General features: G+C 47.9%; 57 protein-coding genes (1 of these 57 running past the window's edge). 23 read left to right on the forward strand and 34 right to left on the reverse strand.

Going from position 1 to position 57,671, the window contains the following annotated elements; translation table 11 throughout:
• The 6 genes from ACODJP_RS10955 to ACODJP_RS10980 form a co-directional block, all read left to right on the forward strand.
• The coding region (locus tag ACODJP_RS10955) for a hypothetical protein (RefSeq protein ID WP_422481435.1) at positions 1-1,167 on the forward strand (1,167 nt) is incomplete at its 5' end.
• Positions 1,168-1,178: 11 nt separating this feature from the next.
• Positions 1,179-1,493: a hypothetical protein gene (locus ACODJP_RS10960; protein WP_014271408.1), complete on the forward strand. Its 315-nt coding sequence runs from the start codon at positions 1,179-1,181 to the stop codon at positions 1,491-1,493.
• A gap of 282 nt (positions 1,494-1,775) precedes the next feature.
• Positions 1,776-2,072, forward strand: coding sequence for a hypothetical protein (locus ACODJP_RS10965; protein ID WP_422481438.1), 297 nt, complete (start codon positions 1,776-1,778; stop codon positions 2,070-2,072).
• Positions 2,073-2,141: 69 nt separating this feature from the next.
• Complete coding sequence (locus tag ACODJP_RS10970) at positions 2,142-3,410, forward strand: radical SAM protein (protein ID WP_014271406.1); 1,269 nt, start codon at positions 2,142-2,144, stop codon at positions 3,408-3,410.
• Positions 3,411-3,509: 99 nt separating this feature from the next.
• Positions 3,510-3,992 carry a hypothetical protein gene (locus ACODJP_RS10975; RefSeq protein WP_041384707.1) on the forward strand — a complete coding sequence of 161 codons (483 nt, stop codon included), beginning with the start codon at positions 3,510-3,512 and terminating at the stop codon, positions 3,990-3,992.
• Entirely contained in the window at positions 3,989-4,153 is a 165-nt protein-coding gene (locus ACODJP_RS10980; protein WP_321308237.1) for a hypothetical protein, read from the forward strand. Before ACODJP_RS10975 ends, ACODJP_RS10980 begins: the two co-directional genes overlap by 4 nt.
• Positions 4,154-4,338: 185 nt before the next feature.
• On the opposite strand, the gene ACODJP_RS10985 is transcribed toward ACODJP_RS10980, so the two are convergent.
• The 8 genes from ACODJP_RS10985 to ACODJP_RS11020 all read right to left on the reverse strand — a co-directional run bounded on the left by ACODJP_RS10985 (position 4,339) and on the right by ACODJP_RS11020 (position 16,154).
• Positions 4,339-5,718: an ATP-binding protein gene (locus ACODJP_RS10985; RefSeq protein WP_014271405.1), complete on the reverse strand. Its 1,380-nt coding sequence runs from the start codon at positions 5,716-5,718 to the stop codon at positions 4,339-4,341.
• Positions 5,715-6,422, reverse strand: a complete 708-nt coding sequence (locus ACODJP_RS10990) for a response regulator transcription factor (RefSeq protein WP_050805780.1) — start codon at positions 6,420-6,422, stop codon at positions 5,715-5,717. Before ACODJP_RS10990 ends, ACODJP_RS10985 begins: the two co-directional genes overlap by 4 nt.
• Positions 6,423-6,802: 380 nt before the next feature.
• The gene (locus tag ACODJP_RS10995) at positions 6,803-8,929 is read right to left on the reverse strand and encodes a peptidylprolyl isomerase (protein ID WP_014271403.1); all 2,127 of its coding nucleotides are present in this window, start codon (positions 8,927-8,929) and stop codon (positions 6,803-6,805) included.
• A 15-nt stretch (positions 8,930-8,944) separates the two neighbouring features.
• Positions 8,945-10,114, reverse strand: coding sequence for an FtsH protease activity modulator HflK (gene hflK / locus ACODJP_RS11000; protein ID WP_014271402.1), 1,170 nt, complete (start codon positions 10,112-10,114; stop codon positions 8,945-8,947).
• A 23-nt stretch (positions 10,115-10,137) separates the two neighbouring features.
• Positions 10,138-11,034, reverse strand: coding sequence for a protease modulator HflC (gene hflC, locus ACODJP_RS11005; protein WP_014271401.1), 897 nt, complete (start codon positions 11,032-11,034; stop codon positions 10,138-10,140).
• Between the two features lie 118 nt (positions 11,035-11,152).
• On the reverse strand, positions 11,153-12,667 hold the full coding sequence (hflK, locus tag ACODJP_RS11010; protein ID WP_014271400.1) for an FtsH protease activity modulator HflK: 1,515 nt from the start codon (positions 12,665-12,667) through the stop codon (positions 11,153-11,155).
• Between the two features lie 940 nt (positions 12,668-13,607).
• Positions 13,608-15,779, reverse strand: coding sequence for a heavy metal translocating P-type ATPase (locus tag ACODJP_RS11015; RefSeq protein ID WP_014271398.1), 2,172 nt, complete (start codon positions 15,777-15,779; stop codon positions 13,608-13,610).
• Between the two features lie 3 nt (positions 15,780-15,782).
• Positions 15,783-16,154 carry an ArsR/SmtB family transcription factor gene (locus ACODJP_RS11020; RefSeq protein WP_014271397.1) on the reverse strand — a complete coding sequence of 124 codons (372 nt, stop codon included), beginning with the start codon at positions 16,152-16,154 and terminating at the stop codon, positions 15,783-15,785.
• Between the two features lie 302 nt (positions 16,155-16,456).
• Between ACODJP_RS11020 and ACODJP_RS11025 the strand changes: the two genes are divergently transcribed.
• A complete protein-coding gene (locus ACODJP_RS11025; protein WP_014271396.1) occupies positions 16,457-17,833 on the forward strand; it encodes a DUF4105 domain-containing protein in 1,377 nt (458 codons plus the stop codon).
• Positions 17,834-17,857: 24 nt separating this feature from the next.
• On the opposite strand, the gene ACODJP_RS11030 is transcribed toward ACODJP_RS11025, so the two are convergent.
• Both ACODJP_RS11030 and ACODJP_RS11035 read right to left on the reverse strand, forming a co-directional pair.
• Positions 17,858-18,328, reverse strand: coding sequence for a hypothetical protein (locus tag ACODJP_RS11030; RefSeq protein WP_014271395.1), 471 nt, complete (start codon positions 18,326-18,328; stop codon positions 17,858-17,860).
• Between the two features lie 32 nt (positions 18,329-18,360).
• A complete protein-coding gene (locus ACODJP_RS11035; RefSeq protein ID WP_014271394.1) occupies positions 18,361-18,756 on the reverse strand; it encodes a hypothetical protein in 396 nt (131 codons plus the stop codon).
• A gap of 587 nt (positions 18,757-19,343) precedes the next feature.
• Between ACODJP_RS11035 and ACODJP_RS11040 the strand changes: the two genes are divergently transcribed.
• From ACODJP_RS11040 to ACODJP_RS11060, 5 genes are all read left to right on the forward strand, one after another.
• Positions 19,344-19,610 carry a hypothetical protein gene (locus ACODJP_RS11040; RefSeq protein WP_422481444.1) on the forward strand — a complete coding sequence of 89 codons (267 nt, stop codon included), beginning with the start codon at positions 19,344-19,346 and terminating at the stop codon, positions 19,608-19,610.
• 389 nt (positions 19,611-19,999) lie between these two features.
• Entirely contained in the window at positions 20,000-20,419 is a 420-nt protein-coding gene (locus ACODJP_RS11045) for a hypothetical protein (protein ID WP_014271392.1), read from the forward strand.
• Positions 20,416-20,577 (forward strand): SHOCT domain-containing protein, encoded by a 162-nt coding sequence (locus ACODJP_RS11050; protein WP_422481446.1) that lies wholly within the window; start codon positions 20,416-20,418, stop codon positions 20,575-20,577. The genes ACODJP_RS11045 and ACODJP_RS11050 overlap by 4 nt, the downstream gene beginning before the upstream one ends.
• 53 nt (positions 20,578-20,630) lie before the next feature.
• Entirely contained in the window at positions 20,631-21,935 is a 1,305-nt protein-coding gene (locus ACODJP_RS11055; RefSeq protein ID WP_014271390.1) for a recombinase family protein, read from the forward strand.
• Entirely contained in the window at positions 21,923-23,947 is a 2,025-nt protein-coding gene (locus tag ACODJP_RS11060) for a recombinase family protein (protein WP_422481449.1), read from the forward strand. Before ACODJP_RS11055 ends, ACODJP_RS11060 begins: the two co-directional genes overlap by 13 nt.
• 75 nt (positions 23,948-24,022) lie before the next feature.
• Here ACODJP_RS11060 and ACODJP_RS11065 read toward each other — a convergent pair whose 3' ends face one another.
• The 16 genes from ACODJP_RS11065 to ACODJP_RS11140 form a co-directional block, all read right to left on the reverse strand.
• Positions 24,023-24,358, reverse strand: coding sequence for a SymE family type I addiction module toxin (locus tag ACODJP_RS11065; RefSeq protein ID WP_422481451.1), 336 nt, complete (start codon positions 24,356-24,358; stop codon positions 24,023-24,025).
• A gap of 173 nt (positions 24,359-24,531) precedes the next feature.
• Positions 24,532-24,870 (reverse strand): ArsR/SmtB family transcription factor, encoded by a 339-nt coding sequence (locus tag ACODJP_RS11070; RefSeq protein ID WP_422481453.1) that lies wholly within the window; start codon positions 24,868-24,870, stop codon positions 24,532-24,534.
• A gap of 146 nt (positions 24,871-25,016) precedes the next feature.
• Positions 25,017-26,792, reverse strand: a complete 1,776-nt coding sequence (locus ACODJP_RS11075; RefSeq protein WP_422481455.1) for an FAD-dependent oxidoreductase — start codon at positions 26,790-26,792, stop codon at positions 25,017-25,019.
• Positions 26,793-26,796: 4 nt separating this feature from the next.
• Positions 26,797-27,984: an NADH-quinone oxidoreductase subunit D gene (locus ACODJP_RS11080; RefSeq protein WP_422481457.1), complete on the reverse strand. Its 1,188-nt coding sequence runs from the start codon at positions 27,982-27,984 to the stop codon at positions 26,797-26,799.
• A complete protein-coding gene (locus ACODJP_RS11085; RefSeq protein WP_422481459.1) occupies positions 27,978-28,514 on the reverse strand; it encodes an NADH-quinone oxidoreductase subunit C in 537 nt (178 codons plus the stop codon). The genes ACODJP_RS11080 and ACODJP_RS11085 overlap by 7 nt, the downstream gene beginning before the upstream one ends.
• Before the next feature lie 15 nt (positions 28,515-28,529).
• On the reverse strand, positions 28,530-29,180 hold the full coding sequence (gene nuoB, locus ACODJP_RS11090) for an NADH-quinone oxidoreductase subunit NuoB (protein ID WP_422481461.1): 651 nt from the start codon (positions 29,178-29,180) through the stop codon (positions 28,530-28,532).
• Between the two features lie 44 nt (positions 29,181-29,224).
• Complete coding sequence (locus ACODJP_RS11095) at positions 29,225-30,136, reverse strand: respiratory chain complex I subunit 1 family protein (RefSeq protein ID WP_422481463.1); 912 nt, start codon at positions 30,134-30,136, stop codon at positions 29,225-29,227.
• 4 nt (positions 30,137-30,140) lie between these two features.
• A complete protein-coding gene (locus tag ACODJP_RS11100) occupies positions 30,141-33,383 on the reverse strand; it encodes a proton-conducting transporter membrane subunit (RefSeq protein ID WP_422481465.1) in 3,243 nt (1,080 codons plus the stop codon).
• Positions 33,377-33,733 (reverse strand): sodium:proton antiporter, encoded by a 357-nt coding sequence (locus ACODJP_RS11105; RefSeq protein WP_422481467.1) that lies wholly within the window; start codon positions 33,731-33,733, stop codon positions 33,377-33,379. Before ACODJP_RS11105 ends, ACODJP_RS11100 begins: the two co-directional genes overlap by 7 nt.
• Entirely contained in the window at positions 33,730-34,443 is a 714-nt protein-coding gene (mbhE, locus tag ACODJP_RS11110; protein WP_422481469.1) for a hydrogen gas-evolving membrane-bound hydrogenase subunit E, read from the reverse strand. The genes ACODJP_RS11105 and mbhE overlap by 4 nt, the downstream gene beginning before the upstream one ends.
• Positions 34,440-34,727: a Na(+)/H(+) antiporter subunit B gene (locus ACODJP_RS11115; RefSeq protein ID WP_422481471.1), complete on the reverse strand. Its 288-nt coding sequence runs from the start codon at positions 34,725-34,727 to the stop codon at positions 34,440-34,442. Before ACODJP_RS11115 ends, mbhE begins: the two co-directional genes overlap by 4 nt.
• Entirely contained in the window at positions 34,724-35,107 is a 384-nt protein-coding gene (mnhG, locus tag ACODJP_RS11120; protein ID WP_422481473.1) for a monovalent cation/H(+) antiporter subunit G, read from the reverse strand. The genes ACODJP_RS11115 and mnhG overlap by 4 nt, the downstream gene beginning before the upstream one ends.
• A 1-nt stretch (position 35,108) precedes the next feature.
• Positions 35,109-35,369 carry a monovalent cation/H+ antiporter complex subunit F gene (locus ACODJP_RS11125; protein WP_422481475.1) on the reverse strand — a complete coding sequence of 87 codons (261 nt, stop codon included), beginning with the start codon at positions 35,367-35,369 and terminating at the stop codon, positions 35,109-35,111.
• Positions 35,362-35,859 (reverse strand): Na+/H+ antiporter subunit E, encoded by a 498-nt coding sequence (locus ACODJP_RS11130; protein WP_422481477.1) that lies wholly within the window; start codon positions 35,857-35,859, stop codon positions 35,362-35,364. Before ACODJP_RS11130 ends, ACODJP_RS11125 begins: the two co-directional genes overlap by 8 nt.
• 153 nt (positions 35,860-36,012) lie before the next feature.
• Entirely contained in the window at positions 36,013-37,869 is a 1,857-nt protein-coding gene (locus ACODJP_RS11135; protein ID WP_422481479.1) for a heavy metal translocating P-type ATPase, read from the reverse strand.
• Between the two features lie 12 nt (positions 37,870-37,881).
• Positions 37,882-38,184, reverse strand: coding sequence for a hypothetical protein (locus tag ACODJP_RS11140; protein WP_422481481.1), 303 nt, complete (start codon positions 38,182-38,184; stop codon positions 37,882-37,884).
• A gap of 185 nt (positions 38,185-38,369) precedes the next feature.
• Between ACODJP_RS11140 and pyrH the strand changes: the two genes are divergently transcribed.
• Entirely contained in the window at positions 38,370-39,059 is a 690-nt protein-coding gene (gene pyrH, locus ACODJP_RS11145) for a UMP kinase (protein WP_422481483.1), read from the forward strand.
• Here the strand turns inward: pyrH and ACODJP_RS11150 are convergent, their stop codons facing one another.
• Positions 39,060-40,010 (reverse strand): radical SAM protein, encoded by a 951-nt coding sequence (locus ACODJP_RS11150; RefSeq protein ID WP_422481485.1) that lies wholly within the window; start codon positions 40,008-40,010, stop codon positions 39,060-39,062.
• Between the two features lie 60 nt (positions 40,011-40,070).
• On the opposite strand from ACODJP_RS11150, the gene ACODJP_RS11155 reads away from it, so the two are divergent.
• Together ACODJP_RS11155 and ACODJP_RS11160 are read left to right on the forward strand one after the other, a co-directional pair.
• Positions 40,071-41,234 (forward strand): patatin-like phospholipase family protein, encoded by a 1,164-nt coding sequence (locus ACODJP_RS11155; RefSeq protein WP_422481487.1) that lies wholly within the window; start codon positions 40,071-40,073, stop codon positions 41,232-41,234.
• Positions 41,231-41,629, forward strand: coding sequence for a hypothetical protein (locus ACODJP_RS11160; protein ID WP_422481489.1), 399 nt, complete (start codon positions 41,231-41,233; stop codon positions 41,627-41,629). Before ACODJP_RS11155 ends, ACODJP_RS11160 begins: the two co-directional genes overlap by 4 nt.
• On the opposite strand, the gene ACODJP_RS11165 is transcribed toward ACODJP_RS11160, so the two are convergent.
• A complete protein-coding gene (locus ACODJP_RS11165; RefSeq protein ID WP_422481491.1) occupies positions 41,626-42,300 on the reverse strand; it encodes a 5'-methylthioadenosine/S-adenosylhomocysteine nucleosidase in 675 nt (224 codons plus the stop codon). The genes ACODJP_RS11160 and ACODJP_RS11165 overlap by 4 nt on opposite strands.
• Positions 42,297-43,133, reverse strand: coding sequence for a pyridoxamine kinase (locus ACODJP_RS11170; RefSeq protein ID WP_422481493.1), 837 nt, complete (start codon positions 43,131-43,133; stop codon positions 42,297-42,299). The genes ACODJP_RS11165 and ACODJP_RS11170 overlap by 4 nt, the downstream gene beginning before the upstream one ends.
• Positions 43,134-43,204: 71 nt before the next feature.
• Here ACODJP_RS11170 and ACODJP_RS11175 point away from each other — a divergent pair, with 71 nt between their 5' ends.
• Complete coding sequence (locus ACODJP_RS11175) at positions 43,205-45,052, forward strand: phosphoglucomutase (protein WP_422481495.1); 1,848 nt, start codon at positions 43,205-43,207, stop codon at positions 45,050-45,052.
• Here the strand turns inward: ACODJP_RS11175 and ACODJP_RS11180 are convergent.
• Entirely contained in the window at positions 45,041-46,351 is a 1,311-nt protein-coding gene (locus ACODJP_RS11180) for a hexokinase family protein (RefSeq protein ID WP_422481497.1), read from the reverse strand. The two genes, ACODJP_RS11175 and ACODJP_RS11180, sit on opposite strands and share 12 nt — an antisense overlap.
• Before the next feature lie 72 nt (positions 46,352-46,423).
• Positions 46,424-47,095: a hypothetical protein gene (locus tag ACODJP_RS11185; RefSeq protein WP_422481499.1), complete on the reverse strand. Its 672-nt coding sequence runs from the start codon at positions 47,093-47,095 to the stop codon at positions 46,424-46,426.
• Positions 47,096-47,174: 79 nt separating this feature from the next.
• Between ACODJP_RS11185 and sbcB the strand changes: the two genes are divergently transcribed.
• Positions 47,175-48,782 carry an exodeoxyribonuclease I gene (gene sbcB / locus ACODJP_RS11190; RefSeq protein ID WP_422481501.1) on the forward strand — a complete coding sequence of 536 codons (1,608 nt, stop codon included), beginning with the start codon at positions 47,175-47,177 and terminating at the stop codon, positions 48,780-48,782.
• A gap of 7 nt (positions 48,783-48,789) precedes the next feature.
• Here sbcB and ACODJP_RS11195 read toward each other — a convergent pair whose 3' ends face one another.
• Both ACODJP_RS11195 and ACODJP_RS11200 read right to left on the reverse strand, forming a co-directional pair.
• The gene (locus ACODJP_RS11195; protein WP_422481591.1) at positions 48,790-49,974 is read right to left on the reverse strand and encodes a glycine C-acetyltransferase; all 1,185 of its coding nucleotides are present in this window, start codon (positions 49,972-49,974) and stop codon (positions 48,790-48,792) included.
• Positions 49,974-50,942, reverse strand: coding sequence for an NAD-dependent epimerase/dehydratase family protein (locus ACODJP_RS11200; RefSeq protein WP_422481503.1), 969 nt, complete (start codon positions 50,940-50,942; stop codon positions 49,974-49,976). Before ACODJP_RS11200 ends, ACODJP_RS11195 begins: the two co-directional genes overlap by 1 nt.
• A gap of 110 nt (positions 50,943-51,052) precedes the next feature.
• Between ACODJP_RS11200 and ACODJP_RS11205 the strand changes: the two genes are divergently transcribed.
• From ACODJP_RS11205 to ACODJP_RS11230, 6 genes are all read left to right on the forward strand, one after another.
• Positions 51,053-51,622, forward strand: coding sequence for a helix-turn-helix domain-containing protein (locus ACODJP_RS11205; protein WP_422481505.1), 570 nt, complete (start codon positions 51,053-51,055; stop codon positions 51,620-51,622).
• A 62-nt stretch (positions 51,623-51,684) separates the two neighbouring features.
• Positions 51,685-52,893 carry an MFS transporter gene (locus ACODJP_RS11210; RefSeq protein WP_422481507.1) on the forward strand — a complete coding sequence of 403 codons (1,209 nt, stop codon included), beginning with the start codon at positions 51,685-51,687 and terminating at the stop codon, positions 52,891-52,893.
• On the forward strand, positions 52,851-53,081 hold the full coding sequence (locus ACODJP_RS11215) for a hypothetical protein (protein WP_422481509.1): 231 nt from the start codon (positions 52,851-52,853) through the stop codon (positions 53,079-53,081). Before ACODJP_RS11210 ends, ACODJP_RS11215 begins: the two co-directional genes overlap by 43 nt.
• Positions 53,082-53,166: 85 nt before the next feature.
• Positions 53,167-54,234 carry a peptide chain release factor 1 gene (prfA, locus tag ACODJP_RS11220; RefSeq protein WP_422481593.1) on the forward strand — a complete coding sequence of 356 codons (1,068 nt, stop codon included), beginning with the start codon at positions 53,167-53,169 and terminating at the stop codon, positions 54,232-54,234.
• Positions 54,231-55,082 (forward strand): peptide chain release factor N(5)-glutamine methyltransferase, encoded by an 852-nt coding sequence (gene prmC, locus ACODJP_RS11225; protein WP_422481511.1) that lies wholly within the window; start codon positions 54,231-54,233, stop codon positions 55,080-55,082. Before prfA ends, prmC begins: the two co-directional genes overlap by 4 nt.
• The gene (locus ACODJP_RS11230; RefSeq protein ID WP_422481513.1) at positions 55,075-57,093 is read left to right on the forward strand and encodes a RelA/SpoT family protein; all 2,019 of its coding nucleotides are present in this window, start codon (positions 55,075-55,077) and stop codon (positions 57,091-57,093) included. The genes prmC and ACODJP_RS11230 overlap by 8 nt, the downstream gene beginning before the upstream one ends.
• Before the next feature lie 4 nt (positions 57,094-57,097).
• Here the strand turns inward: ACODJP_RS11230 and ACODJP_RS11235 are convergent, their stop codons facing one another.
• On the reverse strand, positions 57,098-57,671 hold the 3' end of the coding sequence (locus ACODJP_RS11235) for a putative manganese-dependent inorganic diphosphatase (RefSeq protein WP_422481515.1). The gene runs 1,064 nt beyond the window's last position; only the last 574 of its 1,638 coding nucleotides appear in the window; its start codon lies beyond the right edge, outside the window — the gene reads right to left on this strand; the stop codon is at positions 57,098-57,100.

Raw genomic sequence — 57,671 nt, forward strand, 5'->3', positions numbered from 1 at the left:
TTCGCCAATGGATACTTTTACGCCCATGTGCTTGGCGGAGGGGCCTCCGATTGGAAACGCTCGACCAACGGAAGCGGATGGGTAGCCGCAGGTTTCACCTGTGCCCATCCATTCCCATCCTACAATAACGATTTCATGAACTCGCGAATCGCATACGGAAACGGCGTCTACATCCAGGTAAGCTATGTCACCCTCTCATCAGCATCGGTGTATCGAAGCACAGACGGGATGAACTGGAGTGCAATCAATATCGCCAGCACGTGCCCCAGCAGCATAGCTTGGGGCAACGGGTTCTTCATCGCCTATGAATACGGCAGTGCGTATTACTATGTCTCGGGCAACGGAGGAACCATCTGGTCCAAACGCTCCCTGGGCTACACGCCCACCAAAATGGGAGCTGCCGTCTATGCCGCCAGTGGAGCCAATCCCGTTTCGACGGGTACCACGCTACAGCGGGTGTTCTACGCCATCGACAGCGCGGGGTATCTCAGTGCCCTAACGCTGGGTGAGGCAACACCCACCTCCTATACGGCCGGGACACTCAGTGCAGCCTACAACTACAGCGCCTATGATGTGGGAGTGAACCTCCTGGATGGGCAGGGGGCAAAGATCAGCAGCCATACCACAGCAAAGGATTATTATGCCGGCACGTTCATCTTCGACGGGACCAACCTTTCTGCAGCTCTAGGCTCGTTCTACTACAAGTTCGCAGGCATCTTCAAAGCTGGCACCCAGGTGGCTGCCGGGGCCTTCGACATGTTCCAAAGCATCGCCATTGCCTGGAGCCGCATCTACAACAGCATCGAAGGACCTGTGGCGAGTCCTGCGATCGTAAGCTGGTCGGGAACCAGTTTGACGATCACCGGTGCCGGGGGAGTTACCTCTCGCATCCGCAGCAACGACCTGTTCTCTGCCCTTTCGATCTCCTTCACCGTGATCGCCGAGGCGAAGGGAGCATATACCAAGGCCCTGTATCCCCAACAAGCCAGCCAATTTGATATCGGCGTGTCCTCGAATCCATATGCGAATGTCCATGCGAACACGTTCCATGGGAATCTGCAAGGGAGCGTGAGTGGGAATGTGAGTGGCAACGTCACCGGTAATGTGACGGGAAATGTGAATACACAAGGCACCGCCAACAAGGTGTGGGGGGCTGTATGGAACTAGGAGGAACAACCATGCAATGCAATGAATGTGGACGGCAGCTGACCAAGCTGCCCTTTATCTTGGACGACAGTGAGATCGCCGACATGCAACTGGCGATCGATAAGATCAATACCGCACAGACCGCCCTGAAGGCTGAGGTGTACGCATCCTACCGATTTGAGCAGGACAGGGACATCTACGCCTACTTCAAGGCTGTCTTCGACGAGATGGCGGAGGGCAGGTTCCTGTATGCCACCTGGGAGCGTCGCGTCCGTAGCCATTACAATTACCCGGAGGGCGAGCTCCTGGTGATCAACGGTGAGTGCTTCGCCCATGAGGAGCCGTGATGGGAACCTATAATGATATCAAAAGCCGCTTCGAGGCGATCCAGGAGGCCTTCCTTGTCAACGGCTACCAGCGCTACGACAACTATTATGTGTTCTCCCCGCCTGCTGGCTTTGCCATCGGCCTTCCCATGAGAGCCTCGGATATGAACTCGATGAAGGATGCTCTGCAGGGTAATACCCGCGCGCTTCTGTACACCACCTACCCCATCTCATCGGTTGCAACGGGGAGCCTGATCAGCGCCAATCTGCTGAGCCAGATCGACCAGTACAAACAGGACATCAATGATCTGCGCGGCTGTGCCAATTGCAGCAATACGTGTACCTCGACGTGCTACAACGGCTGCCACAATTGCACCGGAGGATGTACCAGTTCGTGCACCGGGTGCAGCGGTTGTTCGGGCTGCAGCGGATGTTCGGGCAACTGCTACAGCTGTAAAGGGGGACTGTGGTGTGTTTCGTGCCATGGGTGCAGCGGATGCGGAGGATGTCGCGGCTGTGGTGGATGCACCGGCAATTGCCAAAGTGCCTGCTCGGGCTGTACCTCCTGCAGTACCAACTGCAACGCCAGTTGCAATGTGAACTGCTCGGGTGCATGCAAGAATTCCTGCTCGAGCGGTTGCTCGAACTCATCCCGCATTGGAGGCTGATATGCTCATTCCCTTTAGAGAACCCGGCTTGTTCAACGTGACGCTGAACACCACCGAAGACTGCAACCTCAGGTGCACCTACTGCTATGAGGTGCACAAGAGAAGAAGAACGCTTTCGATGGAGGATGCGAAGGCATTCATCGGCCACATCCTCACCGATCCCGATCCTGCAGGGCTGCTCGATGATCCGGATCCAGTGTTCCGCAAGGCCTACCAGAAAGGGTTGGTTGTGGACTTCATCGGTGGCGACAGCTTCATGGATGTGCCGTTTTTGGATGAGATCTGCTCCTACACGCTGGCCAAGGTGATGACCACCGATACCCCCAATGCCAAAAACTGGCGGGGCAAGCTTCATTTCTCCATTTCCACCAACGGCACGCTCTTTTCCGAGCAGGCCAGGCGGTTCTGCGAGAAATACAAGGACCTCTTGCTGGTGGGCATATCGCTGGATGGCTGTCCTGAGATCCATGACGCAAACCGGGTGTTCTCCGATGGGTCCGGTTCGATGCAGAGCATCATCCGCCATTGGCCGTGGTATAAGAAGACCTTCCCGATCCAGTCGATGCAGACAAAGTCCACCGCAAACCGCCAGAGCATCCCCTACCTTTACGACTCGCTGGTGTATTTGCATGAACAGCTGGGACTGCGGTACATCAACCAGAACTTCATCATGGAGGATACCGGATGCACACAAACCGACTATGATGAGTTGGACCGTCAGATGGAGAAGTGCACCGCCTATGTACTCGAGCATCGCGACGATCTGTTTTGGAGCATGCTCAGCAAGGAGCAATTCGGCTACGCACACCTGTCCACAGGACCTGACTGGGACTGTACCGGCCACTGCGGAAGCGGAGCCATGCCTGCCCTCTCGGTGGACGGTAGGATCTATCCGTGCATCAGATGGCTGCCGCATACCCAAATCGACAAGGCAGAGTTCATCGTCGGGACCGCCAAGGAAGGGTTTACCCACAAGGAGAACTTTCTGAGAGTGCGCGAAGGCGCCTATCGCTCCAATTGCTCACTCGACGAAAAGTGCAGGACCTGCGAGGTGGAGAGTGCCTGTTCATACTGCATCGGAGGTTGCTATTCGGAGTTCGGCGAATTCAGGCGGACGACCTACATCTGCGAGATAACCAAGCTGCTGGTCAAATGGGCCAGACGGTACTGGGACGAGTACAACCGGCTTGAGGGATTGGAACCGATCGACTGGGCTGTTGAAGCAATGGAGAAAGGGAACCGGCATGGGATCCAGAGTATCAAACAATGAACGGCATTGAATATCCAATGCTTGGGACGATATTCTTAGGGATGAAGTAAATTACTCTTTTGCTAGAATCGTCTCTGTTGGAAACTCAGAAAGATCTATATGTCTATCATCGTTTTGAACCTTTTGCTGCGAACTGATCTGGTTTGCAATCTTTTCAATAGTATTAACTGTGAGGACAGCTCTTCCCAATATTTCATTAAGATTGTCTGGCAGTGCAATGAAAAATATGCTGATCGTCACCACAAGTGCAGCTCTCCACACTTGTATGAGGATGCATTGCAAGACATGTTCGTAAAAGCGGTCAACAGTATCATCACTCGTAAGGATGAAATCATAGGAAACTTTGGGAAGCTAACCGAAGAAATCTTCAACACTTCCCAAAATGAAGCACAGCTGGAAGCGGTGAGAGTTGAACGTCGCGAAATTGTCTCACGCATGGAAAAACTCAATACCGAGAATGCCAATGTAGCAATGGACCAGCACACATATCAGGACCGTTTCAAACAACTTAGCAGCGAGTACACCGAGGTCAACAAACATCTGACAAATTTGGAAGGCGCGATACATGAACGGAAGTCTTGAAAGACAAAAACAGAACTGTTTCTCAAGGGTTGAAGAAGCAGGAGGGTGTGGTTACCGAATTCACCGAGCACCTTTGGTATTTCCTTGCCGATCATGCTGTGATCTACAGCAAAGAAGATGTGCGGTTTATTTTCAAGAATGGGATGGAGATCCAAGTATAGATTATACCGTATGAAGACTTGTCGCTTCTTACACCTGTAGTTACTTTAATTACCGTCGCAGAAAAACTGGTTCCACGCGTAACTGTTGTAGGTCTCGTCCTCCGAGGAACTCCAGCAAGACCAAAATCAGAAAACCCGCCCAATCCTGTATCCGTGCTGTATGCCATAATCTATATACTGTTCGACTATTCCTTCTCCCTCAAGGTAGGCAAGCTAATGGTGAAGGTTGTCCCATACCCCAACCTACTCTCAACGCTTACTTCACCAGAGTGTTCGGCGACAAACCACTTGACAATCGAAAGCCCCAACCCGGAGCCCGACGATTTACCGGAACCTTTGTAATATCGGTCGAAGATGTGTGGCAAATCGGCTTCAGCGATGCCTGTTCCAGTATCACTCACGGTGAGTTGGGCCGTCCTTTCATCGGAACACAAAGACAAAACCACCCTACCCGAAGGGTCGGTGTGACGAAGAGCATTATCAACCAGATTTAGGATAACTTGCTTGAGTCTGTCCTTGTCGCCCATCACTTTTGTGGAATCACACCGCTTTAAAACAACCCTTGTTTTGCCTGGCAAGAAAATTAGTTGTTCGTAGACACTCAAAAGGATCTCATCCAACTCGAGCGGTGTTGGTACCATTACCAGACCGGCATCCGCCTGGGCAATTAAAAGAAGGTTTGTCACGAGACGGGTGGTACGGTCAGTCTCTTGTTTAATACCTGCAATAGCCAAATTCCTCCGCTCGGCATTTTGTCCGAAGCGAACCAGAAGATCGGCATTGCCCCTTATGGTCGCCAACGGCGTTCGAAGTTCATGAGCTGTGTCGGCGATGAATCTTCGCTGGTAATCAACTACGGTTTCCAGTCGCTCCATCATCAGATTGAATGCATGCATAAGCTGCCCAATTTCGTCACCAACATTTCGATACTGTAATCTTGCTTTCAGATCGACGGATTCGGAGATAAAAGTCGCAGTTCGTGAAATCTCCACAATAGGCCGTAGACTCAGTTGAAGCAAGAACAAGCTGATTCCAGTTCCCAGTAGGAGGGTTACGACAATCCCAATCATATAAAGAGCTTTCAACCGCAACAGCGTTTCAGTCAATTCCTGAAGTGATTGACCCACTTGTACCACACCCACTGGGATTCCATCCCGAATAATAGGCTGATAATAGAGTCTAATCTGTTGATCGTTTAAAGTAGTCGTTGTGTAGGGTGTATCGCCACCGAGAACTTGGTCAATAACAGCTTGGTCGACTGGGAGACTGTGCGGTCCAATGTTATAAGAGCGAGCAACTACTTCTCCATCGGGTTTTAAAACTTGGACATAAACCCCCAACTGCGTAAAGTCGTCAGTTGCGCTATCTATCATATCAAATCCTCGGTTTGGGACCTCCTGAAGGGCTTCGGATACATGTTCTGCCCTTTCACGCAATGTTTCATCGATTCCAGATTCCATACCTACAGCTAGGAAGCTGTACGAAATGGCCGCAAATGACACCAGTGCTGTTACAAAGAACCCCATTTGCCATATAATCAAACGTTGACGCAATGATAACATCATACTCGGTCGGGTTCCCGTAAGATATAGCCAAGACCGTGAGCTGTCTCTATCATATTCGGAGGGCCAAGTTTTTTTCTAAGCCTGCGAATGTAAACCTCAACGACGTTCGATTCCGGCTCATACTCAAATCCCCAAACATGAGATAATATTGTCTCTCTGGGGACAATCTGCCGGGGGTGTTGAAAGAGCAAGTATAACAGTTCAAACTCCTTTGGTGTCAGTGAAATGGTGATGTCATTTCTTCGAATTCTTCTCTCTTGGGAATAAAGGCTCAAATCACCAAGACATAGTTGATCGCCGTTGGCACCTGTCCTGCGAAGCAGAGCTGAAATTCTTGCAATAAGTTCATCAAACGCAAACGGTTTCGGTAAATAGTCATCTGCGCCTGCATTCAAGCCCAATACACGATCAGATACATTGATACGTGCGGTAAGCATTAAAATGGGCATTTGGTGTCTTTCAAGCCGAAGGGAACGGCATAAACTTATTCCATCCACGTCCGGCAATCCAACGTCGAGAATCACAAGGTCTGGATTACTAAGCAAGATCAGATCCCAACCCTCCTCAGCATTCTGCGCAGCCGTTACTTTGTATCCTTCATAACTCAGGCCTCGACACAAGTAGTCCGCGAATGCAACTTCATCATCTATCACCAATATGCTTGGAACTGTTCCTCGGGCTTTCAAATTTTTCCGCGTTGACATGCAAATAATCATATGTGGGAATGGAACTAATATCAAGCATACTCAATTACCTATCACTGTTATTGAGGCACTAAGGGAACCATTCATAACCAAAATCTGATGCGGCATGTATCTTACCAACCTTCCTTATCAAACTTCCCTAAACCAGGAAAAGATGCTTGAACACACAATCGGTCTGGATAATGATACACCAGTAGAGTCCAAGGTGTAATTGTACCTGTCTATGAACACGATCCCTGCCTCTCGGATTCTGATCATACCCGCCGTCGAGCTCAGTCACTACGTCTCCCTAGAGATCCTTAACGCGGTCAATGATATAATTCAAAGAACAGGAAGGCTAATAGTGCAATCGAATCCAACCGTTCGTGAATATTTAATTTTTACTCATCGAAAGCCGCTTTCAGCTCTTTCTCATAGAACTCGACATCGTACCGCTCCATGAGCTTCGAAGACAGTCTATCGCGAAGCTCCTTATGTTTCTGGGAACGCAAATCCTCATCCAAGAAATGTTTGGCTTCTTCAAATGTAAGTTGTTCTGCTTCGGTCCTGTCCGTAACCTGAATGATATAGATAGCCCCATTCCATTCAAACGGTCGGCTGATTTCTCCAACATCGATCGCCATAACCGATTGGTGGAAACTATGGACTTCCGTTTCCATAAATAGATCAGGACCTTCACCAATCCAGCCCTCCAACAGGCCGCCCTGCTCGGCGGTGGTCTCATCGTCAGAATATTCCCGAGCAACATCGGCAAAATCCGAACCATCTCTGAAGAGACCAGGAACAAGCAATTCGTAGGCTTCCTTTGCACGATCCCACGCACGGCGAGAATCTTCTTCGGACTGGCCTAAATCCACCATGATGAATCGGATTTGGGACTGTGGTGGTCTTACAAGCTTTTCCTTGATTTCCTCATAATATGTCTTGGTCTCTTGTTCAGTCACCTCAATGAGATCGTCAACCTCTTCCTGCTCCATCATTTGGGCAAGTACATCGAGTTGGGCTTCTTCAATGGCAATGGAATCATCGGAATCTGTCAGTTGCCTCGAACTGTCATCCAATAGCAAAAGACGATCGATTAATCGTTCAGCAAGGAGTTTCCACCCTGGTATGCCTTGATACTCCAATGCAAAACTTGTCGGGAGTTCCTTGAATTCCTGCCAGAATTCTCCCACAGTCAGTCGTTGGCCATTAACGGTCAACAAAGTTTGATCGCTCTTTGAATCAAACCATCGGTCCTGTATTTCCGGAAGAATAATAGTCCTTATGGCTGGCTTAGCCTCGGAAAGTGTCAATGTCCGCTGAGGTTCTCTCGAGATCAGGCGAAGAATGTAGAAGGACTCTCCTGCCAGGAACACTTCACTGAACTCTTTGTAATCCAAGTTGTCAAGAACTTCATCGTAACCTGGTGGGTTCTGGCCATTGTTCACAATCAACCCCGATTTTACAGATGTTCCCGATGTCGTACCAATGGCACCCAAGGTCTCACCTGACCGTAAACGAATAAGAATTTGGGAAGCCTTGTTCCTTGCCGCTTCGATATCAGCACCAACGGGTATCCGGATTTCGTCCACCTGTATCCTTGCTGGTACTTGAAATTTCTCCTCATTTTCGGAAAAAAACCTGAGGTAGTCCGACTCGCTAGGTTCTGGTACTTCAAGTAGCTCAAGATTACTGGTGATGCTGGCATTAGTCCTCAAATTATCAATGTAAAGCTTGACAAATTCTCCTTCCCGCTGTGATTGCAGGAACAACCGGATATCATCCTTTGCCTGGGTAAGTGTCAGTTCACCAAAATCTTCCCGATTGGCATCGTAATACGACTGGAGATCCTCCTCACTCACCCCCATCCCCTTCTCGTGCAGAGCTGCATCGATATCTCCAAGGTTGATGTCCTCTTCGATGTGCTCCATCACATGGCGGAAATCTTGTTCTTGCTTAACATCACGTGTCTTCGACCATTGCCGCACCAACTCGTCCGATACCATTTCCTCAACCATCGCACGATAACCTTCAATAGTTTGCAGCTGTTCGTTCAGTTGAGGTTCATTCAGCGCAAGTTCCTCGATGTGCTTTCGTATATCCCCAACAGTTACTTGCCCCCCAACAAAAGTCGCTACGACTCCCGGAGCCGGTGCGCTTTTGCCGAACAACTTCTCACCGAACAACAGCGAAGTGCCAATCAACACCACGATCATCACAACAATCCACCACTTCACTGTATAGCTAACGGAAAACCCTTTTGCACGAATCTTGCTTTCAGCCATCTTATTGGTTTGCTGTTCGCTCAGATCAGACACCTGTGGCGAATCGTCTTCAATATTCTTCTTCGTACGTGTCATCTCAAGTATCTGTGCATCACTTCCATGGACCGGTGGTTCTCCTCCCGCCAGTTGCTCAGGGTTCCGTTGATCACCGTTCTGTCCCGGATGTGTGTTTGATCCATTTACCGGCAATTTTAAAGCAGCCCTAATGTCACGTAATATCTGTCGCCAGCCTTCAATCATGCTTTCGTTCTCCTCTCATCTGTCCAGTTTTGGTGGAAAGGTTGACGTTCTACTTCCATTCAGAATACGCAGATCAATTTTCTCGGATGGCGGAACAACATACGTGTTCACCTTGGGCAGAACCTTCTCCATCTTCTCCAGATACAATCGGAATTTGGTCACATCCTCTCCAAAAATCTTGCTGTTCGTACGATATTGAGCCAGTACGGCATTAAAACTCTGGGCAGCACCTGCGGCTTTATCTTTTTGAGCTTGTGCCGCGCTTTTTGCTTGGGACAGGATGCTCTTCGCCTCGCCCCTTGCTTGTGGGACCACACTGTTGCGGTACCCCTCAGCGTCGTTTACCATCTTATCCTTGTCTTCTCTTGCACTCGAGACATCACGAAACGCGTCGGCTACAACTTCTGGGGGATATGCCTTCTGGAAACTCGTGCTGATGATGCGAATGCCGCTATCATATCCGTCAAGCACGGATTGAGCCTTATCACGCACATCGTTCTGCAATTGCTGTCTTGCAGTTGTCAAGATATCGTCCACTGCTGATCGCCCGCTGAGACCAGCGACCGCCGATCGAACACTATCCCTGACCAACTGGTACGCGGGATAGTCGATATTGAACAGATAAGCAACAGGATCATTGATTTGATACTGGACAATTACCTCAAAGTCGATGATGTTCGTGTCTCCACTTAAAACCTGCAGTTTTCGAGGACCATCAAGGTGAAGCGGATGTTCCTCTGATTCCGATACTCCCACGCTCTCTCGGCGAACCTGTGCGATATTCACAACTGTTTCAGACTCAATGGGCCATGGTAAACGATAATGCAAACCGGCGGGCACATTTGTCGCGATCACCCGGCCAAACCGTTGAACCACTCCTATTTCTCCAGGTTGGACAGTGTATACGCCTGATAGTATGTAAACTAGAATGATCAGCAATATTGCTGCCATTACAATGAATCTAAGGTCCAGATGTTTAAACGCACTCTTCACATCGTCCAATGGTGACAATCCGTCTTCCTGTGATTCAAATCCCTTCCTCACCATTCCACGAACACGATGGATAACCTGACGCAACCTATTCAAGACTGGTTCGGATTTATTTGCGTTCATGTCCTCTGCAACCTGTTTCGAATCTGCTTCGAATTCCGGCGAAGAATCGTTTTTCGAATGTCTGTCATTCATCATGATCTCCTCATTTTACGCTTTCAGGCTCCGGGTCGGACGACTGTGCCATCAGCATCGAGATACTTTAGCAACTCGGAGTCGGAGGGAAGAATGAGCGTCGTTCCCGGTGTAATGACATCGTCATAGGCTTCGAGAGTGCGTAGGAATTGGTAGAATTCCGGATCCTGGCCAAATGCCTCGGCGTAGATTCTAATGGCTTCAGCTTCTCCTTCTCCCCTGATACGTTCTGCCTGCTTCTGGGCTTCAGATAGGATTGTTGTCCGTTCAGCCTCCGCCTCAGCACGGATGACGGTAGCCAGCTCAGTTCCTTCGGATCGTAGCTGCCGAGCGATTCTTTGACGTTCGGCACGCATCCGCTGGAAAACACTCTGTCGGTTCGCCTCTGGGAAATTAAGCATCTTGAGCCTTACATCTGTAACGGAAAATCCGTAAGGTGCCACTCGAAGTGCAACTTGGTTGGTGATCCGTTCTGTCATGGTCGTCAGTTGCATCGATGCGGGATCTGTCGTGACCAGATTTGTCAAGTCATATTGGCTCAGAGCCACCCCCAATTCAGACGACATGATGTCAGAGAGACGGCTATTAGCCCCCGAAGGATCGCGTACACTCGTGAAAAATTTTAGCGGATCGTCAATTTTCCATGTTGTATAGGCTTCGACCAAGATATTCTTCTTATCTTTCGTAAGCAATTCAGTCTCCATTACGTTGTACATCTGCAAGCGCCGGTCCAGTCGGATGACGCTCTGTACGGGAGCAGGCCACTTACCATACAAACCTGGCTCGGTAATCGCCCTGACTGGCTTGCCGAACTGAGTAACAATAACATATTCAGTAGTGTCTACCTGAAACAGTGATAGTCCAACGACAATGACTGAAACTGCAATCAGCGCCGGAATAAGGTAACGAAACACACGCATAACGTTCCTCCTATAATACTTTGGAAGGGCATCAAGTCCCTCCTGGCATCCTTTGAAATGGACAAATGATCCTGATCGAGAGGCAATTAAATTTCCGCAGAGACAATGCTCCTTGACATCATTTCGTTGCCTCAGGATTCGTGAGCCACAACTCGGTACCGTCGGTCCGTACAGTCGGATCGATGATAAATTTGTTGACACTTGGTAGTACTCTCTCGAGCGTCTCGAGATAGAGACGGGTTCGGGTCACACCGGGAGCAACCAGATAGGCTGCCAGTTGAGACTCGAAGCCTGCCGCTTCCCCAATCGCGAAATCGATCTTTCGAGTCTTTTCCGCCCGCGCGGTCTCTATAATACCAACAGCCTGGCCCCGGGCAGACGGGATGACTTCATTTCGGTAGGCCATCGCTTCATTGATGTATGTGCTCCTGTCTTCCCGCGCACTGGATACATCACGGAATGCGTCTGCAACCGAGGAGGGAGGATTAACCGCGAGTAGCTGTACATTTACAATCTTCAACCCAGCCTGATGCTCATCAACCAGCGCCTGGGTTAGATTCTTCGCTTGGTTATTGATCTCCCCCCTTCCGGTGGTTAGAAGCTCATCAACACTTCGCTGCGCGACAATCTGTCGGACGGATGACTCAGCTTCTTGTTCTACAAGCTGCTCGGAGTTCACAACATTAAAAAGGAATGCATTTGGATCCGATACGATGTACTGGACACCCACCTTGACTTCGATCAGGTTGGTGTCTCCGGTAAGCACCAGAGTGTTCTCGGTCTGCAGTTGCCTCACCCGGTCGAGAGCTACCCGGTCCATCCGGCTGACCAACGGCAATCGATAATGCAAACCCGGTCCCACATCAGCAACTACTTGACCAAATTGCCGAACGATACCGCGTTCATCAGGTTGAATGGCATAGACGCCTGATAAGAATATCCCGATTATTAGTGCCCCAATACCGATAGATGCGAAGCGCTTGGTATGGCGCCTCACGCGAGCGATATTATCCTCCTCCAGATTGAGAAGACCACCAGAGAAGAGAGCTTTTATTGCCGATGCTGCTATCTCCCATCCAGATTTGAGGACGAGCAGAATAACAGCAAGTGAGACGATAAGATCCAGGGAACCGAGACCTAGAGCGGAAGCGATCAGACTCGTCACTACCAGTGCTGAAGCGTACATATCCATTCGGGAATGATAGCCACTTGCAATCAGACTTGGAGAATTGGTGGCTTTGCCCACATAATTTTTAAGCCGGGCAATGAAGTAGGTTACCGCAATCGTAAGTAGGGACGTAAGCGCCACCAACCATGGATTGCGCAGTCCGGCTTGCTCGCCTGCAAGAACTACCTCAATGAAAATAGTATACGCCACGTAGAAAATGAATCCTGAGACGACCAAGGCAACGATATTCTCTATTAATCCCACGCGATGACGTCGTTTTGCCTCCCAGCGACCAGCAATCAGACCTGCGAGTACAAAAAGGGAAATGAACACATCACCCATGGAATGCCAAGCACTTGCCCGCAATGCAAAACTGCCGGACCAAATCGCCAGTCCGAACTTTAGGCTAACCAACAATAAATTGGCAACAATGGTAACCAGAATCGTATTCTCTTTTCTGTTCATACCTCACCTCATATACCGTTCGTCAGTTGGAATTGACCCCGGCCTACTCACCCGGCGATTTGCCGTGATTGTCCAGTATTCACACAAGCACATTCATGTCTTTGAACGTTAATGTCTCCATATGAACAAAAAATGAATTTTCAACACATGTTTATCCTTCATAAAATTCTCTCTAGTAAACCAAGGCAATCAGTCAAGTGACTATTGCCACCCTTTTAGGTTGCGGTAGATTCACCGGAGGAGTTAGCGGTAAGTGTTGGTTGATGAAATGTATGCCGCCTGTGGACGCTTCTGGCATGTCTCGTTCCATATTGCCCAATGTATCCGCTACTTTCATAAAGGGGACACAACTGGCTCCTATTCGTCAACGATTGTATCTATTGTTGCCTCGATATAAACGTGACGAATGAAGTCGTGTGGATAATACTATTCTCCGTTCAGCCTCAAACCTTGAAGAATTTTTTGGGGAAACAGCCAAGAGAAGCTTTTGATCTTGAGCAGTAGTCAATTACTTCTACCATCGCAATTGCTGTCTGGGGATATGTAGTCCGGGTCCCAATGCTTGAGCGGTATCCCCCATTCCCTTGGGCCCAAATGCAAACAGATTTAAATAATGACGAAACATATCGGAGATACCCGAGGCGAGGCAGTCTGTTATTGCCACTTGGATAGTTTTCCATTCCAGCAAAATACCCCTGCAGTTGTTTCATTCCGCCAAGGGGACTAGTCATTGCTGGCTCCCCCGTTGGCATCAGTTGTCAAAAATTATCAAAACCTATTCCTTTCGGATATTCAGTTATTACTGTTACAGCAATGATGATGAACCGTGGTATATGGAAACTTGTGTTCTAAATAGACACCTCGACCGCACTTCAATCTCACTGTGATTACATCTCATGCAAGCCAACGATGTTTCCGATACAATCATCGGCATCATGCATTACTTTGGTCCATCACCGATTCGTCGCGAATACCGCAACGTCCGTGTCGAGTTGAGGACAGCAAGCAGGGAGACCCCAACATCCGCGATGACCGCTTCCCACATGGTAGCGAAACCGACCGCACCGAGTGCCAGAAAGGCAAACTTGACTAGCAGCGCAAGGGAAATATTTTGCATGACCACCGACCGGGTATGTTTGGCGACACGTATCGCTGAGCCGATTCCGTTGACTTTGTCATCCATAAGAACCACATCGGCAGCTTCTATAGCCGCATCCGAACCGAGTGCGCCCATTGCGAATCCGACATCCGCACGCATAAGAACCGGAGCGTCGTTTATGCCATCTCCCACGAACGCCAATCGCTGCCCCTTCGGGAGCTCTTTAGAGAGTTGTTCGACAATCCTCACCTTATCTTCAGGTAGTAGCCCGGCATACCACAAATCAACTTTGACAACCTCGGCGACACTGCGAGCAACCGCTTCATTATCTCCAGTAAGCATCACCACCCGCTGTACACCGGCAGCCCTCAGGTCAGCTATAGCCTCGGCGGCTTCCGCTTTGATCTCATCAGCAATTACCAGATGCCCTACGTAGCTTTTATCCAACACCACATACACTACCGTTCCTTCCGCGTCGCAGTCGCCATGCTCAATGTTTTCACGGTGAAGGAGCCGATCACTGCCGGCCATAACCTTCCGACCCCCTACATGAGCGATCACACCATAACCCTTTTCCTCTTTAACATCAGTGATTGTCTCCATGTCGATGTTGTGTTTGTATGCTTCCCTTATTGATCGTGCAATCGGATGCGTCGAATGGGCTTCGGCGCTTGCCGCCAAACGAAGCACATCATCGGCGGTGAAGCCGTTTCTCGGCACCGTCTTTGTCACCTTAAAGACGCCCTTCGTAAGTGTTCCCGTCTTGTCGACGACTACTGTAGAGACATCCCTGAGGGCATCAACGTAGTTTGCTCCCTTGATAAGTATTCCTTTGCGTGACGCACCTCCGATACCCCCAAAATAACCGAGCGGTACCGAAATGACCAAAGCACAGGGGCAAGAGATGACAAGGACAACAAGAGCCCGGTAGACCCACTCACTCAAAACGGCACCCGGAACAAACAAGGGGGGCAAGAATGCGACCAACGCAGCAAGACCGACAACAATCGGTGTATAGACAGATGCGAATTTGGAAATGAATTTTTCTGTGGGGGCCTTGCGGGCGGCGGCGTCCTCCACTAGTTCAAGGATTCGGGAAACTGAAGATTCCTTGTATGGCTTAGTAACCCGGATCCGTATCGTTCCCGAGTCGTTCACAAAACCTGAAAGTACAGTATCACCAATCCCAACCGATCGCGGGACCGACTCACCGGTAAGCGCGGATGTATCAACAGCCGATTCGCCTTGGGTAACTTCCCCATCAAGCGGGATACGCTCTCCTGGCCGGACCTCGATAATCGCACCGACCTCTACAACGTCGGGACTGACTTCTCTCATTCCGTCGTCTGAGATAACGCGCGCGGAATCCGGACGGAGGTCCATCAAAGAGGATATCGATCTACGCGACCGACCGACAGCAAGGTCCTGTATGTACTCACCGATGGAATAAAAAAGCATTACCGCGACCGCTTCAGGTAACTCATGGATGGCAATAGCTCCCAATGTTGCAACGCTCATCAGGAACATTTCGTCAAACAGGCGACCTCGAAGAATATTCCTTCCTGCACTCAGCAGCACCGGTCCGCCGACGAGCAGATATGCGGAAAGGAGGACAACGTACTCGGCCACCTGATACTGCGTCGCATGAAGGGTCTCATTGAAGATGATTCCAGCTCCAGTAAGAACGAGGGCTAGCACCATACGTACAACACGCCAACCTGTATTTTCGTCATCTCCAGAAGTTCCGTTATGATCGTGGGAGTGGCCATGGTCGGTATGTGTATGTGAATCAACATTGATGCCAACGATTCGCGCATCCGGTTCAATTCGTGCGATCACATCTTGGGCAGTCTGTAGGCCGGATTCAGGAATAACAATCGACTCGGTTCCGAAGCTGACCGTCGCATCTTCAAAACCCTCTATCTTACGGAGTCCCGACTCGATCTCGTTCGCACACTGTGCACAATCCAGACCATTGATACGATACTTCTTCATATTTTCTTTCTTTGACATAGTTTAACGCTCCTCCTTATAGTGTTCTTGACTTGTCTTGATCAGAGCCAGCACATGCTCATCGTCAAGTGTGTAGAACACCTGTTTGCCTTCCCGTCGTGCTCGAACCAAGTGTCTCATCTTCAACAATCGCAGATGGTGTGAAATCGCTGGTGAAGACATCTCCAATAGATAAGCAAGATCACAAACACACAACTCTTGCTTGGAAAGCAAGAAAAGAATCTTCGTTCGCGTCTCATCGGCGAGTACGTGGAATAACTCCGAGAGCCCCAATACCTCAAAGAGCGAACTGCGAAGCTCACCCTCGTTATCCCTACAGTTTATGCTGTACTCTGAACATACATCTGGGTGTCGCTCAAGAATCTTTTGTTTCATAGAAGTTTCTCCATATCTACAACAATTAAATGTTTGTTTAATTGTAACAAGTCGTCCAGATATTGTCAACTGCACACGCTTGAGATGTGGCATTCTATGGAATCAAGACGTTTCTACCGGAAGCGACTATGGCAGAAAAGAAGGAAGCATAACGAGAAGCAGGTGGCAATCACTATCCATTGCATCCTACAAACTTGATGCTCTCTTATCTGGAAAGGTAATATCTTCACTGAACAACCACAAAGATTGATACTTCACCTCTCGATAATACAAAACAGGTTGTACTGTGCTATGATGCTCGTATGTCCAGCAGCCGGTTGTGTTCAATCTTTCTGGTGTTCCTCACCCTCTCTTCGCTCTTTGGCGCCTCGTTACGCCAAGAACCTATGTTCACTGATCCGTATGCGTCAGAAAAACTTCTGGAAGGTAGAAACTTTCTGCGGGACCTGGCACCTGGTGAAGCCGAACCTGTGAAGGATTTGCGAATCTCGTTGGTGACAACGGGTCGGGGCGATCCGCTTTATAGTTGGTTCGGCCACTCGGGACTTGTGGCCACAAACACAAGTAACAACAAAAGCGTGATGTATGATTATGGAATTTTCAACTTCAAAGACGATTTCTACCGTACATTCGTGCTTGGTCGGCTCAGTTATGAGGTCTGGGCGACATCCACCCCGGCACGCATCGATCTCGCCATCAAAGAAAATAGGGATATGACCGAGATTATTCTTGACCTTCCTCTTTCAGCACGACTCGAGGTACTCAAATTCTTGAACTACAACATCCAGGAGGGTCCTAATACCTACCTGTATCATCAGTATGAGGAGAACTGTTCGACGAGGCTCCGCGATATTATCGACAAAGCGACTGACGGCCAACTTCGGGCTTGGTCCACCTCAATCCCAATGGAGGAGACGATTCGCATGCTCGTCGGTCGGTATACCCGAACAAACCCAGCAATCGAATGGATCCTTGACTTTCTCCAAAGCGGCTCGATTGATAAACCCATAACCCTATGGGAGGCTATGTTCCTCCCGCAAATTTTCGAATCGGCGCTCCTCGGGTTCACCTACATCAATACAGAGGGCAATGTTATGCCGTTGACCACCGGACGTCAAATCCTGAATATGGCAACTGGGGGGATACGGGAAAGGCCACTCGATTCCTGGACAAGTTATACCATTCGGTTCACCTTGTTTGGAATCGGCACCGCGATACTGACCATCCTCCTTGGAGGGTTCCAGAAGACTCAGTTCCCGATTCCGTTGCGCCGCGCACGACGATTCGTCTACGGTACAATCAATTTCCTTTTATACACTACAGGAGGTGGGCTGGCTCTCTTGCTTACGTTCATGATGATTGTCAGCAACCATGATGTGACTTACTTCAATGAGAACATCATTTTTATCAACCCGTATCTCATGTTGATGGGAATTCAGGCACTTCGCGGAGGATTCGGCCACAACCGCCCCCTCGTTCGATTCCGCCGGGCCAACATGTTGATGGTAATCATCACCATAACCTGGATGGTGATGAAGTTGGTATTCATCGACCATCTGATCCAGCAGAATTGGCATATTGTGCTCACCGTTCTCCCGCTCTATTTGGCAAATAGCACTATACCGTTCGAGCGACTCCTCATTCCTCGCCACCGTACCATCGACGATTCCGATTCCTAAACTATTGTCCCCTTTGTCCACCTGCTATGGTGGAGCAGTTTTGTTACGTGTCTGTGATATTAGTAATTTCTTGACCAGAGGGCTGGTTATATCTTGCTCGGACACAAGCACCATTGGATTTCTAGCTTGTTCGGCCCGTAATGTATTGGAAGCAATCTCCTGGATGTCTTTGTCTTTAATCTCAATATCTGGATTGTTGAAAATAGCTGAACGTTCTTCTTCTGCTTTTCTACGTCTTTCAAGATCATCAAGGGATGATTGATTTTTCCATAGCTCATACTTGGTGAATTCCACCTCGGGTAAAGGTATCTTCTTGATTAACTGTCCAAGGCTGATTTTCCTCCAGTAACCTCTCGGAGGAACAGGAACCTTGAGCCTCTCACATAATTTTGCCAGCCCTCTTCCTGATATTCCAAATTCTTCGGCCAATTTCATCATAGGTTTTGACCAAACAGCCCTATACAAATCCTCACGTGATTTGATTTCCTCAGACATCCCATTCCCTCCATAATCAGACATCAGGTTTTTTAATGCTTGAGTCTATTTCTTCTTTCTTGGATTTCCTTAATAGTCACTTGCTTTCCATTACCATCTAAGTACTTTCCATTATCGGATCTCCAGAAAACCAAGTCATTCGGATAGTCGGGTTTATCATTATGCCGAAAGCCATTGATTGAAAAATGCAATGCTTGTTCAACCGAGGGATAACTATGCAAATCCCGATAAGGATCAAATTGGCCGGGACCCCAGAATGCATAGTTGCACTTACCGGTAAACATACCATCCTTGAGTGACTGTAAAATCTCCACCTTAAGATCTTTGGGTGCCCTATAATATTTGATGTAATAAGTAGTCACCAATTGTTCGATCTCATTAATACCCGAAAGGCTTACAATTTCTGAATAATCGATTGTGCTTTTCATATTTGAACCATCCTTTAATAGTAGACTATGGTAACACTATGAGGCCATCACAGTAATTGTCAATCAACCAAGAAAATAATGCAGCTGTTTTGGGATACGATAACCGTGTTACCCATTCCTGAGTCCTTTGGATGAGCAATCATTACCTTATTTTTTGGAAAGCTTATGGAAGAACACATAGGACGAAATGAACTTATTCCACATCAGTTTTGGTCATTACTGGATACTTGATGTGAAGCTGTCAGCGGTATGCGATGATTGCTGTTCATTTGCTATCATGACAGTGACAAGAAAGCGGACTCCTTCTGTATAGTCGAATAAGTATCTTTCACCTATGCTGAGGATTACCAACTTTTCTCTTTATAACGTTTTATCAAGTTGACTTACATCCCACTTGTAGGAATGTATAGACCAACAAATTAAACGAGGAGAAGGTAATGACTGATCAACAATCAACGCAGATTACGAACATGAGAGAAAGTGGCTTTGGATATTCTACGATTGCAAACCAAATAGGGCTTCCAAAGGAATGCGTAAAATCTTATTGCAGGACTCACGGACTTACGGGGAGGAGATCCTCCTCGCATGTGGATAAGGAAGTGGGTAACAACACTTGCCGAACTTGTGGGAGATACTTGCAGCACACTCCTGGAAAGAGAAAGAAACAGTACTGCTCGGATGCTTGTCGTATGGATTGGTGGAATGCGCATCAGGACAAGGTGAAGCGAAAAGCATACTATTCGTTCACATGCGCCGAATGTGGTAAGACCTTCAGCTCATACGGAAATGCAAAAAGAGTCTACTGCAGCCATTCTTGCTATATCAAGGCTCGTTTTTCCAAGAGGGAAAAGTAGCAGGGGTCCCAAACTTCGATTAAGGAAACGAACCTTAAATCAGTTGCTAGGGATTTTGTTGAAACTATCCAAGGAATAGTATTCTTTGGAATCGTGTTTGGCCGGTTTTTACCGGCCAATCTTTTTAATTACTCCCAGCAATTACCATACCAAGTAAGAGTTGTTAAGCATCTCCCAATTTCACGAATCCTCTTCATTATCGCTGATTCAGCTCTCAACCTCAAATTTCAAAACCCAATGATTCCTGCAGATTACTCCAATGTAGTTCATCAGAGTAAGCCATAAGGATTGGAGCAGAAGATTGACGATAGTTCTCTTGTTCCCTTGCCATTCAGGGGCTTCAAAAAACTTCAGGGGTACGGTTCTCCGGTATCAAGCAGGAGAACACAATGACTGAAAAAGAAACTACACAAATCACTGAAATGAGAAATGATGGTCTGGGATACACCACCATCGCATCAAGGCTCGGGTTATCCAAGGATTGCGTCCGGTCCTTCTGTAGAACCCACAATCTCAGGGGTAGGAGATCTCCTAGCCATGTTCCTCAAGATCTGGGAAAAGATTATTGCAAGACCTGTGGTAAACGTTTGGAGCATACTCCCGGCAAAAGGAAGAAACAGTACTGCTCGGATGGCTGTCGCATGGACTGGTGGAATGCCCATCAGGATCAGGTGAAGCGTAAGGCCTTCTACCAATTCACCTGCGTTTGCTGCGGCAAATCATTCTCGGCATATGGGAATGCCAAACGCAGTTACTGCAGCCACGAGTGCTATATCAAAACAAGGTTCAAGAAGGAAGTAAGCAAATGACAAAAGAGCAGTTCAAGGCAGAGGCCGATTACCAGATGGCTCTTTTGCTCATCAAGAATCTGTTTGCTCAGGGCCTGTTGACTGACGAGGAATTCAAGACTGTCCAAGGAAAACTCATTGTTAGATACCAGCCAATAATTGGCAATCTATCTCCTTGACATGACTTGATTTAATCTCAATTCGTAGGGATGTATAGACCTAGGAGGAACCAGTGAGAACAATTAAGCTGATACAAAAACCAAAGCAACTGGCAACCAAAAATCGAAAAAAGCGAGTTGCAGCCTATGCACGGGTCTCTACGGTACATGAACGACAAGAGCATTCGCTTGAATCCCAGGTCGATCATTACAAGAGACTGATTCAAGCTAATCCTGAATGGGAATACCAGGGGATCTACATTGATGATGGCGTCTCTGGAACACAGATATCTGGCAGAACGCAATTCCAAGAACTCATCACCAAATGCGAGCAAGGCATGATTGATATTGTGCTGACGAAATCGATATCGCGATTTGCCAGAAACACGGTCGACTTGCTTGAGACTGTAAGGCGGTTGAAGGAACTCAACATCGATGTCAGGTTCGAGAAAGAAAATATTGAAACAATCTCGAGTACAGGAGAATTCCTTCTGACCGTCTTGGCATCATTTGCTCAAGAGGAAAGCAGAAGTACTTCTGAAAACCTCAGGTGGGGAGTCAGAAAGCGTTACGAGAAGGGAATCAGCCTGCATCACCGCGTCTATGGATACCGGTGGACCGGCAAGGAGCTCGTCATTGAACCGATGACCGCAAAGGTAGTGAGAAAGATATTCAGGGATTATCTGAAGGGAAAGTCGATGAAACGTATTGCAGACGAACTGAACAATCGTTCCATCCTACACTTTGGGAAACCTTTCAATGATGTGGCTATCCATACCATTCTACACAATGAGCGTTATATCGGTGATACCTTGCTCCAGAAAACGTATTGCGTGGATTTCATGTCCCAGCCCCGGAAGAAGAATCGCGGGGAGCATCCCATGTACTATGTCGAGGATACGCACCCACCGATCATCAAGCGGGAAATATTCGAAGCCGTCTCGAGAGAGATTGACCGTCGAAGGGAACTCGGGGTGTACAACATGCCCAAGGTGAGTCGGCGTTGTTTCACCGGTAAAATCATCTGCGAGAAATGCGGAAACAACTATATCAGGACCTACAAGACACCAACCAATGCGAATTGGAGATGCAAATCCAACCGAAGAGATGGAATCAAAGGATGTAGGAGCATCGGTATCAATGAGGAACAGTTGAAGATCCTGTCCAATTTCATGTTGGGGATCGACGAGTTTGATGAGCAAGCCTTTTACAAGGAGGTGGATCACATCTCCGGTGATGGAGAGGGCTCATATACCTTCCATTTTCGTGATGGACGGCAAATCAACCGGTTCTGGCCTTCCCGGGAAAAAGCCTATAAGGCAGCAATCGATAGAAGAAGAAAAACCAATGACAACGGAGCGCATGCATGGCAAAGGTAAGGATAATTCCAGCAAAGAAAATCATAACAAACAATCGCAACAACCCCCATTCAACGAAAAGAAGGGTCGCCGGCTATGCCCGGGTTTCAACAGACAGTGATGAACAGTTCACCAGTTATGAAGCCCAGATCGAGTACTATACCGAATTCATCAAGAGTCGTCCTGATTGGGAATTCATCAAGGTCTATACCGATGAAGGCGTGAGCGGGACCAGCACCAATCGCAGGGAAGGCTTCAAGCAGATGATAAACGACGCTCTGTTGGGAGAGATCGATCTTATCGTCACCAAATCGGTCAGCCGGTTTGCCAGAAATACCGTTGACAGTCTGACCACCATTCGCATGCTCAAGGAGAAGAATGTCGAATGCTACTTCGAGAAGGAAAATATTTGGACCTTCGACGGCAAAGGTGAATTATTGATAACCATCATGAGCTCAATCGCACAGGAAGAAAGCCGGTCGATCTCCGAAAACACCACATGGGGTAAGCGAAAGCAAGCCAAGGATGGCAAGGTTTCAGTTCCCTACAGCAACTTCCTTGGATATGACAAAGGACCTGATGGAAACATGGTCGTGAATGAGGAACAAGCCGAATTGGTAAGGCTCATCTACGCTCTATTCCTTCAGGGAAAGAGTCCGAATGGGATCGCCGAGATTCTCACCGAGAAAAACATCCCCTCACCCGGACGTGGGAAACAATGGGTTTCCTCCTGCATAAAGAGTATCCTGCAGAATGAAAAATACATCGGAGATGCTTTGTTGCAAAAAAGCTTCACCGTAGATTTCCTCACCCATAGGCAGAAGGTGAACGAAGGTGAGGTACCTCAGTACTATGTGGAAGACCATCATGAACCGATCGTATCCAAAGAAATGTTTGCTCTAGTCCAAACCGAGATGAAACGGCGCGATGGAATGCCTGGCAGACGAAACCGCAGGAGAATGCTTTCAGGACGAATCCTCTGTGCCCAGTGCGGATCTTGGTTTGGAGAGAAAAAATGGCATCCAAACAGCAAGTATCAGAAAGTGGTTTGGCAATGCAATGGAAAATATGATAAGGCACACTCCCAATGCACCTCAGGCAATCTGATAGAACAGGATGTCCAGAGAATGTTCGTGATAGCGGTCAACAGACTACTGAAGGATTCATCCAGCATCCTTGAAACACAGAAACTTGTCTACGACACGGTTTTTGATACCGCTGGTCTGGAAAGGGAAAGGACGGCACTCATAGCTGACATGAGTGTTACAGCCGAACTCATGGAGCGTATGTCGAGCGGAGAACCCAGCTCAAGATCCAATGGATATACCCATACTCAAGAGTATCAAGCACTACAGATACGTTATGAGCAGGCTGAGAAACGCAAAGAGGATCTCGACAATACTATCCAGGACAAGATAGCCAAAAAAGCACTTGCAACTTCATTCTTCGATAACCTCAAGAAGCAGAATAGCCAGGTCGTGCGGTTTGATGAGGACCTATGGAGCGGGCTGGTTGACCATCTCAAGGTGCATTCTCCAAATGATGTCCGATTCATATTCCGCGATGGATCTGAAATCAAGGTGGACTTATCCGAAGAGGAAAAGAAACGCCCTCCTCTCACAGAGAAACAGATGACTGAGATCAGCAGTCTTCGGCGAGAGGGAATGTCTTATGCGAAGATCGGAGAAAAGCTGAATCTTCCTCGTGGACAGGTTCGCAGCTTCTGCCTTTCCAGAACATTGGAAAATGAGGCAGCAGTACAAGAAGATGGAGAGCATGTGCTCTGCAAGACTTGCGGGAAAGAACTTGAACACACCCCCGGTTTTAGGAAAAAGATTTTTTGCTCGGACGGATGCAGGCAGGATTGGTGGAATCGGTATGCAAAATTCAAAGCAGGCGAAGGACGGGCTACAAACAAAGTTACTTGTCAAAACTGTGGCGAGACGTTTGTGACCTACGGCATCAACCGAAAATATTGCTCCCGAAAGTGTTATTCCGAGCACAGGGGGCAAGAAGGAGATTCAAGGGACTGACCTCTGCTTTTTAGAAAAATCATGTAAGGCAGGTTTTGCATCAGCATAGCCTGCCTTCAGTTATCTGATTGATTGCTATCGTGCATCAGAGGGCTTGTCTTCCAATCGGATAATCAGACAGCCTTTCTGGCATTGGACATTGATTTCCTGACCAACAGAAAAGCCAAGCTGTTCAAGCCATTTCCCCTGCAATCTTATTGCTGGAACAGCCTGGTATTTATAGCCGCTTTGGGCACAGATCTTCAGCTTTCGGTGTGTTTTAGTCTCCAAACGATATTGTTTGATGGTGCCAAAACGTGGCTCAGGATAGGTGATTTCATCAAGCACGTTATCAAGATTACCCCGATCCGCTCTCGAGTGAAGATCCAATATTGAAAAGACTTGCATCAATTCATCATCTTGATAATTCATGGCGACCTCCCCTACTTAAGCCATAGCAATACACAGTTAACTCGTTACAATATATAGAGTTAGAAATACAAACGTCAATAAGGACAGAATTCAAATTATTCATAGACACTCCTTTACCGGCATCCCATTATGGGCTGTGGTACCCATACTACGGCTGGAGCACTACTTTTGCTTCAAACATCCCCAAACAGTTCCTCAAGTTTGTGAATCAATTCCCGTATCCGATTGTCTTTGAGCGTATAGATAATCTGCTTGCCTTGTCGTTCTTTGCTGATGTACCCGGCAAGTGTCATGATTTTCAGCTGTTGGGAAACATTTGAGCTCCGACTCTCACTTACCACCATTAGTTCCGATACAGAGAACGGGCCCCTTTCCAGAGCACAGAGGATATGGAATCGGACTGGATTGGCCATGATAGACAACATCTTTTCCACCAATGCACATTGGTCCTTATCAAACTTTTCCTTCACTTCGTTCAATAATTGGGTTTTATCGTTATCGTGCTGCATCATCACTCCAAGATAGATCACATAACATTGCCGACCAGTTATTCATGTCGGACACATACAGCGGCATGGTACCCCATTGAGTTGTGTTTGTCCATTTGCCCCATAAAAGGTGTTGCAACTTTTTTATCTGCCCTCGCTTCGTTTGGGTATTATTCAGCTATGTTGTTCAGGTAGATATCGATCCCTTTTGCCGCCGAGTGACCATTGGCAATCGCACTTATGGCATCGCGCTTTGGGTTTGTAATATCTCCCCCGGCATAGATTTTGGGTATCGCTGTCCGATGGAATTCATCGACTTCTACCGCACCCCGTGATCCCAACAACTTAGATACCATATCTTCTGGAAGATAAGAAAAATCCCCTGATTGACCGATTGCGGGAATGACCGTATCACAAGCAACCTCGAACTCCGACCCCTCTATCAATACTGGTTTGGGTCTTCTTCCCGGACCATCGGAAACCATTTCAGCCTCTCCCCAAAAAAGCTTCAGTCGAGTATGGTCACCCTTCTCTATCCTCAATGGAATTGCCTGCACGATTATATCGCACCCCTCTCCACGAGCTTCATGTATCTCTTCACTATCGGCCGGCATATCGACCTCTCGGCGTCTATAAAGAACGGTTACGTCCGCTCCATAACGACGTGACGTCCGTGCCGCATCCATTGCAACGTTTCCACCACCGACTACAACTACCGATGATCCAATCTCGGGTTTCGTACCATTCGTAACATCAGCGAGCATCTTGAGCGGAGACATCACACCGGGCAAGTCCTCTCCTACAATATCCAATGCATACGGATTAGTAAGCCCGGTGGAGAAGAATATCGCATCATGTTTTCCATAGATCTCCATGAAATCGATATCGATCCCGATCCGGACATCCTGCTTGAATATGACCCCTAAAGATTCAATGAACGCTATATCCTTTTCAACTTGGTCATAAGGTAAACGATATTCTGGAATACCATAACGAAGCATACCACCGGCCTTCTCATTCGCATCGAAAATCGTAACTGCGTACCCGAGCAACCGTAGGTAGTATGCGGCACTCAAACCTCCAGGACCCGATCCGATTATCGCGACACTTTTACCATTATCCGGTTCACATTCCTTCAGGATGGAACCATAGTCTCCCAGATAGATTTGATCTACTATGTAGCGCTTCAACCATCGTATGGAAAGAGCCTCTCCCTTATGCTTCATGGCACATACGTATTCACAGGCATGAGAACACACCCGTCCACAAGAAGCAGGTAGAGGATTGGCTTGGTATACGATCTTGAGCCCCTCTACCATATCGTCATCACGGATTGCCTTGATATAATCTGGAACCCGCATATGTGCAGGACAAGTGGCTACGCAGAGACCACACGAAATACAACGGTCTGCTTCTGCCTTAGCCTGTTTAGTAGAGTATCCTTGTACCATCTCTACAAAACTCTTTCTACTCTCCTCGAATGACAACATCGGCATAGGTACCCGTTGTCCCTCAAGCAAATCGTATCCTTCAGCGCGATGATATCCAAGTTCACTCGTATTCCAAGAGGTTTCATCAAAACCTGGAGTAAAACGATACACTTCAGGATCGTCGTCTACCCAAAGGTATTCATTGCTCATACCCAAGGATCCTGAAGGACAGATATCTACGCAGAGTGCACACCAGCAGCAGCGTCCATAATCAATTCGAGGACGCAAGCCAGAATCTCCATGCTGGGTCTCTTTCACCGGAACCATATCGATCGCCGCATTTTGACAAATTTCTTCGCATGTTCCACACCCGATGCATGTGTCGATATCATTCTTGTGGAATCCCCGATAACGGGGAGCACCTGGTCTGCTCTCAATGGGCTTCTTATTCGTATAGGGTTTTTCAAATACCCGTTTCCACACGGAAAACGGAGCTATGATATCCTTTAAACTCATCTACTTACCTCTCTATCTCGGGCGGATACGTGTGCAGGGAAACCATGAGCCCTGCGGTATCGGCAATATTCACATGTACCGCAAGTTTCTCCATCAATGTGACCGCATGGGTATAGCTTGGTCCCCTGACGTAGACCCTTCTCGGTAACTCGGAGCCATCGGATACCATGAAAAATCCATACTCTCCTCGAGTACATTCAGCTCTCCTGTAGGTTTGTCCTGCAGGAATCTTCCAGTGCAACACATTCGGCAATCTTTGGAAGAATGGACCTGAAGTCGGCATTCCTGACACTATCTGACGAATCAAATCAATCGACTGTCTTGTCTCTCGAAGTCTCACCCAAGTCCTCGCATAGGCATCCCCGCCCTCTTCGGTAACCACCGTGAAGTCGAGTTTATCGTACACAAGATAGGGAGTATCCTTCCTAATATCTCTTGTAATCCCACTTCCCCGTGCATTCGGTCCAGTGATTCCATACTCATCTACTATCGATGGTGTGATTATCCCAAGCCCTTTGGCCCGTTTCTTGAAAACAGCATTGTGCATCATTACCAGTTCGACATCATCAAGTACTTTTTCGATCTGTTCGAGAGTCTTCTCTACACGGAGGGCAAAACCAGAGGGCAAGTCGGATCGCACTCCACCAGGAATTATATACATATGATAGATCCGGCCTCCGCTGAGTTCTTCGAACAGGTCGAGTACATAGTCTCTCATGGTGACTGTCCATTGTCCTATCGTAGCCATTCCAAAAGCTCCCGCCTGTCCTCCGATCCACATGAGGAATGAGGCGAGACGCGCCATCTCCAAGGTCAAAGTTCGATACCAGATGGCCTTCTCAGGCACTTCAATTCCGGCTAATTCCTCCGTACATTCAGCAAAAAGATATTCGTTGAAATCGGGCTCGGGAACACAGATCCTGCACACGAGTGGAAAACACTGGATATACCGTCGGCGTTCCATCAGTTTCTCGAATCCACGATGGAGATATCCGACATGGGTCTTGCACTCGATCACCTCATCACCGCAGACCGTCAGCTCGAGTGACATGTTACCGGTAATACCGGGATGTTGCGGTCCCTGCCAAATTTTCAGATATTTCCCACTATGCAAGTCGTATCGACTCTTACCATCTTCGGCATTCACAGGGGGAAACTTGCCTCTTGGGTCGTGTGTAAGCATTTCTACCATGTCTGGGCCTCACTGGGATACAAATTCTCTTTCATATATTCGGTAGTATCGTGGGTGACTCTCCCAGGTCTTGGGAAATAGGTATTCTCAGAATAGGCCTTGGTATCGAACTCACGTCGCATTGGTGGAATCCCGGTCCAACCCTCCAATATGAAATTGTCATCGACACCGGGACTTCCAGGAAAATCGATACCGAACATCTCCTTCAGTTCCCTCTGGTAAGTCGTTGCATGAGGCCAGAGGTGATGAATAGATTCCATGCTTGCACCATCTCGAGGGATATCGACCTGCACACCAATATCCGATTGCTTGGTAAAGTTGTGTACCATATACGTGAGTCTGAATACTGCGTCTTCGATGTAATCGATCGCAGTTAAAAACACGAGATGCGTATATCCTTGGATATCCCTCAGATGGGTGATGAAAGAGACTGCATCCGCTGCCTGCACACTAATGAATTCCAACCCTGTTCGTTGCCGACCCGACTGGATATTATCTTGTACTGTCTTATTCGTATTTTCAATCGTCACTCCCAAACCCCTTTTTTACCAGTTGTAGTCCGGCATATTCCAATCATGGATAATCTGTTTCTGGTTCGCCTTGTACCAATCGAAATCATCAACATATTTATTCATACCTTCACACTTTCCTTCCCGGATCATCTGCTTCAATCTGATGAAACCACCAAGCAAAGCCTCTGGACGAGGCATACATCCGGCGATATAGACATCGACCGGTATGTAATGGTCAATCCTATTAATCGTATTGTAGCTGTCCCAGTACATGCCTCCATTGATAGTGCAACTTCCCAAAGCGAGGACAAACTTCGGCCCTTGCATCTGTTCATAACTCCTGACAATTCTTTTCAGCGTCTTAACCGATGCATAACCACCAATGATGAAAACACAGGATTGTCGAGGCGTAGGACGGGCTTGTATTCCATACCGGTACATGTCGAACCGTGATGTCATGAGAGGACGAAGTTCAATAGCTCCACACCCCGTCCCGAATCCGAGAATCCATAAAGATTGTGAGCGTGCCCAGTTAGCAAAGGTCTCCATGATTCCCTTGTATGGTTCTACACGTTGGGGTCTCACATCACAGAAGTAGGCTTTATCACTATCTGGAAGACCACTATTGGCCAATCTCAACTGCTCAGACAATTGCTCCAACTGCCTATCTGTGTCTGATCCCATTGTATGCTCTCCATCCATATTCGATCCTCCCAATCCCAAAGTCTTTACAGCATCTGAAGTACGACAGCGGCAATTCCAATGAGTGTGGGAATTCCCAAGAAAAATCGGATCGACTGGTCGGTCCGAAACCGCGGAAACGATGCATCGATAATCACCGTGTAGAGGTAGATTATAAAGGTCTTGATCACCATCACCCCTATATGTGTTGCTCCACCAAAGTAGAGATTCATGAACAATACCAATTTGGCACCATTGAAGATGGCTCTATTAGTTTGGAGCATCCCAAGAAAACTCGATTGCATCTCTGTAGGTGGGCCTATCGGAATTTCCTGGGGAGCTATGACAACACTAAAAGGATTTCCCATCGACATACCGAGGAACGAAATCATTCCAGCGATCATTGCAAGAGGATTAGTAAAGGCAATCCAATTAAAGATACCTCCCTGTTGTACAGCAACTAATTCGGTAATGGAGAGGGTCTGGTATTGTGCTGCTATGGAGATCACCGATAAGGCGAAGGGAACTTCGAATGCTGTCATCTGAGCCAAACCACGGGAAACTCCGAGTGGACTGTATGGATGCCCACTTTGTCCAGCCCCCAAAGCCATGCCCAATTGTCCGAAGAAAATAAAATACATGACCAGTAAGAGGTCGCCTGAGAAAGAGAAATTTGAAAATATCACCGAGCCATATACAGCGGGGATGAACAGGTATGTCCCTAAGCCTCCTGCCAATCGGAAGACAGGTCCAAGGTAAAACATCACACCATGGTATATTCCTGTTCGCTTGAAATTATTTTTCAGGATATCGATATAGGGTTGCCAGACCGGTTGTCCGACCCTTCCCTGCACTTTGGCACGTACCCTGGCCATGGTCCCCCCAAGCAATAATCCATAATTGGTAATCACGAATAGAGAGATGATGGTGTAGCCGGCCTTTACCAATAATTCATTCATATGTTCACACCCCTCTTTGGACTAGCAACAATAGGATACTGAAATAGAGTACGATCCAGAGCACATAGGTCTGGATATTGCCACTGTAGAGCCGGCGGATCATACCACCGAACACATCTGCGATAGAGACTATCCGATGCCAGAACCGGGTCACACTTGGATGTAGGAGAAAACCCAACGCCTTCTCATAGGGAGAGAAGAAATTGTATCCGAAATGGGTAGTCTCAGGACGGTAGGGACGTTCCGCAGCATATACGATATTGAACTGTCCAACCTTCTGAGTATGTTTCCTTTGTACTATCAACAACCAGGCAAGGGGTACGATGAAAACACCCATAGTCACATACATGACTGCCGTTCCATTCCAGTATCCTAGTGTGGAGAGCACCGTATACCCCGACCACTCCAAGGTCCGTTCGAAATAGGGAGCTACAGCTGCCTCGAGCGGTTTGAGCAATACTGTTGGATACATGGAGATAATCATGATACCGACTATGCCTATAATCTGGGGAATAAGTATCGGCAGTGGAGCCTCTTTGATATCCCGATGAGCATCTTTCAATTGACCAAGGAATATCGTATGGATGAGTCTGAAAAGATAGAGGAATGCAATCCCGCTAGCAAACATCGCAAGCGCTGCCTGTAAATACCACCCCTTCTCGATCAATGCAGTATAGAGCATCCACTTGGCTCCAAAACCCGTCAGAGGAGGAACTCCTGATACAGCAATAATACCAATCAAAACCGTTAAGAATGTGAGGGGCATCCGAGAGATCAGTCCACCCATCTGGTACATCATTCTTGTCTTTGTACGATACACTACACCACCTATTGCTATGAAAAGCATCCCTTTGAACAGAGCATGTGTGATTGCAAGATAGAGACTGTTCATCCAACCGAGTTGAGTCATAAGGGCGAAAGAGAGCAACATATAACCCACCTGCCCCATAGAGGAGTAAGCGAGTGTGTACTTGATATCCTCCTTGAACAATGCCAAAAATGCACCAGCGAAGGCGGTACATGCACCTAACCATCCCAGAAGATGGGAGAATGTAAAACCAGTGAACAGATCTGCCAGGCGCCCTTCTTGCAGGAGTTCGGGAGAGAATACCTGTTGGGCAAATAGGCCGGCAAAAACGAACATCATCAGAAGACCAGCTTTGCTCAAAATGGAAGAGAAGAACGTGGACAGATCGTCATCTGCCTCTGCATAAGCAGCTGGCAACCAGATATGGAATCCCAACGCTCCCATCTTGATCAAGAAGCCGATACCGAGCAATACGGTACCGATGGGACCCGATTCCAACGCCAGACCAGCAAGAATACTGAATGCACCAGATAAAGAGAACACCAGATACCTCAATGAAGCCCCAGAGGCATGTTTGCCCCGGACTACCAAAAAGAATGAGGTGATAGTCATCAATTCCCAAGAGAAAAAGAACTCCAACGAGGAATTTGCGAACAATAGGTTCCCTAAGGAAAAGACCAAAGCAACCAACATACCGGCTAGTGCGCGATGCACTCCGCGACGGATGAATAATGGTATCATTTGCACAGCTGAACCAACGATGAACAACAATCCGAATATCAAAGCGATACCATGCAATCGTGGGATGAATACCAAGGCATATCCGATCGTTGCCAAGAAAGCCAGACCAATTTGCAACCTGAAAGGAACACCCATCATATCGAGGAGTGTCCAGAGTACCAACGCTAGCAAAGGAAGGAGAAGAACCATCCCATGCAAGTCCAAGGAGGTTCCAATGAACATCAAGGAGAGAAGAAGACCACTTGCCGATAGTAAACACGCTGAAAGGACAGGGGCGATGAATCCTCCCGAAGATTTCAAATTTGAGGAAAAGATAGGGGCTCCGGTTACAATTTCTTGGAAATCGGAAGGAATTTGTTCATCGTGGATAGTTCCTGGATCTTCAGATGATTTCTGTACCGACAGGAACCACTTGAAAAGATACGCCGATTCTACGAGTGATCCGAACAGGATCACGAAAGCCCATCCATACAATTGTTGTGTAATAAGCGTGGTAACCAACAAGAACTTCGCCCAGAATGCCGGAAATGGAGGAAATCCCGCTAAAGCAGAAGTGAGAACCCCCTGCACTCCGATTCCAGCTCCATGAAGACGATGGCTACCCTGTCGACGTATGCTCGCAAGGGATGTCTGGTTTGTGACACCACTCATCCAGAATAAGCCGGTTTTGCTCAACAGGTGGTTTGCTACCAAAAGCAAGATCACAAAGAACATCCCCTGTGATAACACAGTTCCCCCTATCTCCAGACCAAGCCCTCCCAGACCAACAACAAGAACTAACAATCCCACCTGTCCGATTGAAGAGAAGCCCAACATCCGACGTATGGAATCCTGTTTGTAAGCAACGAATTGTGATGCAATGAAGGTCACACCTCCACTAATCGCGATTGTGTTCAGAAGCCGAATATCCAGAAGTGGTGTGATCTTATACAGAACGAAAATAAACGCGGTTGCACTGGTACCACTGATCAAAGAGGAGACATTCGGATCGGCTGCCTGATAGACATCGGCACCCCACCCATTAGCGGGAAAGGGTTTTAATTCGATTAACAGCGATATCACCATAAGAAAGAGCGCAGTAATTCCCACTTTTCCTTCTAAGAGATGTTTTGAAACTACCATTTCATCCAGATTCAACGTACCGGTTATCCTGTAGAGAAAAACGACTCCTATAAGGAACAATGCAGAGGAGATACCTCCAGCAACCATCAGTTTTATACCGGCTTCAAAGGAATTACCCGTTCTGGTGGTGGCAACCAGTGCATAGAGAGATAAAGAGGAGATCTCCATGAACACGAACATGTTGAACAAATCCCTTCCCAATACCAGTCCATTCACCCCCAGCACTAGCGTCATGAGGAGTATCTGTGAAGAACCTTCCCACGCTTTGGAGGATCTGCGAATCGCGTATAATGCACTCAGAAGAGCCCCTCCGTTAATAATCAAGAGAACAAGGGCTTCCTCGACTCCCAACCGAAGATTGATCGATAGCGGGGCTGTGAAGCCAGCAGTGTGGAAAACCACCGTCTGCATCGTACTGAAATCCAACGCGAGTAGCCAATGAATTGGAAGAGCTACTGTCAGAACGAGAACCGAAGTCACCAGTAACCGACCGGCTTGATCACTTCGGCGACCGATGAGCGGATGCAGAAAAGCAGAAGCCAAAAGTACTGCAATGAGATATAGTGGATTTACCATTTCAACTCCTTCAGCTCATCTGCAGCCAAGCTACCTCTCGAAGCATGTAATCTGATGGCAAAACCAAGCATCAATGCAGTAACCGCAAGACCGATAACAATTGCGGTCAATACCAAGGCGGAGGGAATTGGATCGACTACATTACCAATCGCCCCTTCTACTGCAAGCCCTTCATCGAAAATCGGTGCAGTCCCCCCAGGGATATATCCGATAGCTACCATCACCACATGGACACCAGTATCTAAGAGAGAGAAACTAATGATCATGCGAAAGATATCTCTTCTTGTCATCAAGCCCCAAAAACCAATACAGACAAGGAGAAACCCTATCGTGAGTACCATATGCATCATGATTGGCACCTCCTCATCGAATCGATGATTCCGGTCAACTCAGAACCGACTTTGATTCCTACCAGAATGTAGATGAGGGGAATTGCACCAGCACTGAAAAGCTGTCCGAATTCTCCTGCAGGGAGGAATCTGGGATCAAGGAATCCTGCCGCCAACCAAAGACCGAGCAAGCCTACCGCTACATAAGCTGCTCCAGAGAAGGCTTCGGCCCTCTTTAACAGCACATGGTTGAGTTGGATTCGACAATCTGAGAACAAGAGGAGCAGGAATGCTGAAGCTAGTACAACACCACCTTGGAAACCTCCACCAGGAGTTAGGTGTCCATTTAAGAAGATATAGATTCCGAACAGGATTAAAAGGGGAAACAGGAAAGCTGCACCAGTAGCTAACAATTCCGATCCTTGTCTCCTTCCCTCCTCCACCAGATCGTCATCCCTCTTCTGGGAAGTTGGATGAGTGGAGCCCAAAAGTGTAGTCACACCGGTAGTGGCCGTAAAAAGTACGAGAATCTCTCCCAACGTATCCAATCCACGATAACTTACTACCACCGATGTTACGAGATTGGCTGCTCCCAATTCTTCAGCTCCCTTTCCGACATAGTGTTCAGCGGTATTCGTCAGGGTAGAGGCTTCGGATAGTTGGGTTGCCAGCGGAAAGAATCCCAAGGCAATCGCGACCAAGGCAATAACAATGATTAAACGCTTCATCATAACTTCTGGTCCTCCGACTCGTCGATTTGAGGATCTCTCTTCTCTTGAGAACGTTGCTGTATCCTTGACCAAGAGAACAAAAATACCACCGTCGTCAGAGCAGAACCAATTGCAGCCTCGGTCATAGCGACATCCGGTGCTCCCAATAACAAATAGATGAGACTTGCCACCAGGGAGACAGAACCGGCTGCAAGAATTGCTGATACCGTATCTTTCAGATGTAGTGCAGCAATTGAACCAATGATCATTACCAACCCAAAGAGTGCGACTAATATCAGATTCATGTCTTGCTCCCCATTGCTTCTCCAGAGTTTTTCATGGAGTGCGATTCATCATCGGCAAGGTCATCCCTGACTGATGTTCCCGAATACTGTGGAACTATTGGACTTTTGCCGATGAAGTGGAGAGCTCTTGCAAGTACATGGGATGAGAGTGGATTTGTAAGAAATACAAACAGTGTTAACATGAACAGTTTGGTCCACCATGAGGGGTGAGCCATTCCGATCCCGATGAAGAATAATAGGCTTCCCAACGTTGTCGCCTTGGTTCCCGTCTGCATACGATTATAGGTATCGGGCATTCTGATTATCCCGATCGCGGCCAAAAGGAGAAACAGGGCTCCTACCAGAGAAAATAATGATCCTATGATAGCTAATGCTTCCATGTCACAGCCCCCTTTCCATATATCTAGCGACCGCAATCACGCCGAGGAAGCTGATCAGCCCATATACAAGGGCTACATCGAGGTAGATCACTCGTCCCAACAGATGTGCTAAGAATGCGATAGCCGAAAGAGCCATGATGGTCATTGCATCAAGTGCCACTACCCTATCTCCAAGATCAGGGCCCACGATAATCCGGATAAAGGCTATAAGCATGGATACCAACATGATCGCCCCAGCGATGATAAACAACGTATTAGCCAAAGATAACCTCCAGATATTTCTCAAACTGAGTCACGATTTTCGCTGTTGCTGAATCGACATCATCGGCTGTCACAGAAATCCAGTGGACATACACATCTTTGCCTTTGGTTTCAACGGTAATAGTACCGGGGGTGAGGGTTATGGAATTCGCAAGTACCCACCTACCCAATCTTGACTGCAACTTCGTTGAAACCTTCACGATACCGGGCTGGATGGGGATCACCGGTTTTATTACTCGTAATGCGACATCGATATTCGCCATGAGTATTTCTTTCAATAACAAGATTATATAGAGAAGGAAATACAGAATCCGTTTTGGAGCTAAAGGAATTTCCCTATACACGGATAAGCCAGGTAAGGGTAAAGAAGCCAGCAAGAACACCAGCACAATACCCACTACAACATCCTGTAGCGCTAGCGGAGCCATGAGAGCCAACCATACAAGAAACAAGACACCCATTGCTTTCAATCGGACAACAAAACCTTCCATCACAGATCCCTTCTATGGGGAAGTGATGGATTGGACCCATCACTTCATTTTATCATTTTAGAACATGTTAAGTTGTTAAAATGTAGATGTCAAGAATTTTTTATCTATTAACAAAGGAGCGCATATCCAGAAGGAACTTGAGTAGAGTGTTGGTTATCTACCCTTCAGACGATAGCTAAGGAGTCTCATCCCATTGAGAATAACGACTAGGATGCTCGCTTCATGGACCAACATCCCTATGGACATATTCATCCATTCACTGAAAAACACACTGAACAGAAGAATTAGCACTACACCAACAGCAATTGCTATATTCTGACGCATATTGTTAGCAGTGGCCTTTGTCAGCCCCAGAGCATGAGGCAAACGACTAAAATCGGAATTCATGAGTACGATATCGGATGTCTCTATAGCGACATCGGTACCATTACCCATGGCTATTCCTATCTGGGCTAGCGCTATCGAGGGACTGTCATTAACTCCATCGCCTACGAATGCCACGATTCGACCTTCAGATTGCAACTTCTTGATATACTCCGATTTATCCTGGGGCAGCATATTGCCATGAGCTTCGGTAAGATCCAATTCCTGCCCTACCAAGTCAACTGTTCCCTGGTTATCACCCGATAAGACTACCAGATGCTTCACTCCCAGCTTTCTCAACTTTCTAAGATCGTTGCCCACATCGTCACGTATGCGGTCACGGATTCCCATGACTATGGCAAGATGGCCATCGACAGCAGTGAGTACTATGGAATCTCCCCTCTTCTCGAACCGGAGGATATCTTCCAATGCGCTGTCGGGTATGTGCACACTTTCTTGGGACATCAACGTCCTATTGCCTACCACAACCCTATGGCCATCGACCATGGCGCTAATTCCACCACCTTTGACAACATCGGTGTTTTCAACCAGAAAGGTCGTCTTGGAGTCGATAAAATCGACAATAGCTTTCGCCAGCGGGTGATCGGATTCTTTCTCCACACTGGAAAGATACCCTAGAGCGATTTCGGTATCGTTACTATAGAACTCTGTATCGGCTACCTGCGGGTTACCCATAGTAAGGGTTCCTGTCTTGTCAAAAACGATGGTATCGACCCTACTAAAATCGTGGATTACCTCACTCCCTTTCAACAACACTCCATGACGGGCTCCATTTCCTATGCCTGCTACATTGGATACGGGAACTCCGATCACTAAAGCACCGGGACAGCCCAAGACAAGAATGGTTATTGCCAGCTCCAGATTCTGAGAAACCAACCATACGATAACAGCCAAGGCCAGTACAGCAGGTGTATAATACTTGGAAAACCTATCTATAAACCTCTCCGCTTCCGATTTGGAATCCTGAGCCTCTTCAACTAATTCGATAATCTTGCCGAAGGTGGTATCTTCGCCAACGCGATCAGCTACAATCTGGAGCGTCCCATTTTCCAAGATGGTCCCTGCAAATACCTTCGCATCACGCTTCTTGCCTACCGCAACTGATTCACCGGTTATACTGGCCTCATTGATATGGCCTTCACCCGAAAGGACTGTGCCATCTACCGGAACCTTGGCTCCGGTTTTTAACAGAAGAATATCCCCTACATCGACAGAATCGACATCGACCTCTTCGTAGTCACCGGCATCTGTCTGCTTTAACGCACTCTCGGGAACCATTTCGGTCAACTCTTTGATCGCACTGCGGGTCTTGTTCAAGGTACGTTGTTCCAAATAGGCTCCAAAGAGGAAGAGAAAGGTTACTATCGCAGATTCCTCGAAATTCCTGAGAAAAAAGGCTCCGACAACCGCAACCGTGACAAGAACATCAATGCTGACGATCCGTACCTTCAAGGCTTGGTATGCCTGTATACCGATAGGCGCCACTGCAATCACAGAGGCTATCGCCAACGACCACATGGCGATCACTTCATTACCAAATCCCAGGTCGCTGGTAAAACCGACCACGATCAACAACGCACTGACTGCAGTTATCCAGTTCTTTTTCCCCAGTATAAATCTTTGCATGACTACCTCACTCTACCTTCGATAGGCTTCGTCGATCTCTTCCAACATCCGGTATACTGCCTCATAGCTTTCACACACATCCTCAGGTACCAGATAATTATGTGAGATTTCGCGTAATTTTGAAAACTCTTGATCCAATTGGACATTATCGGTCTCAGATTGCTGTATTTTCTCGACGAGCACATCGAACACAGCACGGATTTCATGAAATTCAGGATGATTACCGCCATGGACCCGTGCGACTACGGGAACATACTGCTGCAGTGTCTTGAGATACCGATCCTTTGCCTGGTCAAATGATATATTGCTTGACATATGAACTCCTTCTTCCCAATGGTTTGTACAAGAAATGTAGCATCGAAAGAGTAATTGGGAATTGACCTAGAGCAATTTTGGAGATTTTAATTTTGGATACTAGTGGCCTTTTTCATTTTTTCTGCTAATCTGGACTCGTAGACTGTAATACTTGGTTGTTTTACAGTCCACATGGAGGCCTTACCATGCAGAATATCACAGTCCTTTCCCTTGGCGGTTCGATCATCGCACCCGATGCCGTGGATCATGAGTTCCTAAAGCGCTTTGTTGCAGCCATGGAGAAATATCTTAATGATAACCCCGACCATAAGGTTATCCTTGTAACGGGAGGAGGAGCTCCTGCCCGTAACTACCAGAAGGCCTATAAAGCAATCGCTGAGCAGCCCGATGCCGATCTACTCGACTGGCTGGGAATAGCCGCAACCCATCTAAATGGGACGCTGGTCCGCTCGCTCTTTTCCCGGTATTGTGATGATGCCTTAGTTACCGATCCCACAGCTCCAATCGTTTTTTCCGGTAACATTCTGGTCGCTGCAGGCTGGAAACCGGGATTTTCTTCCGATACCGATGCTGTATTCCTCGCCAAACGATTCGGTGCCCGAAAGGTAGTGAATCTTTCAAATATCGCTAAAGTTTATACCGCGGATCCCAAAGTCGACCCCACCGCAACACCTATCGACCAGATCGGCTGGGCGGATTTCAGGAACATGGTGGGAGATACCTGGATCCCTGGGAAGAACGTCCCATTCGATCCAATCGCCTCAAAAGAGGCTCAAGAGGGGAATTTGCAGGTAATCTGCGCAGATGGCAGGAATATCGAGAACACGTTCGCCATACTGCGGGGAGAACCATTCGAGGGAACTGTCATAGGATAGTCAACTGTTTCGCATCTGCAGAAATTCCGGCAGCACTTCAGCAAACGATTCAGGGAAGGGATTATCCCGGGTAAAATCGGGTATCCAAGGAATATTGTCAGCCAACTCCTGAACGAACCCCTCTTCTATCTCCAGTTCTTCCAATAAATCGATCAACTTATCGTATGTCTCTTGGGAAACCTCATCCAAGACTTCTTCGGTCTGTACAGGAGGTACGAATTGTACCATGAGGGAGAGCCATGCGGCATGTTTTGCATGTTCGGCGAACCAACGAAGGACTGCTTCGGTAGCCTCGTACGTTCCAGGAAAGAGCAAATGACGAATAATTGTCCCATGCAGAACCCCGTCAACCATTTCAGTGATAGGATGTCGTTTAATTAAAAATTCAATAACAGGTACGATATAATCTGCATAGGTGGCGAATCCACAAAATCTGTTCGCTACCGAAGGATCGAGTGTCTTGAGATCCATCAGATAGGTGTCGATGTAGGGATCGATCAGATCCAATGCTTCCACAGACTCGAATCCCGAAGAATTCCACACGATTGGCAATGAAAAACCCGCGCTTCGAGCCAATTCGATTCCCTCGATTATGGAGGGAATGAAGTGCGTTCCAGTCACCAGATTGGCATTGGCAGCTCCGAATCGTTCCAAGGAGAGCAAGAGCTGAGCAAATCGCTGTGTATCGACCGGAACTCCAACGGTCGAAGAGCGGCCACTGATCTGGCAATTTTGGCAATAGGCACAGTGAAGCGGACATCCGGTAAAAAAAATCGTTCCCGATCCATGTTCTCCAATCAAAGGAGGTTCCTCTCCCCTATGCAATCCTACCCAAGCGATACGCATGGTAGAACCCTCTCCGCAGATACCGAGCTTACCGGCGATCCGATCTACCGCACAGGCGTGAGGACACAACCTACATGAACTATACCCGATTTCTTTACCACTCATAGCCTCTCCGACGGGGTGGTTCTCTTGACCACTAAGGCCAAATATACCATGTTTATCAACATGGGACTACGAAACTATCTCAAGAATCGCGAACTCAAGCGCCTAGGAGAAGACCGCTATATCCTCTGTTTAGATGGAGGAGGCATGCGTGGTGTCATTCCCGCGACGATACTTGAGCATGTGGAGAACCTCCTGCGCTCCAAGGGCGACGACAGACCGCTCTATTCTCACTTTGATCTGGTGAGTGGGACCTCGACTGGAGGGTTGATCGCATTAGCTCTCACCAGTGCGAATAGTGATTCCTCCCTACTCGCAACACGTCAAAGTCCAACAAAAGAACAACAATCTGAACCCTCCTCAAAAAAGAGTAGGAGCCAGACATTGTATCCTGATCCTGGCCCGGATATCAAAAGGATTGCCGACATCTATTTGAAGTACGGAAGGATTATTTTCCCCCGAAGCCAGTCGTTTTTCCAACTGAATATGATTAACCAGTTGTTCACACACAAGTACGATGACCTCTCATTCAACCAATTGTTGTTCGACATCTTTGGAGAGAGGAAAATTGGACAAGCACTAACTCCCACCATGGTGGTAACCTACGACTATGGTAACGATCGCCCCTACATCCTTTCTAACTACGGTACCCCAGAGGTTCTTCTTAGGACCGCCGCAAGGGCAACTAGTGCAGCACCGACCTATTTTTCACCCACAACCATACACGATCCCGTTTCAAATCAAGCCATTTCTCTCTTAGATGGTGGCGTGGTAGCTAACAATCCCGTCCTCTATGCTTATAAGGAGGCCAAACGTCTCTATCCGGATGCCAAACGGTTCCATGTACTCTCTCTCAGCACATCCAGCGCTCCGTACCGACTTGATCCCGCGACTACCGGTAGTGGTGTATTCAGCTGGCTCGATCCTGCCAAAGGTACTCCTATCTACCGCCTCTATGCATCATCCCAGATGCGCACATCCCATGAAATTGCCTCTGCTATTGGTGATATGGAGTATATTCGCATCCATGGGGATCTCCATAAGCGGGTAAAACTGGATGAGACTGATCCTGTTGTCCTCTCTCATATGATTAAACGGGCACAGCAGATCTTCACTGAACATGAACAACAGATTACAGCCCTTTGCGACCAATTCATACAAAGACCAAAGCATCCCCCTCGCTCTTGGACCCTACCCCAAAGTGAGACACCGAAGGAGCTTGTATGAGTTTGATGAGTCCACAGCAACAGATTTTAGAGGATCATATGCGTAGTCTATGTGATGAACTGGATCATTACTTGGAGGATCGCTACGGAGACCGCTATCCATTGCATCCGAACCGTCCTGAACGAGGAAAAGCAGCCAGGGTCTCCTATGACGGCCTATTCAGTACCGGTACGAAATTCACCTTGGGCTATGGAAGCGAACATGGAAGGGGTTATATGGTGGATATCGAAATGTCAACCCTTGAAAAGGTCCATCCCAATGACCGTTCTGAGATCGAAAGCGCCGCAATTGAATTCTTGGAGGAACAATTACCGCGTCATTTTCCCAACCGAAAACTACAGGTGGTAAAAGACGGAAAGGTGTATAAGATTGTAGGCGATTTTTCCTTGCGCTAAAAACACTTGGCGATAAGGGCGAAGATAGCATGGGATGATTCGGTTAGAAATCGAGGTAATGAACTCACCCGTTGTCCTGTCCATACATCGCTCACTGCGCGTATGATTGAAATCGGAGTCTGGGCACGCTGAGCTGCCGCAACCATTGCATGACTTTCCATATCGACCGCATCCACATGCAGTTCCTCGACTAGAAACGCATGACTAATGCGGTCTTCTGGAGTAAGAAATCGATCAGCACTGCCAATTGTCGCATTATGCAGTACTGGCTGACCTGCAAGTGTTTCGGCTGGATTCGCATGCATAACGATCGAGGAGTCTATGGACAGAGGGCCTACCTTCTGGCCATTGTTTCCGTAAACGGTACCACGTGGAAGACCAAAACGACGAAGATCAATATCATATTGTAGCAGATGGGTTGGAATGATCAACGCCCCAAGTCCAATATTCTCTCTGAGCGCACAACAGCTTCCGATGCCGAATACCCTCTCTGGCTTATACGTTTTAATAGCCTCGAATGTACCGATAGCCGCCTGAACCTTACCGACACCTACACTTACAGCCACCAAAGGTCTTCCATCGGGAAGTCTCCTGAATACTTGTCCCTCTTCCACGGGAAACTGCTGTGCTCCCTGTAGTTCACCTGCAGATGAAGCTACTACCAAAATCATCCGACTACCTTCACCAAATCCGACATAACCAATTCGATGGCTACCCCGCTGCGAATTTCCGTACCGGTTTTCCAGGTAGCATAAACTGCTTTGCTTACCATATCCGTAGCCTGTTCAACCGCATGGGAAAAGGAGAGACCACGTACTAAAAGAGCACAGAGGATACTTGCAAAAAAATCACCACAACCGGGATAAGACACGGGAGCATAGGTCTGCCGGATGTGAAAACCGCTTTTCTGGTCAGCATCATAAGCAACGACTATACCATCGGATCCATCCATTACACTGGTAATTGCAACATACCGTGGGCCAAGGGTACTCAATCGCTTTGCCCAATGCTCTGCCACTTTCAGCGGTAAGTCACTATTGAATTGCTCTCCGAGAAGAAGCGCGGCTTCGGTGAGATTTGGTGTAATTACTGTTGCCATGGTCACCAGATCGTGCATACGTGCGATCAATTCACTGGTCATGGGACCATAGGGCTTACCCTGGTCACCTAATACAGGATCGACCACAACCAGAGGTTGTCGACCCCCCTGGCGTTGCCACCCGATGAAACTGGATACGGTATCGATTTGCCTATGGGATCCGAGGAATCCGGAATAGATACTATCGAACTGGAGACCCAACTTCTTCCAATGTGCTATGACATCCTCCATCGTCTCGGTAAGATCGACATAGGCATAATTTTCATACCCATCGGTATGAGTCGACAACAATGCTGTAGTTAATACCGATGCCTGTACCCCCAATGCTGCCAATGTGGGAATTACAACGGTAAGGGAAGATTTCGAGTGACAGGAGATATCGTGGATAGCGGCTACGGTTTTCATATCTGGCAATACAGTACCAGTCTTGCCGACACGAGACAAGGGGGATATACTCGCTTCATAAGGAGTCAGCAATGATAACGACACATCCAAAAACCGGTTTTCCCATTGCAGATAGCACCAAGGATCCCTTGGAAGGAACAGCTGTAGCAATAACTGATTTGGAGACATCTTACCAACAGATGGTAATCAGCGCTTCGGGATGGAGAAAAGTATTTGCAGCATCGAACGATGAAGAAGATAATGGGGCCAACATCTCGAAAGCTGACGCGTATATCGTTGCCATTGCCACAGAAGCCTTCTATCGAGAAAGAAAACCCCACTCGGTCATCCTTGCCATGGATAGCCGTCCTACCGGCCCTGCGATCGCCGACATAGTCTGCCGTATACTCATTTCACATAACGTTGATGTCAAACACCTCTTTATAGCCGCAGCTCCAGAAATTATGGCGTATTCTTACTATCATAACGAAAGCGATTTCTTCTATATAACTGCTAGTCACAATCCTATCGGACATAATGGATTCAAGTTTGGGAAAGCGGGAGGAGTGGCTAAGGCAGAAGAAGCAACAAAAGTCATAGCATCATTCAGAACACTGTTGGCAGATCCGGATATTCCTCTTCTCGTACAGGAACTCAGTGCCTCTGTTGCTACCGATATTTACGATGCCATCCTAGAAAATTGCGGCACAGAGAAAGAGACGGCTGAGATTGCCTATGAACGATTAGTTTTAGACATTGCCACCAATTCCGAGGATGAAGCGATATTCGGCGATATGATCGCCGAGCTGAGAGGCGATATAGCACACAATCCGATAGGGATTGTGGGAGAGCTGAACGGGAGTGCTAGAAGCCTTTCGATAGACAAGGAATTTTTGGAAGGCCTTGGTATAGCCACTCGGTTCCTCAACGATCGCCCTCGCTCAATAGTTCATGCCATTGTGCCAGAGGGAGAGAACCTACAGATGTGCCGTCGCGCACTGGAAGAAGCCCATAAGGAAAATTCCTCTTTCATGCTCGGTTACGTTCCCGACAATGACGGGGATAGAGGTAATATCGTCTATTACGATGAATTGGAGGATAAAGCAAAGATCCTCGGGGCACAACAGCTGTTCGCACTCGTAGCCAGAATAGAACTCGCTCTCTCAAAAAAAGATAACACTGCACAAGCTATCGTTGTCAATGGACCGACTTCATTAATGATAGATACGCTTGCGACAGAGTTGGGGGTAACCGTTTTCAGGGCTGAAGTAGGAGAGGCAAATGTTGTCTCCCTCGCTGAGCAGGTCAGGAAGGACGGTTACACAGTAAGGATTTTAGGTGAAGGCTCCAATGGTGGCAATATCACCCATCCTGGGAAAGTCCGCGATCCATTGAATACATTGGTATCGCTGATCAAACTGCTCAGTTCGCCAGAGAGATTCCGTGCCATCACTGGCAAGCAGGTACATGCATCGGAAAAACCATCTATTGCGAAGGCTATAGCGACCCTCCCCGCCCGGACCATTACCGGGGGGTTCTCCAAAGATGCGGTGATGAACATATCGACACATGACCACGGCAAACTCAAAATGGCTTATGAGAAGCTATTTGTGATCGACTACGCTGAAAGAAGTGATGAATTGGAAAAGCGTTTCGGCATCTCAGGTTGGAGAGAAGAACAGACTGAAGGAATCCACCAGCGTACCGGTTTGGGACCAGCGTATCGCAGTGCTCCCATGCGTGGAGGGTTGAAGATCATCTTCAGCGACAAACTGGGAACCGATACCGACTTCATCTGGATGCGCGGAAGCGGAACAGAACCCGTATATAGGGTAATGGCGGATGCATGGGGAGACGACCAAGAGAGGCATGACTATCTTTTAACATGGCAACGTGATCTGGTGCGTAGAGCAGACTTGGAAGCTGTATCAGAGAAGTGATAGTCCCGCGACTGCAGCCCCGATGGTAGGAGAGTCATCGATATTAACGAATCGTACGAAGCGATGGTGCCTACGATGGAGGAAATCGGTCACATACTGTTTGGTATAGAGATCAAGATTCTCGGTCTTATAGAATGTAGTTCCATCCGCATTGATGCAGACCGGATACCGAGGATTTTCTCCCGATCCGGATTTCAGTACAGCAGCGCTGAGATTGATTGCCGTGAGCTTCGCAGCCCTAGCTATAATCGAATCAAGAATGAGATAAAGCGCCGTCGCATCGGCCTCATTGGTGATACATGACACCATGTTGTACGATTGGTTATGCGGCATTTCAAGATAGTGGCTCATACGTGTTGTATCTAACGGTGGTATGGCAAGGAACCGCTCTGCGAACTCTTCACTCAAGATTCGCTCTGCTATAGCCTCCTCAAGGACCACCTGGCTGAATGAACCGAGGTACGCCCCACTAATCATCTTCTCAAAATGATAATTCTCCGGTTGCTTGGTACTGTTGATGAAACGACGGTCCAACTCACCAGGAATCAGCTCATAATTTCCCGACTCCACATTGATTATCTGGCTCCCACTGCTGAGAGAGGACAATTTGGCAATCTGGCTGTTGCTCTCCACATATGCGGTATTGGTTCCCGTCCCAAGGATGAAACCGATATACCCATCGTAGGGAGAGACGCCTGTGGCGACTTTGCCAGCCAGTAGTGTTGCCACGGTATCATTCACGACGGCAACCCGTTTGCGTGATACATCATGCCCACGCCTTGCGAGTTCGTCGAGCAGTGATTTACCTACTGGCATACCGATCACTTGGGGAGCTTTTATCTCTTTGGAGAATACGAGGGGAATTCCATCATGATCCTCTGTTATCTCGGCGGCATATGAGAAGCAGAATCCTATTTGGTCACTCTCATCGATCAGTGGTTCAACTTGATCGGCCAAAGCTCCGAAAAACTCAGTTGCGGTGACTTCATGATGGACCCCGGGCATCCCGGTCTTACGGTAGGAGGATATGGTGGGAACCATCGTATCGCTAAAGGAGACCACACAGGTACGAAAATTCGTTCCACCCGCATCTAAGACAATGACCTTTCGCTCTGGTTCTATCATTGTGTCAGCAGAAGTATAGGTAGGAATCATGGCAAGTGAACCGACTCCTTTTGCTTGAAGACCAAGTTCCATCTCCTTGAGAAAATCATCACAGCACTTTTGCATATCGATACTATCGGGTGTGATACTCCACTCGTGAAGAAAAGATTCTGTGCGTGCCACTATGTGTTTCATGCCTTCCCCCTGCTGTAGATGTGTCCATATTCTAGGCCAGTGTTGCCAATCTGTCCAGCTTGGACATGAGTTCTACAGAATCAGTTGCAGCTGGGATTCGATATCGACACCTGCAGGAATCTTGAACAGCGCCCTTGCAACATGAAGGTAGTCAGTTCCATTAGCCGTTACTCGAAGGGGAATGATAGCGGAGCCTGCTGGGCCTTCAAGGGGAATCACAAACGTGACATCGAGGAAAAACGGCTGGGAGAACCTGCTACCTGAGACCTCCAACGAGGCAATTCCTTCATAGCGAAACGGATAAGGATAAGAGAGCCGTACCGCTTCAACAGTCCCACTGAGGATCACTTCTTCCTCAAGAAGACCTTGGGGCTTGAGAAATTCCACCATTCTGGCATAGTCGGGAACAAGGGGAATGACGGCGGTGAACAGCGCTTCCAAAAAACCCATCTGGCGTGGTGGAGGTTGAGGATTTTCCAATACCGTTTTCCGTAGCAGCCCTACATCGGCATTATCCAAGGTGAGTTGAAAATTCGCTAATGAGGAATCGGAATCGAGAATTGACTCGGCGAATATCAGTGGAGGAATCAGATTCCCTGCTGCAGAGGTAGCTGCACCTGCCACGAGAATCGACTGAAGAGCCACCTTTACTTCGGAATCTGATGGACTTGGAGAAATGTTGGAGAAAGCTGGCGCTACCGAAAAAACCAGCATAATAGAGAGACAATAGACAATCCTTCGCATGCGCGCCAACTCCTTGTAAAGACGATACCGTACGGTGGTCCGTCTGTCAAAACAAACAAGACTGTGGTACATTGGTGACATGAAACGGAATGAAACTTTCTTCTGGTATGATCTGGAGACCTTCGGCCTGAATTCCCGTTACGACCGCATAGCCCAGTTCGCCGGTGTCCGTACCGATATGGATCTCGCGGTGATAGAAGATCCGATTGTACTCTATTGCAAATTGAGTGATGATTATCTTCCCGATCCTCTCGCTTGCATGGTTACTGGGATTACACCCCAGGAAGTTGAGGAAAAGGGTCTCATCGAGAGTGACTTTATCGCACGGATAAACGATATCTTCAGCAAGCGCGGCACCTGTGCGGTAGGCTATAATAGCCTCCGTTTCGATGATGAATTCATTCGTAATGCACTTTATAGGAATTTTCTCGATCCCTACCAACGGGAGTATGACCAGGGTCGTAGCAGATGGGACCTTATAGATCTAGTGCGCGCTGCTCACGATTTGCGCCCCAAGGGAATCGTATGGCCGAAAAAGCCGAGCTCAAACCGTCCTTCATTCAAGCTAACCGATCTCACAGAGGCAAATGGCATTTCCCATGAACACGCCCACGATGCCATGAGCGATGTCTGGGCTACTTTGGAGCTCGCCCGTCTCATAAAGAGGAAACAACCAAAACTCTTCTCTTACTATCTCGATCTACGTAACAAACAGAAGGTAAAGCAAGAGCTTTCGACACCCATGGGACCTCCTGTACTCTACACAGGTGCAGAATTCACTCGCGAAGAGGGGTGTTCCACAGTCGTGGTACCGATCACCGGATCCTATAAGAACAAGAACAGCATCTTTGTTTTCGATCTTCGCAATGACCCTTCCATGCTCATATCCGCCGCAAAAGCGTATGGGGAACTCGAAGAGGTGAGGAAGACGGAGGATACCTTCAGAACCATCGCCCAACGGGCTCGAAAAGCCCTTCTAGAGAAGGAAAATTTAGAACAGTCACTTCAGGAAACTACAGAATCGTTGACTGAAGCAGCCAACCTTTTGGCAAATTTACCGAGTCTGGTAAGTGCCTCGGACCGCCTTCTCCGGGTACCCGGTCTGTATCGGGTATCAATCAACAGAGTCCCCTTCATCTCTCCCTTGAAGATTTTAACCGAAGATCCTGCGATAGCAACACATCTGGGACTCGATCTTCAGGTGTGTGAGAAACATCGGAGACAACTAGCCGAACATCCGATTCTTGCAGTAAATATTCGAAAAGCAGCCGATTCGGATGAGTATCCTCCGGTCGATGATGTCGATTTCGCACTCTACTCGGGATTCTTTGGTGATGCAGATGCTCAAAGATTCTCCCAGATCCGCGATATGGAACCTGAGGAACTGCTGCGTAGCACTATCACATTCGATGACCCGCGTGCTTCTGAATTACTTTGGCGTTATATCCGTAGGAACTGGCCCCACGTCTTAGATGAGAAAGAGCAACAATTGTGGCATGAATTCTGTGAGAACCGACTCAACTTCGCACCTGGGGATACATTAGTAAACCTTGAATTCTATGCCAGAAAAATTACCGAACGCCTAACTTCCCAAGATACAAGGGAAGAGGATAAAGCTGTTATGGAGAAACTGGAACAATGGGGAAAAGCTCTCTGTAGCAAGTTAGGGATATCCTACCCGAAGTAGCGTGCCGTTACCGCCGTATCAGCTGTTCTCGGACCCTGACAAAGGCCTCAATGGCTAAGTCGACATCCTCAGTACTGTGAGCTGCCGATAGTTGCACTCTGATACGAGCCTTTCCTTTGGGAACCACGGGATAGCTGAATCCTATTACATAAACACCCTCGCCGAGCAATGCATCGGCCATTTCTACAGCCTTCCGTTCCTCATAGAGCATCACTGGTACAATTGCCGTCTGGCCAGGAACAAGGTCGAAACCGGCTTTCTCCATCCCCCTCCTGAACTGGCGAGCCCGGTCCATGGTCCTTTCCCGATAGGGATTCCCATCGGAGATCAATTCAAGTACCTTCAATGTGCCTCCCGCTATTGCAGGGGCAAGCGTGTTGCTGAATAAGTAGGGACGTGCCCGTTGGCGTAAGATTGCCACGATAGGAGCCTTTGCGCTTATACAACCACCGCTAGCTCCCCCCAACGCTTTTCCGAACGTTGTGGTGATGATATCGACACGTCCCTCGACGTTGCAGTATTCTGCGGTTCCTCTTCCATGCTCACCGATGTATCCAGTTGCGTGGGAATCGTCGACCATCACGAGGGCATCGTACTTTTCGGCAAGGGTGCAAATGGCATCTAATCGGGCTATATCGCCATCCATGGAGAAAACCCCATCGGTACAGATCAGCCTCCTACGGCAATCTCGCGCATCGGCCAATTGTCGTTCCAGATCTTCCATATCACTGTGGGCATACCGATAGCGTTTGGCCTTGCACAGGCGTACCCCATCTATTATGGAGGCATGGTTGAGGGCATCACTGAGAATGGCATCCCTTTCATCCAAGAGAGGCTCGAATAGTGCTCCGTTGGCATCGAAACAGCTCGAAAAAAGGATCGTATCTTCCATATGGAGAAACTCACTGATTTTTTTCTCTACCTGTTTATGGAGCTCCTGGGTTCCACAGATAAAACGGACCGAAGAGAGTCCGTATCCCCATTTTTGCATAGCGATAGAAGCAGCCTCGATCACCTCTGCATTATTGGCAAGACCAAGGTAGTTGTTGGCACAAAAATTCACTACCTGTTTCCCTCCAACAGAGATCATGCTCCCCTGGGGGCTCTCGATTACCCGCTCATCCTTGTACAGACCCTGCTCATGCAGCTCCTCAATGAAGCTCTCCATCTCTGTAATCATGGTGTGATGCATCATGGTTTGGGACCTCCCTTATCCATCCTTTCGCCTATCGTCTTGAGCATATCGGCAGTCATACTGGACAAATCATAAGTCGGTTTCCACCCCCATTCAACCCTTGCAGCATAATCCTCCAAGCTATCAGGCCATGAATCGGCAATCGCCTGTTTGACCGGATCCACCCGATAACTGATGGTGAATTCGGGAATATGGGTTCTGATATAGGCAGCCTGCTCCTCGGGGCAGAAACTCATGGCTGCTACATTAAAGGCATTCCTATGCCTAAGGCGAAAAGGATCGGCTTCCATAATCTGGATTGCAGCATTGACTGCATCAGGCATATACATCATATCGAGGTAGGTATCTCCTTGTAAAAAACATTCATAATGTTTCGACTGCAGTGCTGCGTAGTAGATTTCCACTGCATAGTCGGTCGTACCTCCTCCTGGTGGGGTCATATTGCTGATAATTCCAGGATAGCGTACCCCCCTTGTATCCACATCATACTTGTGGTGGTAGTAATCACATAAGAGCTCTCCAGCGACCTTTGTGACGCCGTAAATGCTCGTCGGTCTCTGGATCGTATCCTGTGGGGTGAATTTCTTTGGTGTAGTCGGACCAAAGGCTCCTATTGATGAGGGTGTAAAAAGTGAACAATGGTTCTCCCGTGCCACCTCCAAGGCGGTCATAAGGCCATTCATATTTATATCCCAAGCCTGCTGTGGGTTCTTTTCAGCAGTTGCGGAGAGAATTGCCGCAAGATGGTAGATCGTATCGATACGATATTTTTTAACCAGTGCGGAGAGACTGGCACCATCCCTACAATCGACTGTATAGAAGGGGCCACCTTCCACCAATGGTCTATTCACATCATTGCGAATATCGGCAAGTACCACATGGGTATCACCGTAGAGTTGTCGTAGACGTAGTGCGATCTCTGACCCCAATTGGCCGAGAGCTCCGATCACAAGGATATTTTTCATGCAGCCCTCCTCGGAAAGCTATTCCTTGACAGCAGGAATACATCATCCTACAATGACCTTGTTCAGTATAATGAACAAATTTTACTATGTCAAACACAATGGAGGCTCCTATGGAACACCCCCCAATGATAGGAAAAAATATTCAGAAATTACGCTCAGCCCGGAATCTTACACTGAACGTGCTGAGCGAACGCTCTGGTGTCTCCAAGGCTATGCTCAGTCAGATCGAGTCAGATAAGGTAAATCCGACAGTTGCCACGGTCTGGAAGATCGCAAGGGGACTGGGAGTGGATCTGCACGATCTTCTCGATGCATCTGGAGGGCCAAAGCGAAAATTCGTGGTCAATCGGAGCGAAGCGATAAAAGTCCTTGATACCGATGAGCACGGAGTCACGATAAAGGTATTCTCTCCTCTGGAGATGGCGGGTGACTTGGAGATCTATCTTCTACAATTCGAACCCAATACATCGCTACCGAGTGATGCCCATTTTCCCAACACTGAGGAGTTCCTCACGGTTATGAAAGGATCTGTTGTCGTTACCGCAGGAGACAATAGAGTCGAGCTCCATAAGGGAGACTTCCTTGCATACCATGCCGATATAGAACACACTATCGCTAATGAGAGCGCCAGTAGTGCTGTAGTACATATGGTAGTGCGTTATTCACCTTCTAATCCGTGACATACCAAAATTGTTGCCCTAAGAGCAAATCTGTGCTTCTATAACTGAAAAGGAGAGCCCAAATGGTGAAGAAGTCCAAGATAAGCTCCGGTGTCATGGCATCCTATGGTGTAGGAAAATTCCTCGCCGAGTTCCTTACCGGTGCCTTCGGTGCTGTCGTATTCAAATTCTACGAGACAGAAATAGGTCTTTCGGCAGGATACGCCGCACTAGCGACGATCCTCTACTCTCTCTGGAATGCCATAAACGACCCTGTGATCGGTTATGTGACAAATAGGAAGGCGCCATTCTCGCGTATATTCGGCCGCAGGTTCCCGTGGATCATCATAGGACTATTTTCCAGCGCTCTCTTTTTTGTGCTTATCTTTTCGGTACCCCAATCCTGGCGACTTGAAGTGTCATCCAATCCATTACCGGTCTTCTTCTGGATGGTCGTAACCATATGTCTCTTTGATGGTTGCTATTCACTTTGGGAGGTAAACTACCAATCGGTCTATCCGGACAAGTTCCGTAGCCAAGAGGTCCGTACGAAAGCCGCTGCCATCAGCACCGCTGTGGGTGTACTCGGTGTCGCTGCGGGATTCGTGATCCCTCCCCTCTTCTTTTCATACGGAGATGTCGGAAGTTACCTTACCAGTGGATGGGCAGTGGCAGCTTTTACCGTTGGTGGGATCCTGCTGATTATCCCAGGGATTCATGAAACCAAGGAGATGATTCAAAGATTTTCCAAACACCAAGAGCAGTTGAAAGCCGAACCGAGAAAGGAACATGCCTTCATACCTTCCATGGTACGGGCATTGAAACATCGTGATCTATTGGCATTTATCCTCCTGCTATTCCTTTACCAATCGGGAGCCATGTGTATGACCAGTTCGGTCCATTATGTAGGCAATTATATTCTCAACGTTCCCAGTAGCGGTACAACGTTGATCTTTGCTGGAATGCTCATCGGTACCCTCGTATCCATTCCCGGATGGGCGCTCTTGGCTAAACGGATAGGTAACAACCAACGTATGCTCTTGATCACCGCATTGGTGATGGCTTTCTTCTCCTTCCCCATGACCTTCGTAAGCTCCATCATGGGTTTTACTATCTGGATGGCGCTTTGGGGGTTGGGCTTCGGAGGTTTCTGGACCTTCATGGGACCAGCTATGGCCGATATCGTCGATTCCATAGTGGTTACCGACAAGAGAAGGGATGATGGCGTACTCATGGGGGCGCTTTCTTTATGCGCTTTTCCTATGCCAGCCAGGCAGTGGTCTTCTGGTTGATTCACACACTGACCGATTTCAATGCAGATCCTACATCAAAGGCAGCAAAAATGGGAATCAGTCTCCACATGGCAGCCATTCCATCGCTCTTTTTCCTCTTTGGGGCAATCGTGTTTTTCAAGATGAACACGCTCGATCCTAAGAAGATCGAAGCGAATAAGCGCCTTCTGGCCACGCTGGACATCTGATGCGGGAAATCGTTATACTTGGTTCCCACGGAACTACTTCCCTGAATGGACGTTTTCAGGATAGTGGCTTCGGGAGGAGCTGATGATGATAGAGATCCTGCAGAAATTCGAACCCCAGTTTATCGAACTCGAGAAGCGCCTTTCGGATCCCGATATTATGAAGGATATCGACGAGTACCGAAAGATCATGCAGGAGAGATCACACCTTGAGCCGATCATAGAGACTTTGCATACACTTAGGGATCTTAATGAACAGATCGCTGCTGCCGAGACTATGGTAAAAGAGGAGAAGGACGAGGATCTGGTTGCAATGGCGAAGGAAGAACTCGAATCCCTAAGGGAGGAACGTGACAAATTGGAAGAGCAGAGCAAGATGCTCCTCGTTCCACCCGATCCTATGGAGGGAAAGAATATCATCATGGAGATCCGTGCAGGTACGGGAGGCGATGAAGCAGCCCTTTTCGCCGCAGATCTTTTCAGGATGTACAGTCACTTCGCCGAAAGCAAAAGATGGAAAATTGAGATCATCAGTATGAACGAGACTGGAATCGGCGGTTTCAAGGAGATTATCTACTCTATCTCTGGAAAGGATGTCTATGGGAATCTTCGTTGGGAGAGCGGTGTTCATCGTGTTCAGCGTGTCCCGGAGACCGAATCGGGAGGACGTATCCATACCTCTGCAGTTACTGTGGCTGTTCTTCCGGAGGCCGAGGAGACCGATATTGAGATTAGGCAAGAAGATCTCAAAGTAGATGTTATGCGTAGTGGTGGTCCTGGTGGACAGTCGGTCAATACAACCGACAGTGCGGTTCGTCTGACCCACCTCCCTACCGGCCTCGTTGTAATCTGTCAGGATGAGAAATCACAAATCAAGAACAAAGCCAAGGCAATGCGTGTTCTCCGATCTCGCCTTTACGATCTGGAAGAGGATAAGAAGGCACGGGAAAGGGCTGACAACCGTAAGAGCCAAGTAGGATCGGGAGATCGTAGCGAAAGAATCAGAACCTACAATTTCCCCCAGAACCGATTGACCGACCATCGTATCAATCTCACCCTCTATAAACTTGAATTAGTTATGGCAGGCCAGTTGGAGGAGGTTGTCGATGCCCTGAGGATGGCTGCAGGTGAAGAGGCTCTGAAGGAGCTACAATGATATCGGTCGGTGAGGCACTCACAAGGGGAACGAAGGCGATCGACGGATATCGCATATCCCAGACTCCATTACTGGATGCATCACTATTACTCTGTAAGACCACCGGTTTGTCACGTGAGCAACTCTACAGCAAATCGGACAGTCTTCTTTCGGATTCGGCTGAATCGCTGTATGTATCTCTCATTAAACGTCGTTGTGAACATGAACCGATAGCCTATCTTATCGGTGAAAGGGAGTTCTTCGGTAGAACATTCACAGTGACACCTGATGTCCTTATTCCAAGAAGTGATACCGAGATATTGGTTGAGACTGCCTTGGAGTTAGTTAAAGAAAAACCAGCACAGCGTATCCTGGATCTATGTACGGGTAGTGGATGCATTGGCATTAGTCTCGCGGCTGAATTACCCGATTCGGAGGTAACATTGGCCGATATATCCGAAGGAGCCTTGCAAGTAGCTACTGAAAACGCACAACGATTGCTCAATAGGCCGGTAACCATACTGCAATCGGATCTCTTCTCTGCATGTACCGATACGTATTTCTCTCTCATAGCCACCAATCCGCCGTATCTGACCCAATCATGGTTTGATCAGACAGAGGCGCAAGTGAAGGCTGAACCGGCTCTCGCCTTACTTGGAGGAGATGCCGATGGTCTAGCGATTATCCGCTCGATTGTTGATCAAGCACCGAAACACCTGCATCCACGAGGAATTTTGTTGATTGAATGCGATTTCCGTCAGCAAAGCGCTATCATGGACTTGCTTTCTGAGCGGGGTTTCTCACATATTGAAAGCAAGAAGGATCTGGCACAATTGCATCGCGTCGTTTGGGGGGTTTTGGATGTATGAGGAATTGACCAACAGATTTGTCCAAAAGACCTTCCGCTACTCCAAGGCGGAACAGGAACGTATTCGTGATGCCGCAATATTCTCCTGTGAAGCCCATGGTAACCAAAAACGGCAGAGCGGAGAGCCCTATATCATCCACCCTTACGCAGTCGCCGAAATTCTCATATCGATCCGTATGGATGTCGATACGGTGATTGCTGGACTTCTCCATGATACGCTCGAAGACACATCCACGACCTATGAGGACTTAGTAGAACGTTTTGGCCAGACTGTAGCCGATCTGGTGGAAGGTGAGACGAAGATTAGCACCCTGAAGGTAAAGAATAAAAGTCAGCAAGAGGCTGAGACTATCAGGAAGATGTTCTTTGCCATGAGCCAAGATGTCCGGGTTATCATTATCAAGTTGGCCGACAAACTGCACAATATGCGCACATTGAAGCATCTGAGCCCAATACGAGCACGTGAAATCGCCAATGAAACACTCGACATCTATGCCCCGCTTGCTGACAGATTGGGAATGTCATGGTTGAAAGGTGAGTTGGAAGACCAATCACTCAAGATCCTGAAACCAGAAACTTTCCAGTATATCGAAGAGTACCTCCTATCCAAGAAAAGCGAGAGGACCGCATATCTAGGAAGAATCGAGAAGATCCTCTATCGTGCATGTGGTGAACAGGGATTGGCTAATGTAGAGGTGCAATCACGAACAAAACACACCTACGGTGTCTACCTGAAGATGAAGAAGCGAAAGAAGGAGTTGGAGGAGATTGGTGATATCCTCGGAGTCCGAATCATCTGCGATACCGTGAACGAGTGCTATACACTACTTGGCCTAGTGCATAAAGTATGGCCACCCATTGAAGGTCGTTTCAAAGACTATATAGCTATGCCAAAGGCAAACAACTACCAGAGCCTCCATACCACGGTTATGGCACTCGACGGTAAATTGTTGGAGGTCCAGATACGTACCCGGGAAATGCACGCTACAGCAGAGTACGGTGTCGCTGCCCATTGGGTCTATAAAGCAGAAACCGGTGTATCAGATGGATCCTGGATGAAACAGGACAGTGAACAGTTCACACGAATTCTCCATAAACTCAAGAGTTGGAGCAATGAGATTGAACAATCAGAGAGCTTTCTCGATGACATCAAAGGAGAATTACTCAAGGATACCATCTACACATTCACTCCCCAAGGCCACATAGTGGAACTTCCAGCCAATGCTACGGCACTCGATTTCGCTTACCATATCCATACCGAAGTAGGAAATCATACGACTGGGGCTAAGGCCGATGGATCAATTATCCCTCTGAGCCAACCATTGAAGAATACTCAGGTAATCGAGATTTTAACGAGTCCGAACGCCCATCCCAATATCAACTGGCTACGGCTAGCGAAAACGACGAATGCCCGAAAGAAAATCCGCTCATGGCTTAACAAGAACGATGACAGTTTGATCATAGATAAGAACATCATCGCAAAGAAGAAGGTCGAACCGGTATCGGCCGAACCAACCGAAATCGCTACTCCTGTAGTAGAGGGAGAGATCGTCCGTTCGGTGATGGATCAGAGCAGACTCACCTTCAAGGTGGGCGATGAAAAAAATATGATGATCTCTCTAGCCCAGTGCTGTAATCCACGGAGGGGCGACGATATCATCGGTTATGTTTCACGGGGACGAGGGATTATTGTACATAGGAAAAATTGCCATAACCTCAAGCATATGACCGAGATCAAGGAGAGGAGTATAGAGGTCGAGTGGGAAACTGCCGTTCCCCGTCTGACTAGACGATTCAGGGTCGTAAGCCGGGTTACCCAAGACCTCTTTGCTGAGATCGAAGGTGCTATTAGAAAGTATCGTGGGCATTTGATCGAAGGAAGACTTGACGATGGAGAACAGGATCGTCTCATGGGAAGTTTCACCATGGAAGTAGCCAATGAGGATGACTTCAAGAAGGTCGTGAAAAGTATAAAATCGATACCATCCATTGTCTCGATTAACTCCCTGTAGCGATTCAACGACCCTCTTCTATTACCCTCAATATCTCCGGAAGCAGCTGCTTCTTTCTCGATAGAACATCTTTCAAGATATACTTACCTGGCGATTCTTGAGGATAGATCAGCGCCTTTTCCTTCCTGGGAAAGGGTGTCGTAAGTAAAACGCTATCTTCCTTGATCACATCGGTTACCAAAAGCAAGGCCCAATCGAGACTGTGATGCAACCTAGTTTTGTCGAGTTGGCTCAGAATGTTCTCCTTCACCTCATCCACCTGTTCGAGGGTTGTAACTTCGACCTGTCCTATACCGAAACGGATACCACTTTCATTGTATACCTTAAAATCACCCTCAACGACCTTCTTAGGGTCGGCCTTATTCAGTACACTGGCAGCGCTGAACAAATCTTCCCCAAATTTCTTCACATCGGAGATCTTCGCGATTTCACAGAGGGCTTCTACAGCAATGATATCTGCTTGTGTCGTGGTGGGACTCTTCATGATTACTGTATCGCTGATAATACCTGAAAGGAGCATAAAAGCAGTCTGTCTGTCCAGAGGCGCCCTCCACCGCAAATATTGGTGATAGATGATA

It is taken from the genome of Pleomorphochaeta sp. DL1XJH-081, from assembly GCF_049310885.1.
In the GTDB taxonomy this organism is placed as follows: Bacteria; Spirochaetota; Spirochaetia; order Sphaerochaetales; family Sphaerochaetaceae; genus CAYZJV01.

What these genes read in the sequence shown, in the direction of transcription:
- ACODJP_RS10965 (WP_422481438.1), top strand. Translation starts at nt 1,776, where the DNA reads ATGATCTGCGCGGCTGTGCCAATTGCAGCAATACGTGTACCTCGACGT.
- prfA (WP_422481593.1), top strand. Translation starts at nt 53,167, where the DNA reads ATGATAGAGATCCTGCAGAAATTCGAACCCCAGTTTATCGAACTCGAG.
- ACODJP_RS11060 (WP_422481449.1), top strand. Translation starts at nt 21,923, where the DNA reads ATGGCAAAGGTAAGGATAATTCCAGCAAAGAAAATCATAACAAACAAT.
- ACODJP_RS11070 (WP_422481453.1), bottom strand. Translation starts at nt 24,870, where the DNA reads ATGATGCAGCACGATAACGATAAAACCCAATTATTGAACGAAGTGAAG.
- ACODJP_RS11020 (WP_014271397.1), bottom strand. Translation starts at nt 16,154, where the DNA reads ATGAAACAAAAGATTCTTGAGCGACACCCAGATGTATGTTCAGAGTAC.
- ACODJP_RS11015 (WP_014271398.1), bottom strand. Translation starts at nt 15,779, where the DNA reads ATGTCAAAGAAAGAAAATATGAAGAAGTATCGTATCAATGGTCTGGAT.
- ACODJP_RS11035 (WP_014271394.1), bottom strand. Translation starts at nt 18,756, where the DNA reads ATGAAAAGCACAATCGATTATTCAGAAATTGTAAGCCTTTCGGGTATT.
- ACODJP_RS11130 (WP_422481477.1), bottom strand. Translation starts at nt 35,859, where the DNA reads ATGGAAGGTTTTGTTGTCCGATTGAAAGCAATGGGTGTCTTGTTTCTT.
- ACODJP_RS11180 (WP_422481497.1), bottom strand. Translation starts at nt 46,351, where the DNA reads ATGAAACACATAGTGGCACGCACAGAATCTTTTCTTCACGAGTGGAGT.
- ACODJP_RS11175 (WP_422481495.1), top strand. Translation starts at nt 43,205, where the DNA reads ATGATAACGACACATCCAAAAACCGGTTTTCCCATTGCAGATAGCACC.
- ACODJP_RS11045 (WP_014271392.1), top strand. Translation starts at nt 20,000, where the DNA reads ATGACTGAAAAAGAAACTACACAAATCACTGAAATGAGAAATGATGGT.
- ACODJP_RS11100 (WP_422481465.1), bottom strand. Translation starts at nt 33,383, where the DNA reads ATGGTAAATCCACTATATCTCATTGCAGTACTTTTGGCTTCTGCTTTT.
- ACODJP_RS11155 (WP_422481487.1), top strand. Translation starts at nt 40,071, where the DNA reads ATGGGACTACGAAACTATCTCAAGAATCGCGAACTCAAGCGCCTAGGA.
- ACODJP_RS11200 (WP_422481503.1), bottom strand. Translation starts at nt 50,942, where the DNA reads ATGAAAAATATCCTTGTGATCGGAGCTCTCGGCCAATTGGGGTCAGAG.
- ACODJP_RS11165 (WP_422481491.1), bottom strand. Translation starts at nt 42,300, where the DNA reads ATGATTTTGGTAGTAGCTTCATCTGCAGGTGAACTACAGGGAGCACAG.
- hflC (WP_014271401.1), bottom strand. Translation starts at nt 11,034, where the DNA reads ATGCGTGTGTTTCGTTACCTTATTCCGGCGCTGATTGCAGTTTCAGTC.
- ACODJP_RS10970 (WP_014271406.1), top strand. Translation starts at nt 2,142, where the DNA reads ATGCTCATTCCCTTTAGAGAACCCGGCTTGTTCAACGTGACGCTGAAC.
- ACODJP_RS11210 (WP_422481507.1), top strand. Translation starts at nt 51,685, where the DNA reads ATGGTGAAGAAGTCCAAGATAAGCTCCGGTGTCATGGCATCCTATGGT.
- ACODJP_RS11025 (WP_014271396.1), top strand. Translation starts at nt 16,457, where the DNA reads ATGTCCAGCAGCCGGTTGTGTTCAATCTTTCTGGTGTTCCTCACCCTC.
- ACODJP_RS11140 (WP_422481481.1), bottom strand. Translation starts at nt 38,184, where the DNA reads ATGTCAAGCAATATATCATTTGACCAGGCAAAGGATCGGTATCTCAAG.
- ACODJP_RS11065 (WP_422481451.1), bottom strand. Translation starts at nt 24,358, where the DNA reads ATGAATTATCAAGATGATGAATTGATGCAAGTCTTTTCAATATTGGAT.
- prmC (WP_422481511.1), top strand. Translation starts at nt 54,231, where the DNA reads ATGATATCGGTCGGTGAGGCACTCACAAGGGGAACGAAGGCGATCGAC.
- mbhE (WP_422481469.1), bottom strand. Translation starts at nt 34,443, where the DNA reads ATGATGAAGCGTTTAATCATTGTTATTGCCTTGGTCGCGATTGCCTTG.
- nuoB (WP_422481461.1), bottom strand. Translation starts at nt 29,180, where the DNA reads ATGGGATCAGACACAGATAGGCAGTTGGAGCAATTGTCTGAGCAGTTG.
- ACODJP_RS11095 (WP_422481463.1), bottom strand. Translation starts at nt 30,136, where the DNA reads ATGAATGAATTATTGGTAAAGGCCGGCTACACCATCATCTCTCTATTC.
- ACODJP_RS10975 (WP_041384707.1), top strand. Translation starts at nt 3,510, where the DNA reads ATGTCTATCATCGTTTTGAACCTTTTGCTGCGAACTGATCTGGTTTGC.
- ACODJP_RS10960 (WP_014271408.1), top strand. Translation starts at nt 1,179, where the DNA reads ATGCAATGCAATGAATGTGGACGGCAGCTGACCAAGCTGCCCTTTATC.
- ACODJP_RS11050 (WP_422481446.1), top strand. Translation starts at nt 20,416, where the DNA reads ATGACAAAAGAGCAGTTCAAGGCAGAGGCCGATTACCAGATGGCTCTT.
- ACODJP_RS11195 (WP_422481591.1), bottom strand. Translation starts at nt 49,974, where the DNA reads ATGCATCACACCATGATTACAGAGATGGAGAGCTTCATTGAGGAGCTG.
- pyrH (WP_422481483.1), top strand. Translation starts at nt 38,370, where the DNA reads ATGCAGAATATCACAGTCCTTTCCCTTGGCGGTTCGATCATCGCACCC.
- ACODJP_RS11075 (WP_422481455.1), bottom strand. Translation starts at nt 26,792, where the DNA reads ATGAGTTTAAAGGATATCATAGCTCCGTTTTCCGTGTGGAAACGGGTA.
- ACODJP_RS11230 (WP_422481513.1), top strand. Translation starts at nt 55,075, where the DNA reads ATGTATGAGGAATTGACCAACAGATTTGTCCAAAAGACCTTCCGCTAC.
- mnhG (WP_422481473.1), bottom strand. Translation starts at nt 35,107, where the DNA reads ATGGAAGCATTAGCTATCATAGGATCATTATTTTCTCTGGTAGGAGCC.
- ACODJP_RS11185 (WP_422481499.1), bottom strand. Translation starts at nt 47,095, where the DNA reads ATGCGAAGGATTGTCTATTGTCTCTCTATTATGCTGGTTTTTTCGGTA.
- ACODJP_RS11215 (WP_422481509.1), top strand. Translation starts at nt 52,851, where the DNA reads ATGCGCTTTTCCTATGCCAGCCAGGCAGTGGTCTTCTGGTTGATTCAC.
- ACODJP_RS11205 (WP_422481505.1), top strand. Translation starts at nt 51,053, where the DNA reads ATGGAACACCCCCCAATGATAGGAAAAAATATTCAGAAATTACGCTCA.
- ACODJP_RS11115 (WP_422481471.1), bottom strand. Translation starts at nt 34,727, where the DNA reads ATGAATCTGATATTAGTCGCACTCTTTGGGTTGGTAATGATCATTGGT.
- sbcB (WP_422481501.1), top strand. Translation starts at nt 47,175, where the DNA reads ATGAAACGGAATGAAACTTTCTTCTGGTATGATCTGGAGACCTTCGGC.
- ACODJP_RS11170 (WP_422481493.1), bottom strand. Translation starts at nt 43,133, where the DNA reads ATGAAAACCGTAGCCGCTATCCACGATATCTCCTGTCACTCGAAATCT.
- ACODJP_RS11080 (WP_422481457.1), bottom strand. Translation starts at nt 27,984, where the DNA reads ATGGTAGAAATGCTTACACACGACCCAAGAGGCAAGTTTCCCCCTGTG.
- ACODJP_RS10990 (WP_050805780.1), bottom strand. Translation starts at nt 6,422, where the DNA reads ATGTCAACGCGGAAAAATTTGAAAGCCCGAGGAACAGTTCCAAGCATA.
- ACODJP_RS11150 (WP_422481485.1), bottom strand. Translation starts at nt 40,010, where the DNA reads ATGAGTGGTAAAGAAATCGGGTATAGTTCATGTAGGTTGTGTCCTCAC.
- ACODJP_RS11160 (WP_422481489.1), top strand. Translation starts at nt 41,231, where the DNA reads ATGAGTTTGATGAGTCCACAGCAACAGATTTTAGAGGATCATATGCGT.
- ACODJP_RS11135 (WP_422481479.1), bottom strand. Translation starts at nt 37,869, where the DNA reads ATGCAAAGATTTATACTGGGGAAAAAGAACTGGATAACTGCAGTCAGT.
- ACODJP_RS11030 (WP_014271395.1), bottom strand. Translation starts at nt 18,328, where the DNA reads ATGTCTGAGGAAATCAAATCACGTGAGGATTTGTATAGGGCTGTTTGG.
- hflK (WP_014271400.1), bottom strand. Translation starts at nt 12,667, where the DNA reads ATGAACAGAAAAGAGAATACGATTCTGGTTACCATTGTTGCCAATTTA.
- ACODJP_RS10985 (WP_014271405.1), bottom strand. Translation starts at nt 5,718, where the DNA reads ATGATGTTATCATTGCGTCAACGTTTGATTATATGGCAAATGGGGTTC.
- ACODJP_RS10995 (WP_014271403.1), bottom strand. Translation starts at nt 8,929, where the DNA reads ATGATTGAAGGCTGGCGACAGATATTACGTGACATTAGGGCTGCTTTA.
- hflK (WP_014271402.1), bottom strand. Translation starts at nt 10,114, where the DNA reads ATGAATGACAGACATTCGAAAAACGATTCTTCGCCGGAATTCGAAGCA.
- ACODJP_RS11105 (WP_422481467.1), bottom strand. Translation starts at nt 33,733, where the DNA reads ATGATGCATATGGTACTCACGATAGGGTTTCTCCTTGTCTGTATTGGT.